The following is a 55,683-nucleotide window of genomic DNA, read 5'->3' as shown; positions in this document are numbered from 1 at the left end:
CGGGCCTATGCTCATCCCAGCAGAACCGCCGGAGAAAGAGCATGCTGGAGATAGAGGCGAGACCGGTCGCAATCGTCTGTGAGGACGGTGTGCGGCTTGGCGGCCATCTATGGGAAGGCTTGGGCAACGGCGCATGCGGCGCCGTGGTGATCAATCCCGCAACCGGCGTTTTGGCGCGTTACTATCATCCCTATGCGCGGTTTCTGGCCGGTCACGGCTTCACCGTGCTGACCTATGACTATCGCGGCATCGGCCAGTCCCGGCCCGCAACCTTGCGCGGCTGTCACGTTCGCTGGGCCGACTGGGGCGAACAGGATTTTGCCGCTGCGCTGGACTATCTCCATGCCCATGCGCCGGATGGCCCAAGGCTCGTGGCCGGCCACAGCATCGGTGGTTTCCTGCCAGGCCTTGCCCGCAATGCACCGCTGATCGACCGCATGCTCACCATCGGCGCCCAATATGCCTATTGGCGGGATTACGCCCCTGCCCGGCGCCTGCGGCTTCTATTCAAATGGCACATCGTCATGCCGCTCCTGACAGCGCTCTGCGGATATTTTCCCGGCAAAGCGCTCGGCTGGCTGGAAGACCTTCCGGCAGGCGTGGCGAATGACTGGAGCTTCCGGCGGGCGCGGATGGAACTGAGCCATCCCCATCAAGACCGGGCGGATATCTTGAAGCGTTTCGCGGATGTCACCGCCGAGATTCTGGCTATCGGCGTCACCGATGACGAGATCGCAACCCCAAAAGCCATCCGCCGGGCACTCGCGTATTACCGCAATGCCAATTTCGTCGAAGCCGCCTTGTCGCCCGCCGATCTCGGCGTGGATCGGCTTGGCCATTTCAGCCTCTTTCACAAGCGCCATGCCGCCGGGTTCTGGCTGGATAGCCTCATCTGGCTGCGCGACGGCATCAATCCCTGGCCGGGAAAACCTTTCGAGAGCCTGATTGACACAGGCAAGGACGAAGCATTCGCCAACCGCTGCTACATTAAAAGCAAGGGCATGATGTGACGCGGCACATCCAGCGTAAATGCCTTCCAACTCTTCAAGGGAAACCATGCCTTACGTCCTGATCATCCACGAGGTCGCCGACTATTGCGCCTGGAAATCCGTCTTCGACGCCGCTGCCGGCATTCGCCGCGCGGCCGGAGAAATCGCCTATCAGGTGCTGAAATATGACACCGATCCCAACCGGATCGTTCACTTCTCGCAATGGCGATCGTTGAGAGCCGCCAGAGACTTCTTCGAGTCGCAGAAGCTGATCGAAATCCGCGCGAAGGCTGGGGTCAAGGCGCCGGAATTCATCTATCTCGACCAGATGGAAAGCGGTGTCCTGGACGGATCCTACTAAAATCCCGCCGCCAGACCATCGGACATGCTCCGGCGGCGAACGGCTCTTACCGGGTCAAATCCGAATCCGCGCGCGAATCCCGCCCGTCTAGAAAACCCAGGTCTCTTTTCATGTATTCCGACATGACTTCGAAATCGAGCGTGGGATGCCTGGACGCTGGCCGGCGCAGCAGCCCGCCCAGCCAAAAAAGCCATCCGGCCTTGCGCGTTTGCGGTATTGGTTGATATTTTTCAATTGCTTGGCAATCCATGACGGCACCTGTCGTTTTCGTGAATGTGATTGCAGCATGCGCGCAAACATGCTCCAATTCCAATCGAACAACCGTCTGCATGCATCAAGAGAACTTATCCATGAAAATGTCGAAACAGTTTCCATTGAATGCCCTGCGCGTGTTTGAAGCAGCAGCGAGGCTCGGGAGCTTCACCAAGGCGGGCGCCGAGCTGGGCATGACCCAGACGGCAGTGAGCTACCAGATCAAGCTGATCGAGGAGAATGTCGGCGAGCCGCTCTTCCTCAGACGCCCGCGCCAGATCGTGCTGACCGACGTCGGCCAGCAGCTCGCGCCGCGTGTCAGCGAAGCTTTCGAGATGCTGCAGGAAGCCGTCTCCGCCGCCCGGGGCGATATCAACAGCGCGCTTCTGATCAACTCCACGCCGACTTTCGCCTCGCAATGGCTTGCCCGCAACATTGGCAGCTTTCAGCTCGCGCATCCCAACATCGCGGTGCGGCTGACCACCACCGACAAGGTGATCGACCTCATCGCCGAATCGACGGATCTTGCCATCCGCGCCGGCATCGGCGTCTGGCCGGGGCTCGACTGCCACCCTCTGATGCAAATCGAGTTCTCGCCGATGCTCAGCCCGGCGCTCGCCGAGACGATCGGCGGCATCCACGAACCGCGCGATCTGTTGAAACTGCGCATCATCGATGCCGCCGACCCCTGGTGGCGCTTATGGTTTTCGGCAGCCGGGGTCAGCGATCCGGACCTTGAAGGGCGGCCGACCAGCCGGCTCGGAGCACAGAGTTTTGAGGCGCGCGCAGCGGTCGCGGGGCAAGGCGTTGCCATTCTGACGCCGGATTTCTATCCCGACGACATTGCCCTTGGCAGGCTCTATCAGCCGTTCGAACTGCGCTGCAATGATGGCCACAATTACTGGCTCGCCTATCCGCATGCACGCCGCAACACGCCGAAAATCCGCATGTTCCGCGATTGGATTCTGGGCGAACTCAACCCCAACGCCAACACCTTTGGCAAATAGCGCGTGACGATCAAAACGGGCCCTTCCCCCACCGGGGATTTTTGCGCAAGGTGTGCGGACGAAGCATGGAAGGGGACCCTGTATGTATGAATTCGCCATCGCCTGGGAATGGCTGGCTTTTGCCGTTCGCTGGCTGCATGTGATCACGGCGATTGCCTGGATCGGCTCGTCCTTCTACTTTATCGCGCTCGATCTCGGCCTGGTGAAGCGTGATCATCTGCCCGCCGGCGCCTATGGCGAGGAGTGGCAGGTGCATGGCGGCGGCTTCTATCATATCCAGAAATATCTGGTCGCGCCCGCCACCATGCCGGAGCACCTGACCTGGTTCAAATGGGAGAGCTATGCCACTTGGCTTTCCGGCTTTGCCATGCTCTGTCTCGTCTATTATGGCGGCGCCGATCTCTTTCTGGTGGACCGGCATGTGCTGGATATTTCCTCAACCACGGCGATTGCGATCTCGCTTGCCTCGCTTGCCATCGGCTGGATCTTCTACGATCTGCTGTGCAAGTCGCCGCTCGGCAGGAACACCTGGACACTGATGGGCGTTCTCTACGTCGCTCTCGTCCTCATGGCCTGGGGCTATACGCAGGTGTTTACCGGCCGCGCCGCCTTCCTGCATCTGGGTGCGTTTACGGCGACCATCATGTCTGCCAATGTCTTCTTCATCATCATGCCGAACCAGCGCGTCGTCGTCGCCGACCTGATTGCCGGGCGCACGCCGGACCCGAAATATGGCGTGATTGCCAAGCAGCGCTCGCTGCACAACAACTACCTGACCCTGCCCGTCATTTTCTTCATGCTGTCCAACCATTACCCGCTGGCCTTCGCCACCGCCTATAACTGGGTGATTGCAGCACTGGTCTTTCTGATGGGCGTCACCATCCGGCACTGGTTCAACACCACCCATGCCCGGAAGGGACGGCCGACCTGGACCTGGATCGTTACCCTCATTATTTTCATCGTCATCATCTGGCTATCGACGGCGCCGAAAGTGCTGACCGGCGAGGACACGGCTGAGGTTGCGCCTGCCTTCCAGCAATTTGCCGCCAATGCGCATTTCCCGGCGGTCAAGGACGCGATTTCGACGCGCTGTTCCATGTGTCATGCGGCAGAGCCGGTCTACGAGGGCATCAACCGCGCGCCGAAGGGCGTGATGCTGGAAAACGACGCCGAGATTGCAGCCCATGCCCGCGAAATCTATATCCAGGCCGGACGCAGCCATGCGATGCCGCCCGGCAACATCACCGACATGACAAACGACGAACGCAGGCTTGTGACCGCATGGTTCGAAAGCGCTGTTTCGGAAGGCAAGACTGAATGACCGCCACCCTTATTCGCGCCCGCACCCTCAGTTTCAGCCGCGCCCCCGTGAGCCTTGATGACACCGGCGCTTTTTCCTACCAGGCCGACGGTGCGCTGCTGGTCGAAAATGGACTGATCCTTGCCAGCGGCAGCTATGCGGCGGTGAAGGCGCAAGCGGCCGAAGACGTCCTGGAAATCGACCACCGCCCGCATCTCATCCTGCCGGGCTTCATCGACACCCACCTGCATTTCCCGCAGATGCAGGTTATCGGCTCCTATGCCGCCAATCTTCTGGAATGGCTGAACACCTACACGTTTCCGGAGGAATGCCGTTTCGTCGAGACGGCGCATGCCGAGCGGATCGCCGGAAAATTCTTCGACGAGATGGTCCGCCACGGCACGACGACGGCGGTTGCCTATTGCTCGGTGCACAAGGCCTCTGCCGATGCCTTTTTTGGCGAAGCGCTTGATCGCAACATGCGCATGATCGCCGGCAAGGTGATGATGGACCGCAATGCGCCGCAGGGCCTGCTCGACACGCCGGAAATGGGCTATGACGAAACCCGCGCCGTCATTAAACAATGGCACGGCAAGGGCCGCAACCACGTCGCCATCACCCCGCGCTTTGCCATCACCTCGACGCCGGAACAGATGTCGGCGGCAGAAGCCCTGGTGCGCGAGTTTCCGGACCTGCATGTGCAGACGCATCTCTCGGAAAACCGTGACGAGATCGACTTCACGTGCGCCCTCTACCCGGACGCCCTCGACTATACCGACGTCTATGCCCGCTACGGCCTGCTCGGCCCAAAGACGCTGTTTGGCCATGCGATCCATCTATCGGAGCGGGAAACGGACGCGATGAGCGAAACGGGCTCGGTCGCCGTGCACTGCCCGACCTCCAACCTCTTTCTCGGCTCCGGCCTGTTTCCGCTGCGGCGGCTGATGAACCGGCAAAAACCCGTGCGCATCTCCTTCGCCACCGATATCGGCGGCGGCACCAGCTATTCGATGCTGCGCACCATGGACGAGGCCTACAAGATCCAGCAATTGCAGGGCGAACGCCTGAACCCGTTCGAAAGTGCCTATTTCATGACGCTCGGCAACGCACAGGCTCTGTCGCTCGAAGACAGGATCGGCACGCTCGACCCCGGTACCGATGCCGATTTCATCGTGCTCAACATGGCTGCGACCCCGGCCATGGCGCTGAAGGCAGAAGTGGTGACCTCGCTCGCCGAAGAACTGTTCCTGTTGCAGACCATGGGGGACGACCGGGCGATCGTCGAAACCTATGTGGCGGGCGTCGCGGCGAAGACGGGGCTCAATAGAGATCCCAATGTATCATGAGGATCATCGCGCGCCGTACATTGCTTCAATTTGTCGAGGGGCTGACCGGCAGGCGTGATCATGCGGCCGTTAAAGATGCTGTTGAACTGTGGTACGATCGAGCGAACAAAGCCCGCTGGCGCAATAGTGCTGATGTAAAACAGACATTTGCGACGGCAAGTATCGTCAACTCTGAGCGCATCGTCTTCAATATCAAGGGAAACGACTACCGGCTCATTGTTGCCATCGACTTCGAAAAGTCGATCATATGGATTAAATGGATCGGCAGTCACAAGGACTACGACCAACTGGACGCCGCAAGGGTGCGCTATGATTGAGATAAAGCCTATTCGATCTAAAGAGGATTATGAGCTGGCTCTGAACTCCATCGCAGAACTTTGGGGCGCGCCTTCGGGGACACCGCAGGGCGATCAGCTCGATGTTATCGCGACGCTGGTAGACGCCTATGAGCGCGAACATTTTCCTATCGGCACGCCGAGTGCCGAAGCGATTGCGGCTTTCGACGAGGAGCAGAATCAAGCCAGACATACGACTGTCGAACCGCAGCTGAAATTTCAGATTTTGAAAGATCCAGCCGGGCTTTTCTCATTCCGCCTGCTGCGGGCAACCGAGATCGTACTTCATTCCGAAACGTTCGCAACAAAGGACGATGCGATCCGCACCATTAAGCTTTTGCAACAGGACGCAGCCCATTCGGAAATCATCGATATTGCAGCGTGAGCACAAGAGGTAAAATAATTTTACCTCTTGTCGTTTCTGCCCTTAACATCGGTTTCTAAAACATGGTATGGCCGGACCATCCCTTGAGCTGGAAATCTGCGCCATGTCCAAAATCCTCGAAATCAGCGACCTGAAGGCCATTGCCAAGCGCCGCGTGCCGAAGATGTTCTTCGACTATGCCGATAGCGGCGCCTGGACGGAGGGCACCTACCGCGCCAACGAGGAGGATTTCCGCAAGGTGAAGCTGCGCCAAAGGGTGCTGGTCGATATGACCAACCGCTCGCTGGAAAGCACGATGATCGGCCAGACGGTCTCGATGCCTGTCGCATTGGCTCCGACCGGATTGACCGGCATGCAGCACGCCGATGGCGAGATGCTGGCAGCAAGAGCAGCCGAGGAGTTCGGCGTTCCCTTCACGCTCTCAACGATGAGCATCTGCTCGATCGAGGACGTCGCTTCGGTGACCAGCAAGCCGTTCTGGTTCCAGCTCTATGTCATGCGCGACCGGGACTTCGTGAAAAACCTGATCGACCGCGCCAAGGCCGCCAAATGCTCGGCGCTGGTCTTGACGCTCGATCTGCAGATCCTTGGCCAGCGCCACAAGGACCTGCGCAACGGCCTTTCCGCCCCACCCAAGTTTACGCCAAAACATATCTGGCAGATGGCGACACGGCCGCTCTGGTGCCTGCAGATGCTCAAGACCCAGCGCCGCAGCTTCGGCAATATTGTCGGCCATGCCAAGAACGTCTCGGATCTCTCGTCCCTTTCCTCCTGGACCGCCGAACAGTTCGATCCGCAGCTCTCCTGGGAAAATGTCGGGGAGATTCGCAAGATGTGGGGCGGGCCGCTGATCCTGAAGGGCATTCTCGACGTCGAGGACGCCAGGATGGCGGCGCGCACCGGCGCTGATGCGATCATCGTTTCCAATCACGGCGGCCGCCAGCTCGACGGCGCACCTTCCTCGATCAGCATGCTGCCCAAAATCGTCGATGCCGTCGGCCACCAGATCGAGGTTCATGTCGATGGCGGCATCCGTTCTGGCCAGGACGTGCTGAAGGCGGTGGCGCTCGGCGCCAAGGGCACCTATATCGGCCGCCCCTTCCTCTACGGCCTCGGCGCCGGCGGCAAGGCCGGCGTCACGACGGCGCTCGATATCATCCGCAAGGAACTCGACATCACCATGGCGCTCTGCGGCAAACGGGATATTCGCGATATCAACCGGGATGTGATTGCGGAGTAGGGAAAGGTTAGACTGCGGTGACCGTCAAGTTTACGCCGAGAGCCTTGACGACGCCAAGCAGCGTCGAGAGTTTGGGGTCGCCGTCCGCACTCAAGGCCTTGTAGAGGGCCTCCCTGGTGACGCCCGCGTCCTTTGCGACTTTGGTCATGCCCTTGGCGCGCGCGATGACACCGAGGGCGGCAGCGATATAGGCGGCATCGCCAGTCTCGAAGGCATCGTTGAGAAGCTCGGCATGGGCCTGCGGGGTATCGAGATATTGCGCCGCATCGAACGGCAATGTTTCAATGATCATGATCCATGTCCAGATTGCCGGCGATTGCCTTGGCTCGCTTGATATCCTTGCTCTGCGTGGATTTATCGCCACCGCACAACAGGATAACGACGATATTTCCGCGATGAACGAAGTAGACCCGGTATCCTGGGCCTTGATCAACACGAAGCTCTCCGATTCCATCGAAAAACTTTGCATCTCCAAAGAGGCCAGCCTGCAACCGGACGACACGTTGCGCGATACGTGTCCTGGCTTGCCCGTCCTTGAGGTTTTCAAGCCAATCCCGGAAAATCGCAGTTTGGCGCACTTCCATTCTTCAGCTCCAGACTACAGTCAAAAACTGTGAACTGCAATTCACAAATGCGGGCTGCGGCGGAACGCTACTCCAGCTCAACTCCCCCGATAGGTCGAATAGCTGAACGGCGAAAGGAGGAGCGGCACATGATAGTGGATGGTCTGATCGGCAATGCCGAAGCGGAGCGGAATGAGATCGAGGAAAGCGGGTTCCGAAAGGCCGGTGCCGGTCGCCCTCAGATAATCGCCGGCGTGGAACAGCAGCTCATAGGTTCCGGTTAAGAAAGCGTCGCCCTCCAGCATCGGCCCATCGACACGGCCATCGCTGTTGGTTTCGACCGTGCGCAGCAGGCGGCGCGCCTCGCCCTCGATCCGAAAGAGATCGATCTTTAAACCTTTCGCCGGCTTGCCCAGAGCGGTATCAAGGACGTGGGTGGTCAGGCGGCCGGACGTGCTCATAAAAACCTCGTTCAGTTCAGAAGGGATTGGCGATGACGAAAGGCGCGTCGTAAAAGACCTCTTCCAGATTGTTGCCCGGGCCGTCGCGATCGACAACCAGGAAATCGCTCACCGCGCCCACGGCCATCAGTGGATGATGCCAGACATTGCGGCCGTAATTGACGCCCTGTGCGCCCGTTGCCAGGAAAACACGCGGCAATCCCGGCTTTCCGCCCTCATCCGGCGCAACCACCGCAAGCCATGCCCCGCCGCTGAGCGGCGAGAAGCTCTGCGAACCCAGCGGATGACGTTCCATCATCGTCACGGAATAGGGAAAGCTGCGCGGCTGGCCGCGGAAAATATTGATGATCACCCGGGCGTCCTCGCCGCTCACATCGGCGCGCCCCAGCGCATGAAAACGCTCGGTCGAGCCGCCGTTGATCAGCCGCATGGTGTCCGGATCAGCTTCTATAACCGTGCCGAAAGGTGCAAAAGCCGCCTGCGTCAGCGGCTCGATCGTCAGGAACTGTGGCATCAGATCGCCGGTGCCGCATGGCATGGCGGTATCGTCTCAGGCATTGTCTTCTCCCGGAAGCAGTGAACGCAAACGCAACAGCGCGATCTTTTCGACCTGCGCTGCCGCCGCTTCAAATTCCTCTTCCCGGCTATTGTCAATCCGCCTTTCGAAGGCAGCAAGAATATCGTCCTTGCTCAGCCCCTTGACCGCAATGATGAAAGGAAAACCGAACTTCTCCGTATAGGTGGTGTTGAGCGCGGTAAACCGCGCATGCTCGGTCGCGCTTAAGCGGTCGAGCCCGGCACCCGCCTGCTCCGCCTTGGAATCCTCCGTCAGCCCCCCGGCGATCGCCAGTTTGCCGGCAAGATCCGGATGAGCCCGCAGAACAGCAAGGCGCTCGGCATGCGAGGCCGCTCGGAATGCCGCAACGAGCGCCTCATGCACGCCGTCCGACGTCAGCGAAATCTCCGGGGTCGCGTTGAATGCCCGCTCCGCCACCCAGGGCGAATGCTCGAACACGCCGCCGAACCGCGCAACGAATTCATCCCGCGCCGCCATCACAGGCCACCTTCCGGCTTGTGATGTTCATGCCAGTGCCGGGCGATATCGATGCGCTTGGGCGTCCAGACCTTTTCGTGGCTGAGAACGTAATCCAAGAAACGCGCAAGGGCTGCGGCCCGGCCGGGGCGGCCGACAAGGCGGCAATGCAGGCCGACATTCATCATCTTCGGGCTGCCCTCCCTGCCCTCGGCATAGAGCACGTCGAACGTGTCTTTCAGATAGGAAAAGAACTGATCGCCGGAATTGAACCCCTGCGGCGTTGCAAAACGCATGTCGTTGGCATCGAGCGTATAGGGAATGATCAGGTGCGGCTTGTCCCTCGTGAGGCCCGGCACCCAATAGGGCAGTTCGTCGGCATAGCTGTCGGAGGAATAGACAAAGCCGCCCTCTTCGATGACAAGCTTCAGCGTGTTGTCCGACGGCTTGCCCTGATACATGCCGAGCGGATGCGATCCCGTCAGTTCGGTATGCAGCCGCACGGCATCGCGGATATGCTTGCGCTCTTCGTCCTCAGAAAAATCCTTGTATTCCAGCCAGCGATAGCCGTGGCTGGCGATTTCCCACCCTGCATCCTTCATGGCGGCAACGGCTTCGGGATTGCGTGCCATGGCAAGCGTCACGCCATAGACGGTGACATCGACATTGCGGCTGGTAAACATCCGCCACAGCCGCCAGAAACCGGCGCGCGCGCCATATTCGTAGATCGATTCCATGTTGAGATTGCGCTGTCCGGCCCAGGGCTGCGCGCCGACGATCTCGGACAGAAGCGATTCGGACGCCTTGTCGCTGTCGAGAATGCAGCTCTCGCCGCCCTCTTCGTAATTGACCACGAACTGCACCGCGATGCGCGCATCGCCCGGCCAGCGCACCTGCGGCGGATTGCGGCCGTAGCCGACGAGATCACGTGGATAGGCAAGGTCTGTCATCAAATCACCCTTCGAATGTGCCGGAACGGTAGCATCCGCAACCGGAAAATCGAAGTCAAAATGGTAACGGATTGCGCCCAGATTTGAAGACCGGACTGCCAGGACGAAGGGCGATATCGACCGCTTAGCAGCTTGCCTGAAGCAGCCGGGCGGCGACCGCCGCTTTCGATTCGGCGATGCGCGATGCGCTGGCGAGTGCATTGGCGCTGGCTTTTGCATTCGGCACCGGCCGATGCGCCGAGAGCTTGCCGAGCGGATGCTGCGAATGCACGCGCAAGGGTGCACCGGGCTCCGGCTCGATGAACAGGGCAATGCTGGAAATTTTCAGCGGCTCGGCGATGACGGGATCGAAGAAATCGCGCAACGCAGTCTCGAAGCGGGCGTTGAGATTGGAATTCACCGGCCCCGTCAACATCATGTGAAAGCGGAATTCCTCCATCACATAGGGGTAGCCCCAGCGGTGAAGGTTGGAAAACTGTGGTGCGGTCAACCGGTCCGGGTCCCGCCGCTCGATTTCGATATCGCTCAAGGGCGCGCGGAATTGATCGAAAGCCTGCACGACGGACGCGGCCAGATGACTCATCTGTTCGCAAGGGGAAGACGGCGCAAGGCCGAAAAATTCGCCCAGCCGCGCGATTTCCATCTTCGGAATTTCAAACGGGCTCATCGTGCTGGCAAAATGCATCAGCGATTTCAACAGCGCTGGCTCGCTGGTTTCATCATGCAGCCGGAACGGCGCCTTGATCGTTCCATGAAACCCATAGCGGCGCGGCACGGCCGTATGAAACGCCAGCTCCTGGCGGCTGAAACCGGCAATTGAAGGCGCCTCCGGAGCTTCGCCGGAATAGACGTTCCGGCCAAGCCAGCTTGCGGCGGCAACCGACAAGGGATCGTATATCGACGGCGTGAAATAGATGGCGTACCGCATCGGCCCGGCTCCGGTGAAACTCGTTCTGGAAGCGGGAGTTAAGTGATTTGCATGACACAATGACGAATAGTCGCGCGCGATATCCGCCGTGCGCACGGTTTCCCAAAAATGTGATCGGATGCGCAACCTGCGGTTCACAAACGGAACCAACCGGCGTTTCCGCCGTTATCTCACCGGTAGCATTAAAAAATGGAGACGAACCATGACTTACCAGGACAGCACTCTCAAGGATGCCAGCATCAAGGAAACGCATGACCTGATCGCGAGCGATAAGGTCGAAGGCACGCGCGTTTATGGCCAGGATGGAAAACACATCGGTACGATCGAACGTGTGATCCTGGAAAAGCGCAGCGGCCGCGTCTCCTATGCGGTGCTTGGCTTTGGCGGCTTCCTCGGTATCGGCGAAGATCACTACCCGCTCCCGTGGCAAAAGCTGAGCTATGACGAGAGCCTCGGCGGCTATCGCACCGATATCACCCGCGAACAGGTTGAAAGCGCGCCGAAATATCATGGCGATGACGAGTATGACTGGAACAAGGAAAACGGCCGCCGCGTCTATGACTATTACGGCGTGCCCCCGTACTGGATGTAATTTCTTCTGACAAATATGTGCGAAGCCCTGCTCACCGAGCAGGGCTTTTTGCGTGCTGACAAAGGTATTTACTGACAGTGCCGCAGGCCACTTGGGAAATTAAGTGGGTTGCCAAATTCCCCTCATCCCCGCCTTTGTGGTGATGATCCAGTCAGCTCAAGTCCTTGAGATAAAAGATTCTTTTGACCCGACGGACGTCGGGTCGCTGGATTCCCGCCACAGGGGCGAGAATGACGGAGAGTGGAGTATCGCTCTCACCAGACAATCCGATTCCAGGTTTGTCAGCGGCCTGAGCCCTGCTCACCGAGCGAAGCCTTGGCGTTGCAGCTTCTGTTCCCGGACACTCTCACGGCGCCCGCAACAAGGAAAAGTGGCTGCTGCATCGGAACGAATCCGGCAATGATTCGTCCTGCTGTCCTGCCATTTCCGCAATGACGCTTGCCGCCAGCCGGTGCGCCAGCCCGAAGCTGATCTTAAAGCCACCCGTCAGGGTGTAGAGCCGGGGATAATCCGGATGGCGGCCGGTCATCGGGTCGCGGCCGATCGCTTTGGGGCGCAGGCCCGCCCAGCATTCGACCACGGGCGCTCCTGCCAGCAGCGGAACGACCGCGCGCGCACGGTGAAGCAGATCATCGAGCAGATGATCGTTTGACAGCGGATCGGAAAAACTGTTTTCGCTGGTGCTGCCGACCGCCACGAGCCCGTTGTCATGCGACACAATATAGAGGCCGTCCATGAAAATGACGGGCAAGGCGGAATCGAGATCGGCTTTCAACACGGCCGCCTGACCCTTGACGGCGGTTCCGCTTGATCCGGAAACAGGTGGCTGCTCCAGCCCATCCAGATGCCGGAACGTCTCGACGCCGGCCGCCAGAATGCACGCGCCGAAGGCAAGCGAGCGACCATCTGCAAACGTCGCCTGACCGGCACCCGGATCAAGCACTGCAAGCGCCTGCCCCTCTTCGATCCGCACATGAGGCGACAACCGCAGCGAAGCCGTCAAAACCTGGAGGAGGCGGCGGGGATCAACCCGCGCGGCAAGGGTATCGAACACCAGACCGCTGGCCATGGCCTTGCTTTCCGGCCACCCCTTCGCTGCCGGATCATCCTGAACATGCCAGAAGAATTGCTTTCCAACCTGCTTCCAGTTGACCAGCGCATCCTGCTCATGGCGAAGGGCGATTTTGCGCAGATGCGGCTGGGGCAATGGCATCAATCGGCCCGAACGGCGGTAACCGGCCGACATCCCCGTTTGCGCCTCAAGACCCGCGATCTCCTGCTCGAGTGTGACCAGCGCATCGAACTGGAACTGCTTTTTCACGTCCCACCGGTCCGGCATATACGGCATCAAGGCGCCAAGCACGCCGCCACTGGCACCCGCGCCGATCCGGTCGCGCTCGACAAGCACCGTTTTCAGCCCGGCCCGGTCAGCCATGACGGCCGCCCAGAGCCCCATGATGCCGCCGCCGACAATCAGCAGATCCACCATCGATTGACCTTCTTGCCCGTGGAGATTATCGGTTCGCCATGCCCACCAGAAACCCTGACATTGCGATCACGCCTGAACCGGTTCTCCCGGAGCGGCAGACATTGGAATGGCACGAGGGCGATATGCCCTATTCGCAGGAATTTGGCGACCATTTTTATTGCCGCGAAGACGGACGGCTGGAATGCGGCCATGTGTTTCTGGCGGGCAACGGCCTGCCAGAACGCTGGCGCAAATCAGGGCTTTTCACGATCGGCGAGCTCGGTTTCGGCACCGGGCTGAATTTCTGCGAAACATGGCGGCAATGGAAGCAAACGCGTGATCACGGGGCAAAGCTTCATTTCGTCTCGTTCGAGCGGTTTCCGATGCGGGCTGACGATATTGACCGGGCGCTCGCCCATTGGCGCGAGATCGAACCTGAGCGCCTGGCTTTGTGTGCCCGCTGGCCGGACGACCCGAAGGGCCGCATCGACATCGATTTTTCGGACGGGATGCACCTGACCGTCATCTGCGGCACCGCATTCGAAACCCTTCGCAACGCCTTGGAAAGATTCGACGCCTGGTATTTTGACGGCTTTGCGCCCCGGCGCAATCCCGACATGTGGTCGCAGGAGCTGATGCGGCTTGCCCATGACAAGAGCGTGGATGGCGGCACGTTCGCGACCTATGCCGCTGCCGGTTTCGTCCGGCGCAACCTGCAAGCGGCGGGCTTTGCCGTCGAGCGCAGGCCGGGTTACGGCAACAAGCGCGAAATGCTCTGCGGCGTGAAATCGACATCCGGCGTCGCGGATTAACCGGCCCTTCCAATCCTCTTCTCTTTGAAGGAAATTTGCTGTCGCAAATGGTGGCGCCTTTCCGATGCCGGATATGCAACATGCCGGTCTGTCCAACCGATGGAAAAATCATGAGCGAGAACCCATTTCCGCAAGCCGCCCCGATCGACGCAGACGCGCCTGTGGAACGGCGGCGGCGCACCGGCGGACGTGGCGCGGATCGCTCCCGCAAAGGTTTAAGCAGTTCGAAATATCTCAATCTCGTCAACACGATGGCGAAATCCGTTGTGCTCTCGGACGATGCGCTGGAGGCCGTTCACAACGCCTCGCTCACCATCCTGGAAGAAATCGGCATGGATGTGATCCTGCCGGAAGCGCGCGACCGGATGAAGGCCGCCGGCGCTGATGTCACGCAAGGCACCGACCGGGTGCGCTTCGATCGCGGCCTGATCATGGACATGATCGCGTCGGTCCCGCCGGCCTTTACGATGCATGCCAGGAATCCGCTGCGCAATGTTGAGATCGGCGGCAACAATCTGGTCTTTGCGCAGATCGCTTCGGCACCCTTCGTGGCCGATCGCGAAGGCGGGCGCCGCGCCGGTAACCAGGAGGATTTCCGCAAGCTGGTCAAGCTTGCCCAATCTTATGACATCATCCACACGACCGGCGGCTATCCGGTCGAGCCGATCGATATCCATGCGTCTGTGCGCCATCTCGACTGCCTCTCCGACATGGTGAAGCTGACCGACAAGGTGTTTCACTGCTATTCGCTCGGCCAGCAGCGCAATATCGACGCCATCGAGATCGCCCGGATCGGGCGGGGCATTTCAGCCGCGCAGATGGAAAGCGAGCCGTCGCTCTTTACGATCATCAACACCTCGTCCCCTTTGCGTCTGGATGGCCCGATGCTGCAGGGCATCATCGAAATGTCCTCGCGCAATCAGGTCGTCGTCGTCACGCCGTTTACGCTGGCGGGCGCCATGGCGCCGGTGACGATTGCCGGGGCTGTCGTGCAGCAGAATGCCGAGGCTTTGGCCGGTATCGCCTTTACCCAGATGGTCCGGCGTGGCGCGCCGGCCATGTATGGCGGCTTCACCTCGAATGTGGACATGAAAACCGGCGCACCGGCCTTCGGCACGCCGGAATATATGAAGGCCGTCATTGCCGGCGGCCAGCTCGCCCGCCGCTACAACATTCCCTACCGCACCTCCAACACCAATGCATCCAATACGCTGGATGCGCAGGCAGCCTACGAATCGGCGCTCTCCCTCTGGGCGCTGACGCAAGGCGGCGGCAATTTCATCATGCATTCGGCCGGCTGGAGCGAGGGCGGACTGACGGCCTCCTTCGAAAAATTCATCCTCGACGTCGATATGCTGCAGATGGTGGCGGAGTTCCTGACCCCTCTCGACGTCAGCGAGGATGCGCTCGGTCTGGACGCCGTGCGCGATGTCGGCCCCGGCGGCCATTATTTTGGCACCGCCCATACGCTCGCCCGCTACGAGACTGCCTTCTATTCGCCGATCCTGTCGGACTGGCGCAATTTCGAAACCTGGACCGAGGCCGGGCGGCCAACGACCTATGATCACGCCAACCGCGTCTTCAAGGAAAAACTGAACGAATACGAGAAGCCGCCGCTCGATCCGGCCATCGAGGAAGAGCTTGACGCCTTTGTTGCCAGGCGCAAGGCAGAAGGCGGCGTTGCGACTGATTTCTAACGGAAATTTAATGAAACTCTAAGGCAACAAAGCCACATTTCAGCGTATTAATATCCTTGTTCGAGCAAGACATGACCGGCAGGCGGCCATAGCCCGAGCATAGGGAACAAGACCATGTTTTCGTTGAGAACAGCACTTTCCACCGGTCTGATTGCCTTGACAATTGCGGGCACCACAATTGCCACCGCCTCTGAGGCCAATGCCCATAACCGTTTCTGGCCAGGGCTCGCCACCGGCGTTGTCGGCGGAGCGATCCTCGGCAGCGCGCTCAGCCAACCGCGCTACTATGCGCCTCCGGCCTATTACGGCCCGGTCTATAATCCATATGTGGTGGTTGGTGGCTATCCAAGCTGCCACATCGTCTGGCGCCAGAATGGCTGGGGCGATCAATACAGGGTGCGTGTCTGCTCCTGATATGACCCGGATGGCAAGGGGCAGGCTTTGCGCCTGCCCCTTCCGCCAAATTAGTTCTGCATTGCAGCCCGCACCGACGAGATCAGTTTTTCCGTCGGCAGATTGCTGTAGTCCTTGCTGATTTCGGCAGTGGTCTTTGCCCGCGTTGCGGTTGACAGCATCGAACGCAGATCGCCCAGCGTCTGGGGTGCCGCACAAACGACCAGACGGTCGAATGCGCCCTCCTGCTCATAACCATCGATCTTGCTGGCGACATCGGCCGTAAACTTCTGTTGCTCCTCGCGCACCGGATCGCTGGAATATTCCATGGCCGAGCGGCCGGGACCCGACGAGGAATGACTGCGGCCCGGCTTGTCGCTCATGATGTCCTGGACACGCTTGGTATCCATTTGAAAAACCTCCTGCTCGGGGCTCTGGGGTCCATCTTTAAGGAAATTCACCCCCTTCAAAAGGCGGGCCTGGTTTCCATCAGCGGCAAGAATCCATGTGGTTGTCATGATCAACTCCTCGAGCAATGTTCATCAAGGCGCCCAGATGTCACCGCACCGGCGGCAGGGTGACTGGACGCCACACGCACCCCGGTCGCCCAAGGCGCGCGACATCTCCAACGCTGCTTCAAAAAGGAAGGTTCCGAAATAAACGCTGGAAAATCCAGCGGATGAGACCGGCATCGGCACACCAATATCCATGTTCGCGACAGAAAAGGCTAAGCTCCGCCGGGAATCAACCTTGGATGATCGCCATGGCCGAACCCTTGAAAAACCTGTTGCACCCGGCCCTGGTGAAAACCATGGCGGACCAAATCGGCGCCCATTCCACAGGGTTCGACACACAACGCTTTACCGATCTCGCAACCGAACACATGCAGCAACTGGAACTGATGCAGCGCGCCATCCAGATCCGCGACGCGCTTGCCGCAACATTGCCGCAGGATTTTGAACAGGCGGCCGCCCTCCTCTCCGCCAGCCTTCCCAAGGACGGCCGCACCGGCATGACCGGCTGGTCGCTTTTGCCCGTCAGCCAGTTCGTGGCGCAGAAGGGCCTTGGCCATTTCGATCTGTCGCTCAGCCTGCTCAAGCAGCTCACGCCGCATTTCACCGCCGAGTTCGGCATCCGGCCCTTCATTCATGCAGAGCAGGACCGGGCGCTGGCCACGATCGGCACCTGGACCACGGACGCCAACCATCACGTCCGCCGGCTGGCAAGCGAGGGCACCCGCCCGCGCCTGCCCTGGGCAATCCGCCTGCCCTCGCTGATGCGCGATCCGCAGCCCATCCTGCCGATCCTCACCGCACTTCTGGACGACCCGGAAGACTACGTGCGCCGTTCCGTCGCCAACAGTCTCAACGATATCGCCAAGGATCATCCCGATCTGGTCGCAGCCTTTGTCGGCGGGCATATCGGTGCGGCTTCGCCACAACGCCGCCAGCTGCTGCGCCATGCCTCACGCACGCTTTTGAAGAAGGGCCATGTGGACGCCCTTGCCAATTTCGGCTTTGCACCGCTCTCAGGTATTGCTGCCACGCTTTCAATCGAAACCGGACATGTGAATTTCGGCGACGCGCTCGCCTTCACCATGACCGTCGTCAACGAGGGTGCGGCGGCGCAAAAGGTGATGATCGACTATGCGGTCCACCACCGCAAAGCCAATGGCAGCCTTGCGCCGAAGGTTTTCAAATGGAAGAGCCTGGAACTTGCCCCCAGCGAGCGCGTGACGATGACGCGAAAGCATGCGATGCGCGCCATCACCACGCGGCAATATTATCCCGGTGGCCACCGGCTGGACATTCTCGTCAATGGCGCGGTGCTTGCGGGCGCGGATTTCCAGCTCGTCATGGCGTGATCCACCATTCTCTTCGCAGCTGCAAAAAACAATCCCTTGACTTTTGGCGGCAAAACAACGACATGAGGCGCAGCGTCACCTTCCGGCCGCCGCGTGAGCGAGCCCTGCGGGATCCAACCGATCCGTAACGAAGGATAAGCGCAACACAGACTGTCTTGCCAAACGTGGCAGGATGCATGCGCTAGACGATTTTAATCAACCCACAAGTTCCCAAATCACGCGGGGTTCTTGACGCGAAGCGAAACCGGAACCGCATGGTGCAGTTCCGGCAAATCTCGTTTTGCGCCCCCGAAAAGGTATGACATTGACCACTTTCAAAGACCTTGGCCTCTCCGAGCACGTGCTTTCGACCCTCGCCTCCCTGGGCTTCGAAACGCCGACGCCGATTCAGGCCGAAGCAATCCCGCTGGTGATGGAAGGCCATGACCTGATCGGTCTTGCCCAGACCGGTACCGGCAAGACGGCCGCCTTCGGCCTGCCGATGATCGAAAAGATGATGGCCGACGGCAAGCGCCCCGACCCGCGCAACATCCGCGCGCTGGTTCTGGCGCCGACCCGCGAACTGGTGAACCAGATCGCCTCCAACCTGAAGGACTTCGTCAAGAAGACCCCGATCAAGATCGGCCTCGTCGTCGGCGGCGCGTCGATCAACAAGCAGTCCGAACAGCTGTCGCGCGGCGTCGATATCCTCGTTGCCACGCCCGGCCGTCTCCTCGACCTCATTGCCCGCAAGGCCGTGACGCTCACCCAGGCCCGCTATCTCGTTCTCGACGAAGCCGACCAGATGCTGGACCTCGGCTTCATCCACGACCTGCGCAAGATTTCCAAGCTGGTGCCGAAGAACCGCCAGACGCTGCTGTTTTCGGCCACCATGCCGAAGGCGATCGCCGATCTGTCGGCCGAATATCTGAGCAACCCGAAGCGCGTCGAAGTTTCGCCTCCGGGCAAGGCTGCCGACAAGGTCGAGCAGTTCGTCCACTTCGTCCAGGGCGCCAGCCAGAAGACCGAAATCCTCAAGAAGACGCTGACCGAAAATCCGGATGGCCGCGCCATGGTCTTTTCGCGCACCAAGCACGGCGCCGAAAAGCTGATGAAGCATCTGGAACATGTCGGCTTCTCCGTCGCCTCGATCCACGGCAACAAGAGCCAGGGCCAGCGCGAACGTGCGCTGAAGGCGTTCCGTGACGGCGAAACCCGCGTTCTCGTTGCAACCGACGTTGCAGCCCGCGGTATCGACATTCCCGGCGTCACCCATGTCTATAACTACGACCTGCCGGAAGTGCCTGATGCCTACGTTCACCGGATCGGCCGTACCGCCCGCGCCGGCCGCGACGGCATTGCCATCGCCTTTTGCGCACCGGACGAAATCCGCCTGCTGCGCGACATCGAACGCCTGATGAAGATCGACATCGCTGTTGCCAGCGGCGAAATCCCGGCCGACCGTGCCCGCCCGAAGGGTGCACGCGGCGGCAATGGTGCCCGCAACGCCGGACGCCCGGCCGGCAACGGCCATGCCGAACGCCGTCCGCGCCCGCAGGGTGGCAGCGACAACGTGCATCGCGCCGAGCGCTCAGTGCCGAGCCCGTTTGCCGGTGACGATCTCTTGGCAAGCGGCGAACCGAAGAAGCAGCACCGCAAGGGTCAGGGCCCGGCCGCACAGGCCGCCCATGAAAACGCCCTTGCCAAGCGCCCCGGCGGCAACCGCAACGGACGCCCCGGCCAGAAGCAGGGCGAATGGCGCAACCGCAACCACGGCGGCGGCAACCCCGCCGGCGGCCAGAACCGCGAAGCCGGCGCCGGCGCCCAGGGCCAGCGCAAACGCGCCAACGCAGCCCCCCGCCGCGACGAAGCATAAGCTTTTACACAATAAGAGCGGGGTCCGCCCCGCTCCGGTATCAAAACCGCTCGCAACGGATGTTGCGGGCGGTTTTTGTTTGTGGGGGATGGCGGATTTTGGCGGCTATCGCTCAAGTCAACCAAACTTGATGTAAATGGCACCTTCTACGCCACAACCGCGACCGGCTTGCGGTTGGTGAGGTACACCCCGGCCACCGCGATCACCGTGCCGGCGATCATCGGCAGTGTCAGGGCTTCGTCAAACAGCAGCCAGGCCTGTATTGCGGCGAGCGGGGGCACGAGGTAGATGAGCGAGGCGGCCTTGGAGACCTGGCCGCGGCGGATGAGGTAGAGCAGAAGGGCAATCGCGCCCATCGATAGGCCGAGCACCGCCCAGGCGAGAGCCGCAAACAGCTGCACGCTCCAGATGACCCGCATCTCCTCCAGAAGAAACGCGGCGGGGATGGTGACGATCAGGGCGCCGACATATTGCAGCGCCGCCGTCGAGCGGATGTCGCCGTCCTGCAGGTACTGTTTCTGATAGATCGTGCCATAGGTGGCGGCTGCCATGCCGAGGACATTGATGAAAACCGGAAACAGCTGGATCGGCGTCATGCCGGTATCGATCGTCAGCACCTTGGGAATGACGGCAAGCGCAATGCCGAGAAAGCCGAGCGTCAGTCCTACCTTCTGCTGGCCTGACAGTTTTTCACCGATCAGGGCGGGTGCTGCAACCGCCGTCATCAGCGGCTGCAGGCCGGCGATGATGCCGGAAATTGCTGCGGGAACGCCCTGCCCGATCGCCCACCAGACCGCGCCGAGATAGAGCCCGTGCAAAAACACGCCGGAGATGACGGCATGTCCGGCCATCCCCCATGTCTTTGGCCATGCAGCACCGGTAACGAAACAGAAGCCGATGAACAGTACCGTTGCAAAGAGGTAGCGCAACACCAGAAATGTCAGCGGATCGGCATAGATATCGGCATATTTCGCCATCACCCATCCGGTCGACCAGAGCAGAACGAAAATGGCCGGAGCCAGGCGGTCGAGGGTCATGGGGGCTTCCTGATGGGATCCGTTCGTCAACCGAATGCGATAGGGCCGCATCCGGCGATGGTCAAAGCAAAATTCCTGATGTTTATCTTCAGCGGGGGCGCCGGATGAGTGCGTAAATTTTAAGCATTGTCACAGTTCCCCAAGCGATAACTTCTCCCGCCATTGGGGCGCAGCGTGCAAGTTGCAGCGCTTCATGATGAAAACCGCGCCATGACCAACCATAGATAGAGTCCAAAAGCCCAAAAAAGCAGCGATCTTGCGCCGCAATTTCTTTTGACTTCCATCGAGCATGCTTCTTGCATTGCCCTTGCTGTTGGTCTCAAATGACAAAAAAGGGGATCACACCGTTGGCATTTGACGAAATGATGAATGCGGACAATAGCCCGCGCCAGCCTTACACGACTTACAATGATTGGTACGCAGCCCAGGACAAGGCCCGCCTGATCGCCAAATCGAGGGAGGCCGAAAACATATTCCGCAAGACGGGCATTACCTTTGCTGTCTACGGACATGCAGACAGCTCCGAAAAGCTCATCCCCTTCGATCTCATCCCGCGCATTATTTCCGGCCGCGAATGGCGCAAGCTGGCGCAAGGCATCGAACAGCGGGTCATCGCGCTGAACGCCTTCCTCGACGACATCTACCACAAGCAGGAAATCATCAAGGCCGGCCGCGTTCCGCGCGAGCTGATCGAGCGCAATGTCGCCTTCCTGCCGCAGATGATCGGCTTTCGGCCGCCGGGCGGCGTCTATACCCATATTGTCGGCACCGATATCGTGCGCACCGGCGAGGATCAGTTCTACGTCCTCGAAGACAATGCCCGCACGCCCTCCGGCGTCAGCTACATGCTGGAAAACCGCGAAACGATGATGCAGATGTTCCCGGAACTCTTCCATCAGAACCGCGTCCGCCCGGTCGAAAACTATCCGTATCTGCTGCGCCATTCGCTGGCGTCTCTTGCGCCTCCCGGATGCGAAGGAAAGCCGCGTGTCGCGGTCCTCACCCCCGGCATCTACAATTCGGCCTATTACGAACATGCGTTCCTGGCCGACATGATGGGCGTCGAACTGGTCGAGGGATCGGACCTGCGCGTCATCGACGGCAAGGTGAAGATGCGCACCACGCGCGGCTACGAGGCGATCGATGTTCTCTACCGCCGCGTCGATGACGATTATCTCGATCCGCTGACCTTCAAGCCCGAATCTGCGCTCGGCGTTCCCGGCATCATGGATGTCTACCGCGCCGGCAATATCACCATCGCCAATGCGCCGGGTACCGGCATCTGCGACGACAAGGCGATCTATTCCTACATGCCCGAAATCGTCGAATTCTATACCGGCCGCAAGGCGCTGCTGGAAAACGTGCCGACCTGGCGCTGTTCGGAAGCCGACAGTTTGAAATATGTGCTCGAAAACCTCGCCGACCTCGTCGTCAAGGAAGTGCATGGGTCCGGCGGCTACGGCATGCTGGTCGGGCCGACGGCCTCCAAGAAGGAACGCGCCCTGTTTGCCGAAAAGCTGAAGGCGCGCCCTGCCAACTATATCGCTCAGCCGACGCTTTCGCTTTCGACAGTGCCGATCCTCGTCAACAAGGGCATCGCGCCACGCCATGTGGACCTGCGCCCTTATGTCCTCGTCTCCGATAAGGTGCAGATCATTCCGGGCGGGCTCACCCGCGTGGCTTTGAAGGCCGGCTCGCTGGTGGTGAATTCCAGCCAGGGCGGCGGCACCAAGGATACCTGGGTTCTGGAGGACTGATACGCAATGCTTGGAAGAACCGCAAACGGCCTCTACTGGATGTTCCGCTATATCGAGCGGGCCGAAAACAGCGCCCGGCTGATCGATGCCGGCCTGCGCATGTCGCTGACCCGCTCGGAGGCAACCGAAAACGATTGGGACGGCGTTCTGCAAAGCTCCGGCGTCCGCGACATCTACGACGACCTCTACCCGGCGCTCACCAGCGCCGACGCCATCGATTTCCTGCTGCGCGACAAGTCCAACCCCTCCAGCGTGATGTCCTGCATCGATTCCGGCCGCAACAATGCCCGGATGGTTCGCACCGCGCTGACGCGTGAAACCTGGGAAGCCACCAATGAATGCTGGCTGGATCTGAAGACGATGCTGGCAAGGCGCGTCAAGCCGGCGGACCTGCCGGAAGCCATCGACGCGATCAAGCAGAAGACCGCGCTGATCCGCGGCGCTTTCCACGGCACGATGCTGCGCAACGAGATCTTCAATTTCTCGCGCATCGGCACCTTCATCGAACGGGCGGACAACACAGCCCGCATTCTCGACGTGAAATATTACGTGCTGCTTCCGGCGGTGTCGCAGGTCGGCTCCTCGATCGACAATGTGCAATGGGAATCGATCCTGCGCTCGGTCTCGGCGCACCGGTCCTACGGCTGGGTCTACGAGGCGGAATACAAGCCGTCGAACATTGCCGACTTCCTGATCCTCAACGGCCGCATGCCGCGCTCGCTTGCCTATTGCTACGACAAGATCGTCAGCAATCTCGGCTATCTCGCGCGCGAATATGGCGAAGCGCACGCCGCCCACGCAACGGCGGAGGGAACACTCTCCTCGCTGCGCAGCCATTCGATCAAGGATGTGATGGACCAGGGGCTGCACGAATATATCGAGAACTTTATCAGCCACAACAACCGTCTGGGACAGGAAATCTCCGATGGTTACCGGTTCAACTGAGGTTCGGATGGGAGAGACCGCATGCGTCTGAAGATCAGCCACACCACCGAATATACCTATGCCGAACCGGTGCAATATTCGCTGCAACGGCTGCGCCTGACACCGCTGACGCAGACCGGGCAGACCGTCATCAGCTGGGAAACCTCCGTCGAGGGCGCCAAGATGGAAGTCGGCTATGACGACCATTTCGGCAACCGGGTCAATCTCGTCAGCGTCAACGGCGACCAGACCTCGATCCGCATCGTTGCGTCCGGCGAAGTGGAAACCGAGGACAAGGCTGGCGTCTACGGCGCGCACCAGGCCTATGCGCCGCTCTGGCTCTATCTGCGCGAAACGCCGCTGACCAAGATGACCAAGCCTATCCGCAATCTCGCCAAGGCGATGGTTGGCGACACGGACCTTGCCAAGATGCACGCGCTGATGGGCACGATCGCCGAAACGGTGGAATACAGGCAGGGCGAGACTGGAACGGAAACGACGGCCGAACAGGCGCTTTTGCAAAAAAGCGGCGTCTGCCAGGACCACGCCCATATCATGATCGCCGCTGCGCGCACACTCGGGTTGCCTGCCCGCTATGTGTCGGGATATCTGATGATGGAAGATCACCCCGAGCAGACCGCGAGCCATGCCTGGGCCGAAGTTCATCTCACCGGCCTCGGCTGGGTCGGCTTCGACGCCGCCAACAAGATGTGTCCTGACGACCGTTACGTACGCATTGCCTGCGGACTGGACTACCGGGACGCAGCGCCGATCTCTGGCCTGATCCATGGCGCCTCCAGCGAAGCGCTCAAGGTTTCGGTGACGGTCGAGCAGCAGGGCCAGAGCCAAAGCCAGACGCAGAGCCAGTAATCTCCTGACGAATGACAGCATGAAAAATCCCGCCATCATCAAAGCTGGCGGGATTTTCCGTTTTACAATGCCCAATTAACGCGCGGCCGAATTAACGCGCGGCGCTGGCCTGCAGCAGACGACAGAGGCTGACGAGGCTCGCATCATAGCCGCCCGAACCGGTGACATCGCGGCAACGGCGGATGAGACGGCGCTGCTCTGCGGACGACAGATTGTTGAAGGCGGCTACCGATGCCATTCCGGGTTTCGTGACACCATTGCCCGGGTTGACGCCAGTGCCGGGATTGCCGGTGCCGGGATTGGACGTCACCGGCGTATTGCCGCCGACACCTACGCCGACGCCGACGCCAACACCGTTGCCGCCGCCGATGCCGACCCCAACGCCCGCATTGACGCCGCGCGATCCGCCAAGTCCAAGGCCGGCACCGGCATTGACGCCGTTGCGTCCACCCGCACTGGCCGCAACGCCGGCGGACAAGCCACGGCTGCCGCCAACATTGGCGCCCACGCCTGCGTTAACGCCAGACCTGCCGCCCACAGACGCGGTCGCTCCGGCAGAAACGCCCTTGTTTCCGCCCACCGATGCACTTGCGCCGGCGTTGACACCCTTGCTGCCGCCGACAGAGGCGCCGACGCCAGCATTGACACCTTTACTGCCGCCAAGCGACGCTCCGACATTGGCGTTGATCCCGCCCTTTCCGCCGATCGATGCGCTGACACCGAGACCACCACGGTTGCCGTTCTTGTCGCGGGCCTCAGCGATTGGCGCGAGGGCCACGGCTGCGGCAAACATGCCGAGAGACAGGCTTACGATTGTGATTTTCATAACGTTCTCCTTCCCTTAAGCCGAAACCGGAGCGGCTCGGCACTGCAGAAGCAACCGGTTGAACCCGCCTTCGTTCCACACGCTATGCGGCTTCACGCAAGCCGGGTCAACGCGGCATAAGCGCGTTATCTTGCAGTTTAATCAACTGCGCCAAAATGGAGCAAATTGCCGGTTACTAAGGCGCCCACCATGCAGCGTGCGTTTAATGTTCCCCAGAATTAGAAAAGGCGGAGCAAATGCCCCGCCTTTTCGATTTCAAACTCATTCAGATCAGTGGCTGTCCTTGCCGACAGCACTTCCACGACATCCCTTGAGGAAGTCGAGGTCGGCGCCGGTATCTGCGCCTTCGACATGCTGCTGATGCAGGAAGGCATAACCCGATGTCGGCAGGTCGTGATGCGGCTTCCATTGGGACAGGCGCTCTGCCAGTTCCTGTTCGGAAATATCGAGATGCAGGCGGCGATTGGGCACGTCGAGCTCGATAAAGTCACCATTCCTGACCACGGCGAGCGGGCCGCCGACGGCTGCTTCCGGCGAGGTATGCAGCACGACCGTGCCATAGGCCGTACCGGACATGCGGGCATCGGAGATGCGCACCATGTCGGTAATGCCCTTCTTCAGCACTTTGGGCGGAAGACCCATATTGCCGACTTCGGCCATGCCCGGATAGCCCTTCGGTCCGCAGTTCTTCATGACCATGATGCAGGTCTCGTCGATATCGAGATTGTCATCGTTGATCTTGGCCTTGTAGTCGTCGATATCCTCGAACACGACGGCCCGGCCGCGATGCGTCAACAGATGCGGCGACGCCGCCGATGGCTTCAAAACTGCGCCCTTCGGCGCCAGATTGCCGCGCACCACGACGATGCCGCCCGATTGGGTCAGCGCCTTGTCGGTTGGCAGGATGACGTCCTCGTTCCAGTTGACGACGTCCTTGACCTCGTCCCACATGGTTTCGCCCGACACCGTCAGCGCATCCTTGTGCAGCAGGCCCGCTTCGCCCAGACGCTTGATGACGACAGGCAGGCCACCGGCATAGAAGAACTCTTCCATCAGGTACTTGCCGGACGGCATGAGGTTGACGATGGTCGGCACGTCGCGGCCGCAACGGTCCCAGTCGTCGAGCGTCAGGTCGATGCCGACCCGGCCGGCCATGGCGAGCAGATGGATGACGGCATTGGTCGATCCGCCGATGGCCGCATTGGTGCGGATGGCGTTTTCAAAGGCCTGTTTCGTCATGATGTCGGAGGGCTTCAGGTCGTCCTTGACCATCTGCACGATCCGGCGGCCGGTGAGCTGCGCCATGACCTTGCGGCGGCTATCGACGCCCGGGATCGCGGCATTGCCGGAAAGAGCCATGCCAAGCGCTTCGGCCATGGAGGCCATGGTGGAGGCGGTGCCCATCGTGTTGCAGGTGCCGGACGAACGGCTCATCGAGGCTTCCGCCTCCAGGAACTCGTCCTGCGTCATCTCGCCGGCCTTCACCATTTCGGAGAATTTCCACAGATGCGTACCGGAGCCGACGCGCTCGCCGCGGAAATAACCGTTCAGCATCGGGCCGCCGGTGACGACGATCGACGGCAGATCGACGGAGGCCGCAGCCATGATCAGCGATGGCGTGGTCTTGTCGCAGCCGACCAGAAGCACGCAGCCGTCCATCGGCTGGCCACGGATCGTCTCTTCGATCGCAAGTGCCGCAAGGTTGCGGTACATCATTGCGGTCGGGCGGAAGGTGTTTTCGGATGCCGAGAACACCGGCACTTCCATCGGGAAGCCGCCGGCCTCCCAGACGCCCGCCTTCACCTTTTCGGCAAGCTCGCGCAGATGGCCGTTGCACGGCGTCATATCCGACCAGGTGTTGAGAATGCCGATCACCGGGCGTCCGTCGAACAGGTCGTGTGGATATCCCTGGTTCTTCATCCAGCCGCGATGGTAGATCACGTCGCGGCTCGTGCCGCCGTACCATTCCTGGGACCGCAGCCTGCGCGGCCATTCCGCTTTCTTCGTCATAGTCCTTGTCCTTTAAGAGGGAGCGGACCGGGCCTTGCCCGGTCCTGAAATGTCTTCACGCCGGCGTAACGTCTTTACGCCAGCGTGTAGGCCGTCTTCACCACGGTGAAGAACTCGGCCGCATATTTGCCCTGCTCGCGCGAGCCGAAGGAGGAAGCCTTGCGGCCGCCGAACGGCACATGGAAATCGACACCGGCTGTCGGCAGGTTGACCATGACCATGCCGGCTTCCGAATTGCGCTTGAAATGCGTCGCGTGCTTGAGGCTCGTCGTGGCGATCCCCGCTGACAGACCGAATGGCGTGTCGTTGGCAACGCTGAGCGCCTCGTCATAATCCTTGACCCGGATGACCGAGGCGACAGGACCAAAAATCTCTTCGCGCGAGATACGCATCTGGTTGGTGGCTTCGGTAAACAGCGTCGGCTGCAGGTAGAAGCCCGGATTGTCGCGGGTAATCGTCTCGCCGCCGAAGGCAAGCTTGGCACCTTCCTGCTTGCCGATCGCGATATAGTCGGTATCGGTTGCCAGCTGCCGTTCATCGACCACAGGACCGATATGGGTGCCAGCCTTCAGCGCATCATCGACCACAAGCGTCTTCAGCTTTTCAGTCAGAGCCGCCACGAACGCGTCGTGGATGCCTTCGGTGACGATCAGGCGCGACGATGCGGTGCAGCGCTGGCCGGTCGAAAAGAAGCCGGAATTGGCAGCGGCTTCGACGGCGACGGTGAGGTCGGCATCGTCAAGCACGACCATCGGGTTCTTGCCGCCCATTTCCAGCTGGAACTTGCGGTTATGCTCGATAGAAGCGGCAGCGACGCGCTTGCCGGTCCCGGTCGAGCCGGTAAACGTGATACCGGCCAGATCAGGACTGTCGAGCATTGCCTGACCGACGACCGAACCTTTGCCCATGACGAGGTTGAGCACGCCCTTCGGCAGGCCGGCGCGATGCAGGATATCGACGATGGCCCAGGAGCAGCCCGGCACCAGTTCGGCCGGCTTGAAGACGATGGTATTGCCATAGCACAGCGCCGGCGCGATCTTCCAGGCGGGAATGGCGATCGGAAAGTTCCACGGCGTGATGATGCCGATGACGCCGATCGGCTCGCGGGTGATCTCGACGCCGATATTGGGGCGCACCGACGGCAGCACTTCGCCAGCCAATCGCAAGGCTTCTCCGGCAAAGAAATCGAAGATCTGCGCCGAACGGATGGTCTCGCCGATCGCTTCCGGCAGGGTCTTGCCTTCTTCGCGGGCCAGAAGCTTGCCGAGTTCGTCCTTGCGGGCGAGGATCTCGTCGGCGGTCTTTTTCAGGATGGCGTGACGTTCGAGAATGCCCGAGCGCGACCAGGCCGGAAATGCGGCCTTTGCAGCCGCGATTGCGGTCTTGGCATCGTCGGCGCTCGCCGTCGCGTAAAGTCCGACCACTTCATTGGTGTTGGAGGGGTTGATGTTCTCGACACCGTTGCTGCCGACCCATTCGCCGGCGATCAGGTTGTGATGGAGTGTCATAGGCTTGAAGCCTCCTTGGTTGCACAGGCGCCCTCAGACAGGCGCCCGCAGTCAAATCCATAGAAATCAGAGCTGGCCGATCGTCACGTCGTCTTCACCTGCAATCGCCAGCGTGTTGCGCAGCGGCAGGCCGAATTCGGCGGCCTCGATTTCAAAGACATCGCCCGCCTCGGTCTTGATGCCGTCACCGAAGGACAGCGTTGCCGTGCCGAACATATGGACATGGACATCGCCGGGCGCACGGAAAAGTCCGTATTTGAAGTGGTGATACTCCAGATTGGCGAAAGTATGGGACATGTTGGCTTCGCCCGACAGGAACGGCTTTTCCCAAAGGACGGCACCGTTGCGGAGGATGCGCGAGGTCCCGCGGATATCGCTGGGCGCTTCGCCGACCCGGATTTCCGGGCCGAAACTTGCCGGCCGCAGCTTGGAATGGGCGAGATAGAGATAGTTGACGCGCTCGGTCACATGATCGGAGAATTCGTTGGCGACGGCAAAGCCGATGCGGAAGGGAGCGCCCGTGTCGGAGATCACGTAGATGCCGGCCATTTCCGGCTCTTCGCCGCCATCCTGCGCAAAGGAGGGCGAGACGAGGTCGCCGCCGGGGGCGACCGTCTGGCTGCCATTGCCCTTGTAGAACCATTCGGGCTGAACGCCCTTTTCACCGGGCTTCGGCTTGCCGCCTTCCAGGCCCATCTTGAACATCTTCATCGTGTCTGTGGCGCCCTCTTCCACCTTGGATACCGCAGCGTGCATCGCATCACGCGTCGAGGCCGAGCCCAGATGCGTCAGGCCGGTGCCGGTCAGGTGCAGATGCGCATCATCGGGATGGGTGATCGGCGGAAGGAAATTGCCCCTGGCATAGGCGTCCTGCAAATCGACTTCCGAACCAAAACCATAGGTCTCGACGACAGCCTTGAGGCTTTTACCGGAATTGGCCGCTTCCATCGCCAGTGCGTAGACGCTTGCGGCGTTGTTGACCGCGCGTGCGGCCTGGCCTTCTTCGCGGACGGCGACCGTGATCGATCCGTCATTGTTCTTCACCTGGGAAATCAGCACAGCACTATCCTTTTTTCGATCCGGGCTGTCGTTTCGGTGTCCAGCGGCTGGCTTCCGGCAATGACAACCCATTGGGAGGCATGGCGCATGCTCCCGTTGGTGGCGGCAGGGCCGCCGTTCTCTTTATGATGCGTGGGCCGGAGCATCCCGCCAAATGTCAGCGCGGGACGCGCTCCGGCACCCATTTTTCGCCGCCGGACAAGGCCCGGCGCGCGGGACAGACCGGAACCGGTCAGCCCTTGTTTTTGTTGTAGACGTCGAAGAAGACCGCAGCCAGAAGCACGAGGCCCTTGACCAGCTGCTGGTAGTCGATGCCGAGACCCATGATCGACATGCCGTTGTTCATCACGCCCATGATCAGCGCGCCGATGACAGCGCCGGTGATCTTGCCAACGCCGCCCGATGCAGACGCGCCGCCGATGAAGCAGGCCGCGATCACGTCGAGCTCGAAGCCGACACCGGCCTTTGGCGTTGCCGAATTCAGGCGGGCCGCGATGATCATGCCGGCAAGAGCCGCCAGAACGCCCATGTTGACGAAGGTGTAGAACGTCAGCCGCTCGGTGTTGATACCGGAGAGCTTTGCCGCCTTCTCGTTGCCGCCCATCGCATAGATGCGGCGGCCGATCGTCGAGCGTGTGGTGATGAACGTGTAAAGCGCGATCAGGAGCCCCATGACGATCAGGACGTTCGGAAAGCCCTTGTAGGTCGAGAGCTGGAAGCCGAGGAAGATCGCCACGCCGGCAATGATGGCCATCTGACCGGCAAAGAACGCGAAAGGCTCGTTCTCGGTGCCGTGCTTGTCATTGTTGCGGCGGTCGCGCACGCCGTAATAGATGGCAAGCGCAATCAGGGCGACGACGACGACGAGCGCGAAGAAGTTGGTGATCGTGCCCGGCAGCGGATTGAGGAAATACAGGAAGTCGGGGACGAAGCCGGTCGACAGCGACTGGAAATCCTTCGGGAATGGGCCGATCGGCCGGTTCTGCAGGATGAGATAGGTCAGGCCGCGGAAGACGAGCATGCCCGCCAGCGTCACGATGAAGGCCGGGATTTTCTGGTAGGCGACCCAGTAACCCTGCGCCGCCCCGACCAGACCGCCGAGGATGAGGCAGACCGGCACGACGATGGAGTAATGAATGCCCCATTTCACCAGCATGATGGCCGACAGGCCGCCGGTAAACGCCACGATCGACCCGACCGACAGGTCGATATGACCGGCCACGATGATCAGCAGCATGCCCAGCGCCATGATGACGATGAAGGAGTTCTGCAGGATCAGGTTGGTGATGTTGACGGGGCGGAACAGAACGCCGCCGGTCATGAACTGGAAGAACAGCATGATGACGACGAGGGCGATGAGCAGGCCGTATTCCCGGATATTGCTTCTGAAGTAATCGCCAAGGGATGGTGTGGTTTTCTGAGCGCTTTTTTCGGCGGCCATTAGTGTTTCTCCCCGGAGCGCATGATGGCGCGCATGATGGATTCTTGACTTGCTTCCGCTTTCGAAAGCTCGGCGACGATGCGTCCTTCGTTCATGACGTAGACACGATCGCACGTTCCGAGCAGTTCCGGCATTTCCGACGAGATCATCAGAATGCCTTTTCCTTCGGCCGCAAGCTGGTTGATGATGGAGTAGATTTCATATTTCGCACCGACGTCGATGCCGCGCGTCGGTTCGTCGAGAATGAGAACCTCCGGGTTGGTGAACAGCCATTTTGACAGCACGACCTTCTGCTGGTTGCCGCCCGATAGATTGACGGCTTCCTGATAGATCGAGTGCGACCGGATGCGCAGCTTGGTGCGGTAGTCGGTGGCGACCTTGGCTTCCCGGTGGCCGTCAATGACACCGCCATTGGCCACAGCATCGAGATTTGCCAGCGTCGTGTTGTGCATGATGTTGTTGTTGAGCACCAGGCCGAGATGCTTGCGGTCTTCCGTCACATAGGCAAGGCCGGCATCGATGGCGCGCGGAATGGTGCTGACATCTACCGTCTTGCCGTGCATCAGCACCTCGCCGGTGATCTTGTGACCCCAGGACTTGCCGAAGATGCTCATCGCCGTTTCGGTGCGCCCTGCCCCCATCAGGCCGGCAATACCGACGACTTCGCCGGCCCGCACGGTGAAATTGATATCGTGCAGGAACTGCCGGTCGCGGTGATGCTGGTGGAAGACGTTCCAGTTCTTCACTTCCAGAAGCGTCTCGCCGATCTTGGGCTCGCGCGCCGGGTAGCGGTCTTCCATATCGCGGCCGACCATGCCCTTGATGATCCGGTCTTCGCTGATATCTTCGTTATGACAGTCGAGCGTTTCGACCGTCCCGCCGTCGCGGATGATGGTGATCTTGTCGGCGACCTTCTTGATCTCGTTCAGCTTGTGCGAAATGATGATCGAGGTCATGCCCTGCTTGCGGAACTCCATCAGAAGCTTCAACAGCGCGTCGGAATCGGTTTCGTTGAGCGATGCGGTCGGCTCGTCGAGGATGAGCAGCCGGACCTTCTTGGACAGCGCCTTGGCGATTTCGACCAGCTGCTGCTTGCCGATGCCGATATCGGTGATGCGCGCCGTCGGCGGTTCTCTCAGGCCCACTTTGTCGAGCAGTTCCTGGGTGCGCGAAAAGGTCTGCTTCCAGTCGATGACGCCGTTGGTGGCGAGCTCGTTGCCGAGGAAGATGTTTTCGGCGATCGACAGAAGCGGCACGAGCGCCAGTTCCTGGTGGATGATGATGATGCCCAGATGCTCGCTGTCGGAGATCGTGGAGAAGTTGCGAACTTCATTGTCGTAGTGAATTTCGCCGTCATAGGTTCCGGCGGGATAGACACCGCTCAGCACCTTCATCAGCGTCGATTTTCCGGCGCCGTTTTCGCCGACCAATGCGTGAATTTCACCTTCGCGAACCTTGAGGTTGACGTTGTCCAGGGCCTTTACGCCCGGAAACGTCTTGGTGATGCCCCGCATTTCAAGAATGATGTTGTCCATGTTCGGGTATTCCTGCGGCAGTCCGTGGATGATGAGGCCAGACACAGCGACAATACAAGTGTCTCATCAAGATAAAAGGGCCCGCAAATCAATCGCGGGCCCAGGATGGAACAGACGGGATCAGTTGTTGATCTGGTCTTCCGTGTAGTAACCGGCGCCGACCAGGACATCCTTGACGTTGGTCTTGTCAACAGCGACCGGCTTCAGGAGGTAGGACGGGATAACCTTGACGCCGTTGTCGTAGGTCTTGGTGTCGTTGATTTCCGGCTCCTTGCCGCCAATGATGGCGTCCGTCATCGAGACGGCAACCTTGGCAAGCTCGCGGGTATCCTTGAAGATCGAGGAATACTGTTCGCCAGCGAGGATCGACTTGACCGACGGAAGTTCGGCGTCCTGGCCGGTGACGATCGGCATCGGCATGTCGCCGGAACCGTAGCCAACGCCCTTCAGGGCCGAGATGATGCCGATCGAGAGACCATCGTAAGGCGACAGAACGCCGTCAACCTTGGCATCGGTATAGGTCGAGGACAGAAGGTTTTCCATGCGGGCCTGTGCAACGGCACCGTCCCAACGCAGCGTGCCGACCGTTTCCATGCCGGTCTGGCCGGACTTGATGACGATCTTCTTGGCATCGATCAGCGGCTGCAGAACCGACATTGCGCCATCGTAGAAGAAGAAGGCGTTGTTATCATCCGGCGAACCGCCGAACAGTTCGACATTCTTCGGCTCGGTTGCGCCGTCAAGCTTCAGGCCCTGGACGAGGGTCGTTGCCTGCAGAACGCCAACCTGGAAGTTGTCGAACGTTGCGTAATAGTCGACATTGCCGGAATCGCGGATCAGACGGTCGTAGGCGATGACCTTGACGCCGGCTTCGTGCGCCTTGGCCAGGATGTCGGAGAGCGTCGTGCCGTCGATGGCGCCGATGATCAGAACCTTGGCACCCTTGGTGACCATGTTCTCGATCTGGGCGAGCTGGTTTGGAATGTCGTCGTCAGCAAACTGCAGGTCCGCCGTGTAGCCGGCTTCCTTGAACAGCTTTTCCATGGTCTCGCCGTCGGAAATCCAGCGGGTCGAGGTCTTGGTCGGCATCGAGATGCCAACGGTGCCCTTGTCCTGGGCAATCGCCGGAACGACGAACGACGCCACGCTGAGCGCTGCGGCGGCGAGAAGCGAAGTAACTAATCTCATGTATCTCTCCCTGAGTGTTGATCCAGGCGGCGACCGGCCGGCCTCGATATGTGCAGCGCTTCGCATGCCGAGAGACCAGAATCTCTTGGCGGAAGTTTAAGGGGTGAAAGAAAGCCCTCCCAGGCCTTAACGCTCCCGAGCACGCTGGCGCACATCGTCGCAAACTGGAATCAAACATCATAACTGTCAAATACAATATGGGTGCATACTTATAACAATTTGGATATAGTAAGCGGCAACAGTGTGATTTTTTGCAGATGCGAAGGCATTTTTCTCGGAAGGTGGGCAAAATATGGACGATTCGATACCGGCCTTGACCGGTGCGGTGGATTATTCCGAGCGGGGAATTTTTCGCTTAGGCTTAAAAATGAGTCACCTGCAGCTGATTTTGGCCATCGAAGAGCATGGTCAGATCAGTGCGGCGGCTGATTCTCTCAGCATCTCGCAGCCGGCGGCGTCGCGCATGCTCAGCGAAATCGAGACGATCCTGAAGGCTCCGCTCTGTGCCCGCGTCGCCCGCGGCGTCGAGCTGACGCAATATGGCCGGGCACTGGCGCGCCGCGCCCGCACCATCTTCCTGGAACTGCGCGAAACGACGCGCGAGATCAACGAACTGAAAACCGGAAGCGGCGGCTCGGTCTCGCTGGGCTCCGTCACCGGTCCGGCCCTCAACCTCGCCGTCCCCGCCATCCGCCAAGTATCGACCGCCTATCCCGGCATCGAGATCAACATCCAGATCGAAAACAGCAACGTGCTGGTGCGCGAATTGCTGGCCGCCCGCCACGACTTCGTCATCGGCCGCATCCCCGACGACACGGATCCGCGCCAGTTCAACCTGATCGAACTCGGCGAGGAGGATGTCTGCCTGATCGTGCGCACCGGTCATCCGCTGCTGGAAAACGACAGTGTCAACTCCGCCGATCTGCCCGGCTACGACTGGGTGTTCCAGCCGTCGGGAACGCTCTTGCGGCGTGCCGTCGAGGACAGCTTCCTGTCGGCCGGAACGCCCCTTCCCGCGACCATCATCAACACCTCCTCGACCATTCTGACGGTGTCCATTGTCCGCCACACCAACGCGATTGCGCCGGTTGCCCGCGACGTCGCCACGCTGATTGCCGGAAGCGGCAGCCAGGCGGGCGAAATCCGGGTTCTTCCAACCGATTTCGATATCAAGATCCGCCCCTACAGCCTGATCACCGCACGCGGCCGCGCACTGCCGCCCAGTGCCAAGCTGCTTTACGACCTGATCCTGAAACAGAGTTCCGCCTGATCAGGCCCGCAAAACCTTGACATGCTATGTGACCCGGCAAAGCGGAGAGACAGATGTTCGGGATGTCGGTGTTCCAGTCGGTTCTGGAGCGGTTGAAGGCGGAAGAAGACGGCGTTGACGCTACTGAGGATGGGCAGGCGCCGGCGGCCCATATCCGCGGCCTGAACGGCGGCTTCGTCGGCGACCTTCCAGCATCGGGCTTTTCCGGCAGAGCCACGGTTCAGCGCGCCTATTTTGACACGGCCAGCGACGAGATGCTGGCCCCGGCAAAACCTCTCCCAAAGCCCGTTATGCCGCAGCCCGTCATGCCGCAGCACCTGGCCCGCATCCGTCCCGACGAGATCGCCGCCGATCTGGGGCTGACGGACGCCGAGAGCGTGCAGAGCCTCGCCGACAAACGCCGCCGTTTTGCCTCGGAAAACCATCCGGACCTGCACGATGCGGACTTTCGCAACAACGCGACCATGCGGATGAAAATCGCCAATATGCTGATCGACGAGGCGCAACGGCGCCTGCGGCTGATGCAGCGGCGCTGACCGTCAGGCCGGATCGTCGGTTTTGACCTCTTCGGCAATCTCGGTCTTCGGCTTGAAAAAGATGATCAGCACGCAGGCCGTATAGGCAGAAACCGCAAGAAAAATCATGCCCCAGGTGTTGGCACCGTTCCAGAACTCGACAGCCGTCCACGCTGAGCACAGCACCACGATCAAAAGCCTGACCCAAAGCGGCCTGTAGAACGGGTGGTCGGGGTCGATGAGCTTTATCATGCAAACTGTCCTTGAGGATCTGACCGGCCATGCGGGCCGCCTATCAAAGGCCACAGCTTTATGGCCAAAAGCATATTTGCCGCAAGAGGTGGTGGCTTAACAGCTTGACGGCGCCGCCTCAAAGAGAATAAATATTCCGAAAATCAGCTTTGTTACGTTTTTATTCCGATTTTCGATTTGCTGGAGGAGTGAGGCGGTGATCGGCATGGAGAAAACAGGGAGAGAGAGTGCGCCCGCCCGCCAAACGCGACCGGCAGGCGCCTGAGACTGTCTTCACACGCATCAGCGCGGATCTGTCTTCCGCAACGCCTGTCCGGAGTGAGCGTCATCACCCCGTCCCTTCGCGGCGCTGTGCCGCTCGTCAAAAAGAGATGAACATGACCGTCAGATTTGGTCTTCTCGGCGCCGGCCGTATCGGCAAGGTCCACGCTAAAGCCGTCAGCGGCAATCCGGATGCCATCCTCGTCGCCGTTGCCGATGCCTTTCCAGAGGCCGCCAACGCCATCGCCAAGCAATATGGCTGCGCGGTCCGCACCATCGAAGAGATCGAAACATCGGCGGATATCGACGCCGTGGTCATCTGCACCCCGACGGATACCCATGCCGACCTGATCGAGCGCTTTGCCCGCGCCGGCAAGGCGATCTTCTGCGAAAAGCCGATCGATCTCGACGTCACCCGCGTGCGCGAATGCATGAAGGTCGTCGAGGAGACCAAGGGCAAGCTGATGGTCGGCTTCAACCGCCGCTTCGATCCGCATTTCATGGCCGTGCGCAAGGCGATTGACGACGGCAAGATCGGCGATGTGGAAATGGTGACGATCATTTCGCGCGATCCGGGCGCTCCGCCGGTCGATTATATCAAGCGGTCGGGCGGCATCTTCCGCGACATGACCATCCATGATTTCGACATGGCCCGCTTCCTGCTCGGCGAGGAGCCGGTCGCCGTCACCGCCCATGCGGCAGTGCTGGTCGATCCGGAAATCGGCAAGGCTGGCGATTATGATAGCGTCTCGGTCATTCTGGAGACGGCATCCGGCAAGCAGGCGATCATCTCGAACTCGCGCCGCGCCACCTATGGCTACGACCAGCGCATCGAAGTGCACGGCTCCAAGGGCGTCGTTTCCGCCGAAAACCAGCGCGCCGTCTCGATCGAAATTGCCAATGGCGACGGCTATACCCGCCCCCCGCTGCATGATTTCTTCATGACCCGCTACACCGAAGCCTATGCCAACGAAATCGCCGGCTTCATTTCCGCGATCGAAAAGGGCACCAAGATCACCCCATCGGGCGCCGACGGCCTGGCGGCCCTGGCGCTGGCCGACGCCGCCGTCAAATCCGTCACCGAAAAACGCCAGATCCGCGTCGGGGAATAACGGCTGGGCGCATTGACGAGAGGCCGGGGTTCGCCCCGGCCTTTCTTGTATCCGGCCTTTTTCATATCAAGCCTGGTCTGCCGATGCCGGCAAAGGCCGGAAGGCGGCGATGTCGTGGTCCATGTCGGTCAGGGCCCGGTCCAGATGTCCGTCAAAGACCAGCCGCTGCTCATCGACAATCACCGAAATGTCCGGCCTTCCTTGCAGACGCACCTCATGCGACTGCTCGAGCCCCTCGTCGATGCCCCGTTGCAAAAGGTCGAAATAGCGCGTTCCCGGCCCCGTAATATGGATCGGCATGCGGCCATAAAGGCTGAGCAGCCGGGAAAGCCCGTTGCCGAGCGCAATGCCGGCCTGGCGGAAGGCATAGCCCGCCATGCGGTTTCCCTGGCGCGCGCTCAAGGCGATCTTGTCCATTTCCGCTAGCGGCACGAACTTGGCCGGGATCGTATCGGGCGGCACTTCAAAGGCGGTGCGCAAAATTCCGTAAAAGCCTGCCGAGGCCTCGATGCAGCCAAACGCGCCGCAGCGGCACAGGCAGCCGTTGGCCGCATGCAGCATATGGCCGAAATTGGGGGCCGTCACTTCCAGTTCGCCGAACCGGTCCTTGCGGGCAACGCCGAGCCCGATGCTGTGGCCAAGCGACAGGGCGGCAAGCGCGCGAAACGCGCCGGACTGGCTGGCATCCGCCTTCATCCCCAGCGCCTGCGCGACCAGAAGCGTCTCGTTGTTCAACGTGACTTTCGCGCGCCATTCCGGCTGCAGCAGCGAAACGAAATCGATCTGTTCCCCGCCAAAGACCGGCGACCACAACAGCCGCTTGCCATCGGCATCGACAGTGCCTTTGCTGGAAATCGACACGGCAAGGATCTGCGTCTTTTCCAGCCGCGACCGGTGAATGAGGCGGGCCAGCGCATCAAGGAATTCATCGGCAAAATGCTGCGTGCCGGCAACCTTGTGATTGCGCGGTTCCTCGAACCGGTCGATCAACCGGCCGGAATAATCGACCAGCGAATATTGCACCACATCCGAGGAGATGCGCACGGCGATGAGAAAGCCACTGTCGCGGCGCTGCGCAAACAGCACGCGTGGCCGCCCGCGGCCCGACGGCACCTGTTGCTCCGCCTTTTCGATGACCCCTGCCCGTTCCAGCTCGGCGGTGATCGCCGACACTGTCGCGGACGCAAGGCCGGTATGCTCGGATATATCGGTATGGGAGAGCGGCCCGAGGCGGCGCAAGGTCGCAAGCACGAGGGCGCTGTTTTGCTGACGCACCAGTTCGGTGCTGGATTTGATCAGCATTGAGCGTCCCTGTTATTCACGAATTCCCCACACACATGCCCCTCCCAAAGCATCTGCCCTATGTCAAACGGCCTGTCCAGAGCCGTGTTGACAGGCTCGGAAAACTCTGACATCTATTTTCTCGACTGTCGAGAAAAAACTCTTTCGGGTTTACGGCAGGCAAATTTGCTGGCCGGGGGCCGTGCGGGAGGTTCGCGCGGACGGTCAGCGGCCACTTGGGAGGACTTCATGAAATCAGTTTTGACACTGATGGCAGGCGCTGCCATCATCGTATCCCTGCACACGGCAGCCATGGCCAAGGATCTGGTCGTCGGCGTTTCCTGGTCGAACTTCCAGGAAGAGCGCTGGAAGACCGACGAAGCCGCAATCAAGACAGCACTCGAAGCATCCGGCGACAAGTATATTTCCGCTGACGCCCAGTCTTCGGCTGCCAAGCAGCTGACCGACGTGGAATCGCTGATCTCGCAGGGCGCCAATGCGCTGATCATTCTTGCGCAGGACAGTGACGCGATCGGCCCGGCCATCGAAAAGGCCGCCGCAGAAGGCATTCCGGTCGTCGGCTATGACCGCCTGATCGAAAATCCTGCCGCGTTCTACATCACCTTCGACAATAAGGAAGTCGGCCGCCTGCAGGCGCAGGAAGTCTTCAAGGCAAAGCCTGAAGGCAACTACGTCTTCATCAAGGGCTCGTCTTCCGATCCGAACGCAGACTTCCTCTTTGCCGGTCAGCAAGAAGTGCTGAAAGCTGCGATCGATGCAGGCAAGATCAAGAATGTCGGCGAAGCCTATACCGACGGCTGGAAGCCGGAAAATGCCCAGAAGAACATGGAGCAGTTCCTGACCGCCAACGACAACAAGGTCGATGCTGTCGTCGCCTCCAATGACGGTACTGCCGGTGGCGCGATCGCGGCACTCGACGCACAGGGCCTCGCCGGTTCCGTGCCGGTGTCCGGCCAGGATGCCGACAAGGCCGCGCTCAACCGCGTTGCTCTCGGCACCCAGACGGTCTCGGTCTGGAAGGACAGCCGTGAACTCGGCAAGCGCGCGGCCGAAATCGCCGCTTCGCTCGCCGCCGGCAAGACCATGGACGAGATTGAAGGCGTCGCAGCTTTCAAGGGCGGCCCGAAGGGCGTCGAGATGAAGTCGGTCTTCCTCGCTCCGCTGCCGATCACCAAGGACAATCTTAACGTCGTCATCGACGCCGGCTGGATTTCCAAGGAAGAAGCCTGCCAGGGCGTCAAGGGCGACGTCGCAGCGTGCAAGTAATCACGCGCAGATTTTGCTAGACTGACCTGATTGTAACGCCGCAACGCGACACGTTGCGGCGTTTACGCAGGTGGATGGCGCCTGCACACGCGCAAATCAAGACATAGACCGGTGGGGGAGCGGCAACACCATGGCCAACACGACACATACCGCACACGTAAGCAGTGCCCGAAATACGACGGAAAATCCGTTGCGGCGCTTCTTCCGGGCAACCGAGCTCGACACCCGCCTTCTGGGTATGATCGGCGCCCTGCTGATCATCTGGATCGGCTTCCAGATCATGACCGACGGCCTCTTCCTGACGCCGCGCAATCTGTGGAACCTGTCGGTACAGACAGCGTCCGTCGCCGTCATGGCAACCGGCATGGTGCTGGTCATCGTGACGCGCAATATCGACCTTTCCGTCGGATCCATTCTCGGCTTCGTGGGGATGTTCATGGGCGTGCTGCAGGCGGAAATCCTGCCGCAGATCATCGGCTTCAACAATCCGGCAACCTGGATCATCACGCTGCTGGCCGGCATCCTGCTTGGCGCGTCCATCGGCGCATTCCACGGCGTCATCATCGCCTTCCTCAACGTGCCCTCGTTCATCGTCACGCTGGGCGGCCTGCTGGTCTGGCGCGGCGCGACCTGGTTTGTCACCAGCGGCCGCACCGTTGCGCCCATGGACGTCAATTTCCGCCTGATGGGCGGCGGCACGGAAGGTTCGATCGGCGCCACGGCAAGCTGGATCGTGGCCGTGCTTGCCTGCATCGCCATTGTCGCGACGATCATCAATTCGCGCAAGCAGCGCAAGCGCTTCGGCTTTCCCCGCCGCCCGGTCTGGGCCGAATATTTCCTCTCCGTGCTCGGCTGTGCGCTGGTCATCGGCGCCGTGGCCGTCGCCAACCATTATTACTGGCCGACCAATATCGCCCGCAAATATGCCGATGCCAACGGCATTGCCTGGCCTGAAGGCGGTCTGCAGATTCCGCACGGCATCGCCATTCCCGTGCTGATGGCCGTCGTCGTCGGCATCGTCATGACCTTCATTTCGACACGCCTGCGCTTTGGCCGCTACGTCTTTGCCATCGGCGGCAATCCGGAGGCTGCCGAACTCGCGGGGATCAAGACCCGCTGGGTCACGGTGCGGATCTTTGCGCTGATGGGCATGCTCTGCGCCATCGCGGCCGCCATCTCCACGGCCCGCCTGAACGCAGCCACCAATGCGCAGGGCGAGCTCGACGAACTCTATACTATCGCGGCTGCCGTGATCGGCGGCACGTCGCTTGCCGGCGGCACCGGCACCATCGCCGGCGCCATGCTCGGCGCCTTTGTCATGCAATCGCTGCAATCGGGCATGGTGCTTCTGGGCATCGACAGCCCGCTGCAACGCATCGTCGTCGGTATCGTCCTGGTCGTGGCCGTTTGGCTCGATACGGTCTATCGCGGCCGGGCCAAGTAAGAGGAGGCCGAACAATGACGGACACCCGCACTCCACTTGTGGAAATGAAGAATATTTCCATCTCCTTCGGCGGCATCCATGCTGTCGACAATGCCTCGATCGACCTTTACCCCGGCGAAGTCGTGGCCCTTCTCGGCCATAATGGTGCCGGCAAATCGACGCTGATCAAAATCCTGTCGGGCGCCTACAAGCGCGATGCCGGCGAAATCCTGATCAACGGCGAAGCCGCTGCAATCAGCAATCCGCGCGACGCCAAGAAATACGGTATCGAGACGATCTACCAGACGCTTGCCGTCGCCGACAATGTCGATGCGGCCGCCAACCTCTATCTCGGCCGCGAGTTGCGCACCCCCTGGGGCACGCTCGACGATGTGGCGATGGAAGCCAAGGCGCGCGAAGTGATGGGACGGCTCAACCCGAACTTCCGCCGCTTCAAGGAACCCGTGAAGGCTCTGTCGGGCGGACAGCGCCAGTCGGTGGCCATCGCCCGCGCCATCCTGTTTGATGCCCGCATCCTGATCATGGACGAGCCGACGGCGGCACTGGGGCCACAGGAAACGGCGCAGGTCGGCGAACTGATCAAGCAGCTGAAGCGCGAAGGCATCGGCATCTTCCTGATCAGTCACGATATCCACGACGTCTTCGACCTTGCCGACCGCGTCTCGGTGATGAAGAACGGCCAGGTCGTCGGCCATGCCCGCACCGAGGACGTCACCAAGGACGAGGTCCTGGGCATGATCATCCTCGGCAAGGTTCCGCCAAAGGCTATTGCCGGCCCCGGCGCCATGCAGACTGCATAACTGAAAATTGCGCCGTTCCGGGGAGGCGCCCTCCCCGGAACGGTCAGATCAATAGGTGCTGACCGCGCTGTCCAGCTTGGCCAGAAATGCGGCAGCGCTGTGCCGGTAATCATTCCTCTGCGCCTCGGTCATCTTGCTCCACGCAGCATAGACCGGCCCCAGCCGCTGGTTGCGCTTCAGCTTGCCGCTGTTGCGATCGAGAAAATCCCAGTAGAGCGCGTTGAACGGACAGGCCTTTTCACCGGTCTTCTTCTTCACGTCATAGCGGCATGTCGCACAATAATCCGACATCCGGTGAATGTAGTTGCCGCCAGCGGCATAGGGTTTCGACCCCAGAAATCCGCCGTCTGCAAACTGGCTCATGCCGATCACATTGGGCAGCTCCACCCATTCATAGGCATCCGCATAGACTTCCAGATACCATTCGTGCACGGCCTGCGGCCGGATCCCGGCCAGCAGCGCGAAATTCCCGGTGATCATCAGCCGCTGGATATGATGGGCATAGGCATTGTCGCGGGTCTCTGACACGACGGTGTGCACGCAGTTCATGTCCGTCTCGCCTGTCCAGTAGAAATCCGGCAGCGGCCGCTCGGCATCGAGGAAATTGGCCTCGCGGTAATCCGGCATCTTCAGCCAATAGACCCCACGCATATATTCGCGCCAGCCGATGATCTGGCGAATGAACCCTTCGGCGGAATTGAGCGGGGCATTGCCGGCGAGATAGGCCGTCTCGACACGGCGGCACACATCGAGCGGATCGAGCAATCCGGCATTGATATAGAAGGACAGCAGCGAATGGCTGAGAAACGGGTCCGACGACAGCATCGCGTCCTGCCTCTCGCCAAAGGTCGCAAGCTGATCCGCGATGAAGCTCTCGAGCAGAAAGTCGGCGTCCTGCGCCGTCACCGCAAAATTGAAATTTGCCAGCGAACCGAAATGCGTCTTGAAGCGGCGCCCGACGAGATCGAGCACCTCTTTCGTAATGTCATCCGGCGCCACCCCTTGCCGCTTGAGCGCAAACAGGTCGGGTGATGCAGGCTTGCGGTTCTCCGCATCGAAATTCCAGCGCCCACCCTCCGGATCGTCTCCACGCATCAACAGGCCGGTCTTGCGGCGCATGTCCCGATAGAAAAACTCCATGCGCAACTGCTGGCGATTTTTAGCCCAGGCGGCGAATTCGCTGCGCGAACAGATAAACCGCGTGTCCTCAAGGATATCAACCGGACAGGGCAGCATGCCGGCCCAGGCTTCGATCATCTGCAGGACCCGCCATTCACCGGGCGCGGTGATCCGCACCGTCTGCGGCTTAAAACGCGTGATTGCGCGTTGCAGCTCGCCCGTGAACGATCCGGTATTCCCGGGCGCATCCAGCCTCTGATAATCGACGGTAAATCCTTTTTGCCGCAAGTCTTCGGCAAAATGGCGCATGGCCGAAAAGATGAAGGCGATCTTCTTCGGATGATGGCGCACATAGGTCGCCTCCTCCGTCACCTCGCACATCAGCACCGCATCGCGCTTTGGATCAGCACCCTCAAGGCTGCTGATCCCGGCGGAAAGCTGATCACCCAGAATGAAAATCAGATGACGCGCCCTCACCAGTCCACCGCCTGACCATCATAGGCGAAGAACCCGCCCGTCGATGCGCTCTGAAGACGATCAAGCACGCCAAGCAACTGCCGTGCCGCATCAATCGGCGCGGTGCCCTCGCCATGGCGGAAGGGCGCGGTGAGCGCGGTCGCGACAGTGCCGGGATGAAGAGCGGCGACGATCGCCTGCGGATGGGTGCGGGCGATCTCGATCGAAGCGGTCTTGACGATCTGGTTGAGCGCCGCCTTGGCAGCCCGGTAGGATATCCAGCCGCCCAGCCTATTATCGCCGATCGAGCCGACGCGAGCAGACAGCGTCGCAAGAAGGGCGCGGCGTGCCCGCGGCATCAGCGGCGAGAAATGCTTGAGGATCAGTGCCGGCCCGATGGCATTGACCGCAAACTGCCGCGCCATTACGGCGGGATCGATCGCACGCAGGCTTTTTTCAGGACCCGTGCCGTCGATCTCCAGCGCGCCGGTCGCGTCAAACACCAGATCCATCTCGCCATGCGCGTCCTTGATGCCGGCGGCGGCCCGCTCGATCGACGCTTCGTCGCCAAGATCAAAACCGGTCTGACTGCGCGACAACCTGACGACCACGGCGCAATTCGGATCCGCCTCCAGAACATCCGCAAGCGCATGCCCGATGCCGCCGGTCGCACCGATGATGGTTGCCTTATAGGCCCCGCCCAGAGAATCCATATCCGCCTCCCCGCCAGCCACCGCACCTGCGGATCGCCTTTCAATACAGGGATGTCTACGCAGGCGGACGCGGGACGGATCGATGCCGCAACCATCCTGGTGAAATTCGGCCGGCGATGCGTATTGACCATTGATGCGCCGTGCTTCCTGGGCTATGAACCGGGCACAGCCTGCTTCGACGCTTGCCGTCGCGGATGCACCCGTAGCTCAGCTGGATAGAGTACTGCCCTCCGAAGGCAGGGGTCACTGGTTCGAATCCAGTCGGGTGCACCAATTTTCTTAGTCATGTCACCGACATAGCAACCGTCTTGACGGCCGTGCTCCATCAGAGCCTCGCACGACCTCCCCGGCACAACTCCGCACAAATCCCTATGGGCGGAATTAAAGTGGCGTTACGACGCGGCAACCGCCTCGCGCACAAACCCCTTGCTCGCCACCATCAGGTTCTTGGTATAATCCTCTTTCAGCCGCCCTGCCACGAGATCGTCGGAGGACAGGCGTTCGACGACTTTACCGTTTTTCATCACCGCCAGGCGTTCGCACATATGGGTGACGACGCCGAGGTCGTGGCTGACCATGATATAGGTGAGCTTGCGGTCGCGCCGGACCTGTTCGAGCAGATTGAGGACTTCGGCCTGAACCGAGGCATCCAGAGCCGAGGTCGGCTCGTCGAGCAGCATGATCTGCGGTTCGATGATCAGCGCCCTTGCAATGGCGATGCGCTGGCGCTGGCCGCCCGACAGCTGGTGCGAATAGCGGAAGCGGAAGGACGAGCCGAGACCCACCTCGTCGAGCGCCCGCAGGATGCGGCGTTCGGCGTCTTCAATGCCATGGATCGCCAGCGGCTCCTGAAGCAACCGGTCGACAGTCTGGCGCGGATGCAGCGAACCGTAGGGGTCCTGGAACACCATCTGGACCTTGCGGTAGAACGGCTTGTCGCGGTGTTTCACATCCAGCGGCTTGCCATCCAGCACGATCCTGCCGGCCGAGACCGGCGACAGGCCGGCGATGGCGCGCAGAAGCGTCGATTTTCCCGAGCCGGATTCGCCGACAAGGCCGAAGGATTCTCCCGGTGCGACATCGATGCTGACATCATCCAGAGCCAGGAAATCGTCATAGGCGACGGTGAGGTTCTCAACAGAGACAATGGCGGTCATAGCGCCCACTCCGGCTGGCGGTCGAGCACGGGCAGCGGATGCCGGTTCGTGCCGAGCGTCGGCATGCAGTTGAGCAGGCCTTGGGTATAGGGATGTTTGGCATTGCCGAGATCGGATGCCGCCAGTTCCTCGACGATCTTGCCGGCATACATGACGATGACCCGGTCGCAGAAGGACGAGACCAGCCGCAGGTCATGCGAGATGAAGATCAGGCCCATGCCACGATCGGCCACCAGCTTGTCGAGAATGCCGAGCACTTCGAGCTGCACCGTGACGTCGAGCGCCGATGTCGGCTCGTCGGCAACCAGGAGTTCGGGCCCTGCAATCAGCATCATGGCGATCATCGCCCGCTGGCCCATGCCACCGGAAACCTCATGCGGATGCAGGTCGAAGACCCGGCCGGCATCGCGGATCTGCACGGCCTCGAGCATGGCGATGGCGCGGTCGCGGGCCTCGCTCTTGCCGACATTTTCGTGCGTGCGCAGGGTTTCGACGATCTGGCGGCCGATGCTCATCACCGGATTGAGCGAATATTTCGGGTCCTGCAGGATCATCGCGATGCGGCTGCCGCGCAGGGACCGCCTGACTTTCGCCGGTGCCGTCAGGAGATCGATACCGTCGAAATTCAGGGTCTTGGCCGAAATCCTCGCATGCGCCGGCGTCAGGCCCATGATCGCCCTGCCCGTCTGCGATTTTCCCGAGCCGCTTTCGCCGACAATGCCGAGCCGCTCGCGCCTCAGCGTGAAGGAAACGCCGCGCACCGCCTCGATCAGGCCGCTGCGTGTCGGAAACGAGACCCGCAGATCATCGACGTTCAGCATGGTGCTCATTGGCCGCTCTCCCGCGGGTCGAGCGCATCGCGCAGGCCGTCGCCAAGCAGGTTGAAACCGAGGCTGACGATGAGGATGGCAATGCCGGGCATGGTGGCGACCCACCATTGATCGAGAATGAAGCGGCGTCCCGACGCAATCATTGCGCCCCATTCCGGCAGCGGCGGCTGGGCGCCGAGACCGAGGAAACCGAGACCAGCGGCCGTGAGAATGATGCCGGCCATATCCAGTGTGACGCGCACGATCAGCGACGACATGCACATCGGCATGACATGCCTGAGTACGATGCGAAACGGCGAAGCGCCCATCAGCCGGACGGCAGCGATATAATCGGAATTGCGCACGCTCAGCGTTTCCGCCCGGGCGATGCGGGCATAGGGCGGCCAGGAGGTGATGGCGATGGCGATGATCGCATTCTGGATGCCCGGCCCCATGGCCGCCACGAAGGCCAGCGCCAGCACCAGCTTGGGGAAGGCAAGGAAAATATCGGTGATGCGCATCAGGACCGCATCGACCCAGCCGCCGGCATAGCCGGAGACGGCGCCGACCAGAAGGCCGATGGGCGCCGCGATGATCGCCACCAGAACGATGACCAGCAGCGTCAGCCGCGATCCATGCAGCAGGCGCGAAAGGATATCCCGGCCCTGGTCGTCGGTGCCGAGCAGATAGCCGGGGCTTCCGGGCGGCAAAAGGCGTGCGCCGCCGAGATCGCCGATGACGGGCGAATGCGGTGCAAGCACATCGGCAAAGATGGCAATCAGGATAAGCAGCAGGATGATGCACAGACCGGCAACGGCGAGCCGGTTGGCCGAGAACCGCTGCCAGGTCATGTAGGCACGGCCGAGCCGCGCCTGCAGCCGCGATTGCGGCCTGTCGGACATCAGCCATTGGCGGCGGGTCATGGGGGTGGCTTGAAGGCTGGACTGGCTCATCGCGCGCGCGTCCTCGGGTCAAGTGTCCGGTAGAGAAGATCGGACAGGATATTGATGGCGATGAAGACGGAACCGATGACGATGGTGCCGCCCAGAACCGCGTTCATGTCGGCATTCTGCAGGGAATTGGTGATGTAGAGCCCCAGTCCCGGCCAGGCAAATACGGTCTCCGTCAGGACGGACCCTTCCAGAAGCCCGGCATAGGAGAGCGCGATCACGGTGACCAGCGGCACTGCGGCATTGCGCAGCGCATGCCCCCAGATGATCCGGGTTTCCGACAGGCCCTTGGCACGCGCCGCGACGATATATTCCTGGCCGAGCTCATTGAGCATGAAGCTGCGGGTCATGCGGCTGATATAGGCGAGCGAGAAATACCCGAGCAGGCCTGCCGGCAGGATGATGTGGCGGAACACATCGCGGAACACGTCCCACTGCCCCTGCCAGAGCGAATCCAGCAGAAAAAGCCCTGTGACGGGCGTGAAACTATATTCATAGACGATATCGATGCGGCCGGGATAGGCGACCCAGCGCAGCTTGGCATAGAAGAACAACAGCGACAAAAGCGCCAGCCAGAAGATCGGCACGGAATAGCCGACAAGCCCGACGACGCGCACGATCTGGTCAGCGATCGAGCCGCGCTTGACGGCTGCGAGAACGCCGAGCGGCACGCCGATCAGGCTGCCGATGATGGTGCCGAGCGTTGCCAGTTCCAGCGTTGCAGGAAAGACGCGGCGGATATCGCTCATGACGGGATTGGTGGTCAGCACCGACGTGCCGAAATTGCCCGTCAGCGCATCGCGCACATAGATGAAAAACTGCTCATAAAGCGGCTTGTTGAAGCCCATCAGCTCGCGGGTGCGCTCCACCACATGCGCGGGCGCCCGATCGCCGAGGACGGCAAGCACCGGATCGATCGGAATGACGCGGCCGATGAAGAATGTCACGGCCAGAAGACCGAGATAGGTCGTGACGATGATGACCAGGAAGCGCAGGATGCTCTTGGCCCAGCCGTTGGCACGGGCGCGTGAGCGCCCGGCCGTTGGTATTGTTTCGGGAATGCTCACCGGCTATCTCCGGCTCAATCCTTGGAAACCGTGAAGACATAGTTGGTGTCGAAGCTCGGACCGAGCTTGAAGCCCTTCAGATTGGCGCGCGTGCCGGCAACTTCCGTCTGCTGGAAGATGATCACGAACGGGCTCTTCTCAAGCACCTTCTTCTGCAGGTCCTTGTACATATCGGCGCGCTTGGTCGCATCCTTCTCGAGCAGGGCAGCCTTGCTCTCCTCGGTCCATTCCTTCGGAACGTCCCAGGTGTTGCGCCAGGCGAGCGTCTTGTTCTTGCCCTCGTCGGAATTGTCGGGATTGACGGTGAAGGTTTCGGCATTCGAGTTCGGATCGAAGTAATCCTGGCCCCACTGGCCGATATAGATATCATGCGTGCGGTTGCGGTATTTGGTCAGCGTCTGCTTACCATCGCCCGGAATGATTTCCATCTTGATATTGGCCTGCGCCAGCGTCTGCTGGACGGATTCGGCAATACCCGTGATCGGCTGGGTGTTGCGCACGTCCATGGTCACCGAGAACCCGTCGGCAAGACCGGCCTTGGCGAGCAGTTCCTTGGCCTTGGCCACGTCGAGCTTGTAGGGGTTTTCCGGCAGTTCGCCGAGAACACCCTTCGGCAGGAAGGTCTGGTGGATCTCGCCGATACCCTTGATCAGGGTTGAGCCGATCGCATCATAATCGACCAGGTACTTGAAGGCTTCGGCCACTTCAGGCTTTGCCAGATTGGCGTTCTTCTGGTTGAGGCTGAAATAATAGACGGTGCCCTTCGGCGCGCTGGTGGTGGCAAGATCGGCGTTCTTCGACACCGCGTCGAAATCGCCCGGCTCGAGATTGCGCGCCACATCGATGTCACCGGCTTCAAGCGCCAGCCGCTGGCCGGAGCTTTCCTTCATGTGACGGTAGATGACGCGGGCGAGCGGTGTCTTGTCGCCGTAATAATTGTCGTTGCGTTCCATCACGACGACTTCGTTGGCGCGCCATTCGCGCAGCTTGAAGGCACCCGAACCGGCATAACCGGTCTTCAGCCATTCATTGCCGAAATCGTTGTCGTACTTGTATTCCGCCGATGGCGTAACGGCGGCGACATGCTCAAGCACCAGCTTCTTGTCGACGACGGCACCGACCGTTGCGGTCAGGCAGTTGAGCACGAAGCTCGGCGCATAGGCCTTGTCGACGGTGAAGGTGAAGGTGCCGGCATCCGTCGCCTTGGCTTTTTCGGTGACATTGTCGCCGGTCAAGCCGAACTGGGTGAGGATGAAGGCGGGGCTCTTGTCGAGCTTGACGACGCGCTCGATCGAATAGGCCACATCATCAGCCGTTACCGGATTGCCGGAGGCAAACTTGGTGCCGGGCTTCAGCTTGAACGTATAGGTCAGGCCATCGTCGGAAACGGTCCAGCTTTCTGCGAGATCACCGACGACCTTGGACGTGTCGTTGATATCGAGGCGGACGAGATAGCTATAGGTATTGGCCGTCACTTCGGCCGTGGACAGCTCGAACGCTTCACCCGGGTCCATCGTGATGATGTCGTCGATCGCCCAGCCTTCGACCAGCGTATCGGCCGGCGTTTCGGCGAATGCCGGTGCTGCCGCCATCAAGATCAGCGACATTGCGGCGCCAGCCGTCAACATGCGGACATGCTTGTTCAGTGAATGCATCATCTCTCTGTTCCCTTTTTTTCAGGCCCGCGACGGGCCTTCTATTCCCGGCTCAAGCGGCTTCGTGCCAGGCCTGCGCCAAAACCCTCAGCCAGTTTTCCCGGCATATTTTGATCAATTCCGCATCACCATATCCGGCGTCCCGCAGAGCGGCAATCAGGTTCTGGTTGCCGGCCGCATCGGTAATCCCCTCCGGAATGGTTGCACCATCGAAGTCGGACCCGAGCGCCACGCAATCGATGCCCATGCGCTCCACCATGTAACCGATATGACGGACCATGTCGGAGATCGGCGTATAGGCATTCTCCAGCCCGTCGGGCCGCAACATCGTCGTCGCATAGTTCAAGCCCGCCAACCCCTTGCTGTCGCGGATCGCGTCGAGCTGGCGATCCGTGAGGTTTCGGGCAACAGTGGTCAGGGAATGGGCGTTGGAATGGCTGGCGATCAGCGGCTGGTCGGTGGTCTTTGCCACATCCCAGAAACCCTTTTCGGTGATATGGGCGAGGTCGATGAGGATGCCGAGACGGTTGCATTCGCGCACGAGGTCAAAGCCGGCAGCGGTCAGGCCCGGCCCGGTGTCCGGCCCCATCGGAAAGGCGAAGGGCACGCCATGGCCAAAGATGTTGTTGCGGCTCCAGACCGGTCCGAGCGACCGCAAGCCGGCAGCATAGAATGTTTCCAGCGCGGTCAGATCAGCGCCGATCGCCTCGCAGCCTTCCATGTGAAGCACAGCTGCAAAGACGTCGTTTTCCATGGCCGCACGGATATCGGCGGTCGAGCGGCAAAGCTTCCAGGCCCCGGCGCGATCAAGCCGCAGCGCGATGGCGGCGAATTCCAAGGCGATATCGAGCGATGGCTGCCGCTCCAGCGGCTCGGACAGCTCCGTCGCATAATGGCCGTTCTCGTCAGGGGTCTTCAACACGAGATGGTCGGACGGGATATAGATCGCCGACAGCCCGCCGATGAGGCCGCCCTTCCTGGCACGCGGGCCATCAATATGGCCTTCCGCCGTTCCTTCCGAAAATTCAATGACCGGGTCAGCGCCATTTTTGGCATTGCTCCACAGTCTCAGCAACACATCGTTGTGGCCGTCGAAAACCGCCTGCATTCGAAAAATTCCTGTCCTGCCTGATCCATATGGTGGCGCCAGACAATTTTGTCCGGTTGGTCAAGATCGGGATGCTAGTCAATCATATGATAAATAACAATGCGCCTTCTTCGAATTTCAACAGCCGAAAAAACAATGATGATATAAAGGCTTACTGGATTGCTAAGCTTCGAGTGCGCATTATTTGCAACGGTGCAGGACTGGACGCATTGCCTGTTTGATCATTTATAAAAGCAAAAAATCGAATGTCCTCCCGCCAGAAAATCTGGCATTGCAGGGCATGAAAACGAAGGAGGCCTTGGATGGTCACGCAAGGGCAAACAGCGCGGGCAGCAAAGGCATTCGGGCACGCGGGCATTGATCGATGAGCGATCCCACCCAGACCCGCCGCTTCCGTTTCTTCATCCTCACCGTCCGCGTGATTTCGACGCTGGCCATTCTGGGCTTTACGGCATGGGGGGCGATGGCGCTTTTCTACCAGGCGCCCGGCCCGGCTCCCGTCAATGTCCTCTGCGCGGCACTTTGGGCCATCCTCTCGCTTACGGCGCTCTATGCCTATCTGCGCTGGCGTTCGCGTGTTGTCACGCTGCTCTATCCCTTCATGATCGCCGCACTGCTGTTCTGGTGGAATGCCATACCGGCAAGTAACAATCGCGACTGGGCCGACGAGGTCGCGCATATCGTTGCCGGTGTTGTCAACGGCCCCGAAGTCACCCTTGCCAATGTCCGCAATTTCGACTGGCGGTCCCCCACCGATTACACAGTGCGCTGGGAAAACCGCACATATGATCTCGGCAAGCTCGCCTCGGTCGATCTGCTCCTGTCCTATTGGGCGGGGCCAGCGATTGCCCATACGCTGGTCTCGTTCGGCTTCGACGACGGCCAGTTCGTCACGTTTTCGGTTGAGATCCGCAAGGAGAAAACCGAGAGCTTCTCCGAGATCGGCGGGTTCTTCAAGCAATTCGAGATGAGCGTCATCGCCGCCGACGAACGCGATATCGTCCGGGTGCGCACCAATATCCGCAAGGAAGACGTGCATCTCTACCGCCTAGCCATTCCCAAGCCCGCGATGCGGTCGCTGTTCCTGTCCTATGTCGATACGGCCAACGGCCTCAACGAGACGCCGCAATATTACAATACGATCACCGCCAATTGCACGACGATCGTGTTTGCCATGATCAACCAGATCGTCTCCGGCGCCTTGCCGCTGGATTACCGGCTGATCCTGTCAGGCTATCTGCCCTCTTACATTATCGACGTGAAAGGCTTCACGCCCGGCTTTACCCTGGAGCAGCTCGAAAACGGCGGCGCCATCAGCGCCCGCGCGCAGGCAGCAGACAATTCAAGCGATTTCTCGCAGAAAATCCGCGAGGGCGTGCCGGGCATCACCCCTTTGCCGCAGCCGTGATGCGCCTTACACTGGTACCGCAGACAACAGGGATACAGGCATGAACCTCAAGGAGTTCGCAAACCGGCTCGAACTGTCGCAGACGACGGTCAGCCGTGCCTTGAGCGGATATCCGGAGGTCAAGCAGGCAACCCGCGAACGGGTGCTGAAGGCGGCACTCGAATATGGCTACCGGCCGAATACCAGCGCGCTCGGGCTTGCCACCGGCCGCGTCGGCGCCATCGGCATCGTCTTGAAGGGCGGCGGCGAATTCGGTCCGCATACCAGCGAATTCATGGGCGGACTGGGCGGACGGCTGCAGCAGGAGGAAATCGACATCCTCGTCTCGACGGTGGATTCGCAGGAAGCCGAGCTTGCCACCTACCGGCGTCTTGCCGCCAGCAAGCGCGTCGATGCCGTCATTTTGCATTCGCCCTTTCTCGACGATCCGCGCATCGCGCTGCTCAATTCGCTGCGCCTGCCCTTCATCGTGCATGGACGCACCAATACCGGCGGCAATTTCGGCTGGCTGGATATCGACAATTTCGGCGCGGTTCGCCAATCCACCAGCCACCTGCTCGATCTCGGCCATCGCCGCATCGCGCTGCTCAACGGCTATCGCGGCCGCATCTTTGCCGAGCACCGTCAGGATGGCTATCAGACGGCGCTCAGCGCCCGCGGCGTCGCGCTGGACGCCGCACTCTGCGGGCATGGCGAATTCACCGATGAGATGGGCTTCCGGCTGACGCAGGGCTTTTTGAAGCTGGAAAACCGGCCGACTGCCGTCGTCGCCGGCTCGATGATGTCGGCACTGGGCGCCATGCGGGCAATCCGCATCGCCGGCCTGACCGTCGGCGAGGACATCTCGCTGATCGCCCATGACGACGTCTTTCCCTATATCAGCCCCGACCATCTGTCGCCGACACTCTCGACGACGCGCTCGTCAATCCGCGCGGCGGGCGCGCGGATCGGCGAAATGGTCCTGGACATGCTGCAGGGAACCCCGGCCGAAAACCTGCGCGAGGTCTGGCCGGTGGAACTGGTCATCCGCAACTCGACCGCTGCGGTAAAAAAAGCCTAGACCGAGAGCTCGCGGCGTTCCTTCTCGGTGACCATGGCGAGATCCAGCACCTTCTGCAGATCGGCGGCATGGCGGAAGCCGGGCTCGACCGTCTTGCCTTCCCGCACCGCGTCGATGAAGCGCTGGTAGTTGGTCAGCACCTCGCCCGCGTCCACATCCCTCCAGATGCCCTTTTCGATATCGTCGCCCAGGCAGGCCTTGAGCGTCGATCCGTCGGGCGTATGGATCACCTCGATCGCCCCCTTGTCGCCATGCATGCGCAGGCGCAACTCGTTGAGATGGCCGACGGCCCAGCGGCTGGCATGGATGACGCCCATGGCGCCATTGTCGAACTCGGCCGTCATGGTGAAGCTGTCATTGGCATCGAGATCATATTCGCCGATCCGGTTTCCGGGCGCCTTGTCAAAGGTCTTCAACCGCGCAAAAATATGCTCCACGTCGGCAGCCGCGCCATAGCCGGCGAAATCGAGAATATGAATGCCGACATCGCCGAGCACGCCGTTCGAACCATGCTTGGTCGAGAGCCGCCAGAGCCATTGCGATTCCGTCGCCCAATCGCCCCAGGCCTTGGAGACCAGCCAGCTCTGCAGGTAGGACGCTTCGATATGGCGGACCTTGCCGATCTCGCCCGAAAGAACCATCTGCCGCGCCTTCTGCACCTCGGCAACATTGCGGTAGGTCAGGTTGACCATCGTCACCAGGCCGGATTTTTCCGCAGCCGCCGCCATCTCTTCGGCCTTGGCATAGTCCTCGGCCAGCGGCTTTTCACAGAGCACATGCTTGCCGGCGGCCAGAAGCTTCAGCGTCGTCGGATAGTGGATCTTGTCCGGCGTCACATTGGTGACGGCATCGAATTCCCCCCACGCAATCGCTTCGTCGAGCGAGGTAAAGGTCTTGGCGATGTCATGGCGCAGCGCAAAGGACTGCACCCGGATCTGATCGACATCGACGGCGGCCACGAGTTCGACGCCGGCGATGGTGGAAAAGTTCATCGCATGGGTATTGGCCATGCCGCCGGTACCAAGAACCAGAAGACGGATCGGCGTCATCACTTGTACCCCGCTTCGCCAGCCTGATGCAGCCGCGGCCCGCGCTCGACGATCGGCTCCAGCGCCTTTTCGACCGGCACGTTGGGCGCATCATGGATCGCGCTATAGGTACCCTGGGGGTTATAGGCCCACTTCACCGAGTTGCGCAGAACCTTGTGCACATTGGCGTCATGATAGGTCGGATAGGTTTCGTGGCCCGGGCGGAAATAGAAGATATTGCCGGCACCGCGCCGCCAGGTCAGACCCGAGCGGAACACCTCGCCACCGGCAAACCAGGAGATGAACACCGTTTCCAGCGGCTCCGGCACGGAGAATTGCTCGCCGTACATTTCCTCGTTTTCAAGTACGAAATTCCCGTCCAGGCCTTCGGCGATCGGATGGCGCGGATTGATGACCCACAGCCGCTCGCGCTCCCCTGCCTCGCGCCATTTCAGCGCGCAGGGCGTGCCCATCAGCCGTTTGAACGGCTTGGAGAAATGGCCCGAATGCAGAACGATCAGCCCCATGCCTTCCCAGACGCGCTTGGCAACCCGCTCGACGATGTCGTCCGATACCGCGCCGTGATCCTTGTGACCCCACCAAAGCAGAACGTCGGTTTTAGCCAGGCGCTCGACGCTCAAGCCATGCTCCGGCTCCTGCAACGTCGCTGTGGTGGCTTCGATCGAAGGGTCCGTGTTCAGCGCTGCGGCAATCGTATTGTGCATGCCGTTCGGATAAATATTGCGCACGACCTCGTTGGTCTGCTCATGGATATTTTCGCCCCAGACAATTGCCTTGATGGTCATGACCAATCCTTCTTTCGATGCCTTATGCATTCGCATCCGATAAAATTGAAACCGCTTTCAATTTCCAGCGATAGAATCGACGCGGCCCTTTTGCAAGTGAAAATCGGGCGGCGGGGCCGGTTTAGAGCCTCGTACGATC

55 protein-coding genes and 1 tRNA gene are annotated in these 55,683 nt (G+C 60.7%); 26 read left to right on the top strand and 30 right to left on the bottom strand.

Annotation, left to right across the window (positions count from 1 at the left end):
* Positions 1–41 precede the first annotated feature (41 nt).
* Positions 42–1,010 carry an alpha/beta fold hydrolase gene (locus tag ASD32_RS05520; protein WP_082546653.1) on the top strand — a complete coding sequence of 323 codons (969 nt, stop codon included), beginning with the start codon at positions 42–44 and terminating at the stop codon, positions 1,008–1,010.
* Between the two features lie 46 nt (positions 1,011–1,056).
* Positions 1,057–1,350, top strand: a complete 294-nt coding sequence (locus ASD32_RS05515) for an antibiotic biosynthesis monooxygenase (RefSeq protein WP_060637011.1) — start codon at positions 1,057–1,059, stop codon at positions 1,348–1,350.
* A gap of 46 nt (positions 1,351–1,396) precedes the next feature.
* Here ASD32_RS05515 and ASD32_RS29985 read toward each other — a convergent pair whose 3' ends face one another.
* Positions 1,397–1,681, bottom strand: coding sequence for a hypothetical protein (locus ASD32_RS29985; RefSeq protein ID WP_162252641.1), 285 nt, complete (start codon positions 1,679–1,681; stop codon positions 1,397–1,399).
* Between the two features lie 19 nt (positions 1,682–1,700).
* Between ASD32_RS29985 and ASD32_RS05505 the strand changes: the two genes are divergently transcribed.
* From ASD32_RS05505 to ASD32_RS05480, 6 genes are all read left to right on the top strand, one after another.
* Complete coding sequence (locus tag ASD32_RS05505; RefSeq protein WP_060637009.1) at positions 1,701–2,609, top strand: LysR substrate-binding domain-containing protein; 909 nt, start codon at positions 1,701–1,703, stop codon at positions 2,607–2,609.
* Positions 2,610–2,691: 82 nt separating this feature from the next.
* On the top strand, positions 2,692–3,930 hold the full coding sequence (puuD, locus tag ASD32_RS05500; protein ID WP_060637008.1) for a urate hydroxylase PuuD: 1,239 nt from the start codon (positions 2,692–2,694) through the stop codon (positions 3,928–3,930).
* On the top strand, positions 3,927–5,255 hold the full coding sequence (gene guaD, locus ASD32_RS05495; protein WP_060637007.1) for a guanine deaminase: 1,329 nt from the start codon (positions 3,927–3,929) through the stop codon (positions 5,253–5,255). Before puuD ends, guaD begins: the two co-directional genes overlap by 4 nt.
* A complete protein-coding gene (locus ASD32_RS05490; protein ID WP_060637006.1) occupies positions 5,252–5,572 on the top strand; it encodes a type II toxin-antitoxin system HigB family toxin in 321 nt (106 codons plus the stop codon). Before guaD ends, ASD32_RS05490 begins: the two co-directional genes overlap by 4 nt.
* Positions 5,565–5,975 carry a hypothetical protein gene (locus ASD32_RS05485; protein WP_060637005.1) on the top strand — a complete coding sequence of 137 codons (411 nt, stop codon included), beginning with the start codon at positions 5,565–5,567 and terminating at the stop codon, positions 5,973–5,975. The genes ASD32_RS05490 and ASD32_RS05485 overlap by 8 nt, the downstream gene beginning before the upstream one ends.
* A 103-nt stretch (positions 5,976–6,078) precedes the next feature.
* Entirely contained in the window at positions 6,079–7,215 is a 1,137-nt protein-coding gene (locus ASD32_RS05480) for an alpha-hydroxy acid oxidase (RefSeq protein WP_060637004.1), read from the top strand.
* Between the two features lie 7 nt (positions 7,216–7,222).
* Here ASD32_RS05480 and ASD32_RS05475 read toward each other — a convergent pair whose 3' ends face one another.
* The 7 genes from ASD32_RS05475 to ASD32_RS05445 form a co-directional block, all read right to left on the bottom strand.
* Positions 7,223–7,507 carry an addiction module antidote protein gene (locus tag ASD32_RS05475; RefSeq protein WP_156383070.1) on the bottom strand — a complete coding sequence of 95 codons (285 nt, stop codon included), beginning with the start codon at positions 7,505–7,507 and terminating at the stop codon, positions 7,223–7,225.
* Positions 7,497–7,799 (bottom strand): type II toxin-antitoxin system RelE/ParE family toxin, encoded by a 303-nt coding sequence (locus tag ASD32_RS05470; protein WP_060637003.1) that lies wholly within the window; start codon positions 7,797–7,799, stop codon positions 7,497–7,499. Before ASD32_RS05470 ends, ASD32_RS05475 begins: the two co-directional genes overlap by 11 nt.
* 77 nt (positions 7,800–7,876) lie before the next feature.
* Positions 7,877–8,239 carry a hydroxyisourate hydrolase gene (uraH, locus tag ASD32_RS05465; protein WP_060637002.1) on the bottom strand — a complete coding sequence of 121 codons (363 nt, stop codon included), beginning with the start codon at positions 8,237–8,239 and terminating at the stop codon, positions 7,877–7,879.
* Positions 8,240–8,255: 16 nt separating this feature from the next.
* Entirely contained in the window at positions 8,256–8,753 is a 498-nt protein-coding gene (locus ASD32_RS05460; protein WP_060637078.1) for an ureidoglycolate lyase, read from the bottom strand.
* Positions 8,754–8,789: 36 nt separating this feature from the next.
* Positions 8,790–9,293 carry a 2-oxo-4-hydroxy-4-carboxy-5-ureidoimidazoline decarboxylase gene (gene uraD / locus ASD32_RS05455; protein WP_060637001.1) on the bottom strand — a complete coding sequence of 168 codons (504 nt, stop codon included), beginning with the start codon at positions 9,291–9,293 and terminating at the stop codon, positions 8,790–8,792.
* Complete coding sequence (gene puuE, locus ASD32_RS05450; RefSeq protein ID WP_060637000.1) at positions 9,293–10,222, bottom strand: allantoinase PuuE; 930 nt, start codon at positions 10,220–10,222, stop codon at positions 9,293–9,295. Before puuE ends, uraD begins: the two co-directional genes overlap by 1 nt.
* Positions 10,223–10,346: 124 nt before the next feature.
* Positions 10,347–11,150 carry a DUF1045 domain-containing protein gene (locus ASD32_RS05445; protein ID WP_060636999.1) on the bottom strand — a complete coding sequence of 268 codons (804 nt, stop codon included), beginning with the start codon at positions 11,148–11,150 and terminating at the stop codon, positions 10,347–10,349.
* 202 nt (positions 11,151–11,352) lie between these two features.
* Here ASD32_RS05445 and ASD32_RS05440 point away from each other — a divergent pair, with 202 nt between their 5' ends.
* Positions 11,353–11,742 (top strand): PRC-barrel domain-containing protein, encoded by a 390-nt coding sequence (locus tag ASD32_RS05440; RefSeq protein ID WP_060636998.1) that lies wholly within the window; start codon positions 11,353–11,355, stop codon positions 11,740–11,742.
* Positions 11,743–12,088: 346 nt separating this feature from the next.
* Here ASD32_RS05440 and ASD32_RS05435 read toward each other — a convergent pair whose 3' ends face one another.
* Complete coding sequence (locus ASD32_RS05435) at positions 12,089–13,231, bottom strand: FAD-dependent oxidoreductase (protein ID WP_060636997.1); 1,143 nt, start codon at positions 13,229–13,231, stop codon at positions 12,089–12,091.
* A 38-nt stretch (positions 13,232–13,269) separates the two neighbouring features.
* Between ASD32_RS05435 and mnmD the strand changes: the two genes are divergently transcribed.
* The 3 genes from mnmD to ASD32_RS05420 all read left to right on the top strand — a co-directional run bounded on the left by mnmD (position 13,270) and on the right by ASD32_RS05420 (position 16,133).
* A complete protein-coding gene (gene mnmD / locus ASD32_RS05430; RefSeq protein WP_060636996.1) occupies positions 13,270–14,022 on the top strand; it encodes a tRNA (5-methylaminomethyl-2-thiouridine)(34)-methyltransferase MnmD in 753 nt (250 codons plus the stop codon).
* Between the two features lie 110 nt (positions 14,023–14,132).
* Positions 14,133–15,719 carry a trimethylamine methyltransferase family protein gene (locus ASD32_RS05425; protein WP_060636995.1) on the top strand — a complete coding sequence of 529 codons (1,587 nt, stop codon included), beginning with the start codon at positions 14,133–14,135 and terminating at the stop codon, positions 15,717–15,719.
* Positions 15,720–15,833: 114 nt separating this feature from the next.
* Positions 15,834–16,133: a hypothetical protein gene (locus ASD32_RS05420; RefSeq protein WP_060636994.1), complete on the top strand. Its 300-nt coding sequence runs from the start codon at positions 15,834–15,836 to the stop codon at positions 16,131–16,133.
* A 50-nt stretch (positions 16,134–16,183) separates the two neighbouring features.
* Here ASD32_RS05420 and ASD32_RS05415 read toward each other — a convergent pair whose 3' ends face one another.
* The gene (locus ASD32_RS05415) at positions 16,184–16,630 is read right to left on the bottom strand and encodes a host attachment protein (protein ID WP_060637077.1); all 447 of its coding nucleotides are present in this window, start codon (positions 16,628–16,630) and stop codon (positions 16,184–16,186) included.
* Between the two features lie 245 nt (positions 16,631–16,875).
* Here ASD32_RS05415 and ASD32_RS05410 point away from each other — a divergent pair, with 245 nt between their 5' ends.
* Together ASD32_RS05410 and ASD32_RS05405 are read left to right on the top strand one after the other, a co-directional pair.
* Positions 16,876–17,976 carry a DNA alkylation repair protein gene (locus ASD32_RS05410; protein WP_060637076.1) on the top strand — a complete coding sequence of 367 codons (1,101 nt, stop codon included), beginning with the start codon at positions 16,876–16,878 and terminating at the stop codon, positions 17,974–17,976.
* Between the two features lie 304 nt (positions 17,977–18,280).
* Entirely contained in the window at positions 18,281–19,831 is a 1,551-nt protein-coding gene (locus tag ASD32_RS05405; RefSeq protein ID WP_060637075.1) for a DEAD/DEAH box helicase, read from the top strand.
* A gap of 146 nt (positions 19,832–19,977) precedes the next feature.
* Here ASD32_RS05405 and ASD32_RS05400 read toward each other — a convergent pair whose 3' ends face one another.
* The gene (locus ASD32_RS05400; protein ID WP_060636993.1) at positions 19,978–20,868 is read right to left on the bottom strand and encodes a DMT family transporter; all 891 of its coding nucleotides are present in this window, start codon (positions 20,866–20,868) and stop codon (positions 19,978–19,980) included.
* Positions 20,869–21,230: 362 nt separating this feature from the next.
* Here ASD32_RS05400 and ASD32_RS05395 point away from each other — a divergent pair, with 362 nt between their 5' ends.
* From ASD32_RS05395 to ASD32_RS05385, 3 genes are read left to right on the top strand one after another with little or no spacing between them, the layout of a single operon-like run.
* A complete protein-coding gene (locus ASD32_RS05395; RefSeq protein WP_082546658.1) occupies positions 21,231–22,625 on the top strand; it encodes a circularly permuted type 2 ATP-grasp protein in 1,395 nt (464 codons plus the stop codon).
* Positions 22,626–22,631: 6 nt separating this feature from the next.
* Complete coding sequence (locus tag ASD32_RS05390; protein ID WP_060636991.1) at positions 22,632–23,570, top strand: alpha-E domain-containing protein; 939 nt, start codon at positions 22,632–22,634, stop codon at positions 23,568–23,570.
* Positions 23,571–23,591: 21 nt separating this feature from the next.
* Complete coding sequence (locus ASD32_RS05385) at positions 23,592–24,419, top strand: transglutaminase family protein (RefSeq protein WP_060636990.1); 828 nt, start codon at positions 23,592–23,594, stop codon at positions 24,417–24,419.
* 91 nt (positions 24,420–24,510) lie between these two features.
* Here ASD32_RS05385 and ASD32_RS05380 read toward each other — a convergent pair whose 3' ends face one another.
* The 7 genes from ASD32_RS05380 to chvE form a co-directional block, all read right to left on the bottom strand.
* On the bottom strand, positions 24,511–25,245 hold the full coding sequence (locus ASD32_RS05380; RefSeq protein WP_082546652.1) for a hypothetical protein: 735 nt from the start codon (positions 25,243–25,245) through the stop codon (positions 24,511–24,513).
* 270 nt (positions 25,246–25,515) lie between these two features.
* A complete protein-coding gene (gene araD, locus ASD32_RS05375; RefSeq protein WP_060636989.1) occupies positions 25,516–27,255 on the bottom strand; it encodes an L-arabinonate dehydratase in 1,740 nt (579 codons plus the stop codon).
* A gap of 74 nt (positions 27,256–27,329) precedes the next feature.
* Positions 27,330–28,763 carry an aldehyde dehydrogenase family protein gene (locus ASD32_RS05370; RefSeq protein ID WP_060636988.1) on the bottom strand — a complete coding sequence of 478 codons (1,434 nt, stop codon included), beginning with the start codon at positions 28,761–28,763 and terminating at the stop codon, positions 27,330–27,332.
* Between the two features lie 66 nt (positions 28,764–28,829).
* Positions 28,830–29,822: an AraD1 family protein gene (gene araD1 / locus ASD32_RS05365; RefSeq protein WP_060636987.1), complete on the bottom strand. Its 993-nt coding sequence runs from the start codon at positions 29,820–29,822 to the stop codon at positions 28,830–28,832.
* Between the two features lie 232 nt (positions 29,823–30,054).
* Positions 30,055–31,263 (bottom strand): multiple monosaccharide ABC transporter permease, encoded by a 1,209-nt coding sequence (gene mmsB, locus ASD32_RS05355; protein ID WP_060636985.1) that lies wholly within the window; start codon positions 31,261–31,263, stop codon positions 30,055–30,057.
* Positions 31,263–32,798, bottom strand: coding sequence for a multiple monosaccharide ABC transporter ATP-binding protein (gene mmsA, locus ASD32_RS05350; RefSeq protein ID WP_060637073.1), 1,536 nt, complete (start codon positions 32,796–32,798; stop codon positions 31,263–31,265). Before mmsA ends, mmsB begins: the two co-directional genes overlap by 1 nt.
* Positions 32,799–32,918: 120 nt before the next feature.
* On the bottom strand, positions 32,919–33,986 hold the full coding sequence (gene chvE, locus ASD32_RS05345; protein ID WP_060636984.1) for a multiple monosaccharide ABC transporter substrate-binding protein: 1,068 nt from the start codon (positions 33,984–33,986) through the stop codon (positions 32,919–32,921).
* A 292-nt stretch (positions 33,987–34,278) separates the two neighbouring features.
* Between chvE and ASD32_RS05340 the strand changes: the two genes are divergently transcribed.
* Together ASD32_RS05340 and ASD32_RS05335 are read left to right on the top strand one after the other, a co-directional pair.
* Positions 34,279–35,256, top strand: coding sequence for a LysR family transcriptional regulator (locus ASD32_RS05340; protein WP_060636983.1), 978 nt, complete (start codon positions 34,279–34,281; stop codon positions 35,254–35,256).
* Between the two features lie 53 nt (positions 35,257–35,309).
* The gene (locus ASD32_RS05335; protein WP_060636982.1) at positions 35,310–35,792 is read left to right on the top strand and encodes a hypothetical protein; all 483 of its coding nucleotides are present in this window, start codon (positions 35,310–35,312) and stop codon (positions 35,790–35,792) included.
* A 3-nt stretch (positions 35,793–35,795) separates the two neighbouring features.
* Here ASD32_RS05335 and ASD32_RS05330 read toward each other — a convergent pair whose 3' ends face one another.
* On the bottom strand, positions 35,796–36,023 hold the full coding sequence (locus tag ASD32_RS05330; protein WP_060636981.1) for a hypothetical protein: 228 nt from the start codon (positions 36,021–36,023) through the stop codon (positions 35,796–35,798).
* Between the two features lie 377 nt (positions 36,024–36,400).
* Here ASD32_RS05330 and iolG point away from each other — a divergent pair, with 377 nt between their 5' ends.
* Positions 36,401–37,396 (top strand): inositol 2-dehydrogenase, encoded by a 996-nt coding sequence (gene iolG / locus ASD32_RS05325; RefSeq protein ID WP_060637072.1) that lies wholly within the window; start codon positions 36,401–36,403, stop codon positions 37,394–37,396.
* Between the two features lie 66 nt (positions 37,397–37,462).
* On the opposite strand, the gene ASD32_RS05320 is transcribed toward iolG, so the two are convergent.
* Complete coding sequence (locus ASD32_RS05320; RefSeq protein WP_060636980.1) at positions 37,463–38,698, bottom strand: ROK family protein; 1,236 nt, start codon at positions 38,696–38,698, stop codon at positions 37,463–37,465.
* 228 nt (positions 38,699–38,926) lie between these two features.
* Between ASD32_RS05320 and xylF the strand changes: the two genes are divergently transcribed.
* The 3 genes from xylF to ASD32_RS05305 all read left to right on the top strand — a co-directional run bounded on the left by xylF (position 38,927) and on the right by ASD32_RS05305 (position 42,208).
* A complete protein-coding gene (gene xylF, locus ASD32_RS05315) occupies positions 38,927–39,964 on the top strand; it encodes a D-xylose ABC transporter substrate-binding protein (protein WP_060636979.1) in 1,038 nt (345 codons plus the stop codon).
* A gap of 130 nt (positions 39,965–40,094) precedes the next feature.
* Positions 40,095–41,408: a sugar ABC transporter permease gene (locus ASD32_RS05310; RefSeq protein WP_060636978.1), complete on the top strand. Its 1,314-nt coding sequence runs from the start codon at positions 40,095–40,097 to the stop codon at positions 41,406–41,408.
* Positions 41,409–41,422: 14 nt separating this feature from the next.
* The gene (locus ASD32_RS05305; RefSeq protein WP_060636977.1) at positions 41,423–42,208 is read left to right on the top strand and encodes an ATP-binding cassette domain-containing protein; all 786 of its coding nucleotides are present in this window, start codon (positions 41,423–41,425) and stop codon (positions 42,206–42,208) included.
* A 48-nt stretch (positions 42,209–42,256) separates the two neighbouring features.
* On the opposite strand, the gene ASD32_RS05300 is transcribed toward ASD32_RS05305, so the two are convergent.
* Both ASD32_RS05300 and ASD32_RS05295 read right to left on the bottom strand, forming a co-directional pair.
* On the bottom strand, positions 42,257–43,804 hold the full coding sequence (locus ASD32_RS05300) for a cryptochrome/photolyase family protein (protein ID WP_156383069.1): 1,548 nt from the start codon (positions 43,802–43,804) through the stop codon (positions 42,257–42,259).
* Entirely contained in the window at positions 43,801–44,496 is a 696-nt protein-coding gene (locus ASD32_RS05295) for an SDR family NAD(P)-dependent oxidoreductase (RefSeq protein WP_060636976.1), read from the bottom strand. Before ASD32_RS05295 ends, ASD32_RS05300 begins: the two co-directional genes overlap by 4 nt.
* 196 nt (positions 44,497–44,692) lie before the next feature.
* Here ASD32_RS05295 and ASD32_RS05290 point away from each other — a divergent pair.
* Positions 44,693–44,769: transfer RNA gene (locus ASD32_RS05290), tRNA-Arg, on the top strand.
* A 119-nt stretch (positions 44,770–44,888) separates the two neighbouring features.
* Here ASD32_RS05290 and ASD32_RS05285 read toward each other — a convergent pair.
* The 6 genes from ASD32_RS05285 to ASD32_RS05260 are packed head-to-tail and all read right to left on the bottom strand — an operon-like array spanning position 44,889 to position 51,242.
* On the bottom strand, positions 44,889–45,653 hold the full coding sequence (locus ASD32_RS05285; protein ID WP_060636975.1) for an ABC transporter ATP-binding protein: 765 nt from the start codon (positions 45,651–45,653) through the stop codon (positions 44,889–44,891).
* The gene (locus tag ASD32_RS05280) at positions 45,650–46,483 is read right to left on the bottom strand and encodes an ABC transporter ATP-binding protein (RefSeq protein WP_060636974.1); all 834 of its coding nucleotides are present in this window, start codon (positions 46,481–46,483) and stop codon (positions 45,650–45,652) included. The genes ASD32_RS05285 and ASD32_RS05280 overlap by 4 nt, the downstream gene beginning before the upstream one ends.
* Positions 46,480–47,415: an ABC transporter permease gene (locus ASD32_RS05275; RefSeq protein ID WP_060636973.1), complete on the bottom strand. Its 936-nt coding sequence runs from the start codon at positions 47,413–47,415 to the stop codon at positions 46,480–46,482. Before ASD32_RS05275 ends, ASD32_RS05280 begins: the two co-directional genes overlap by 4 nt.
* Complete coding sequence (locus ASD32_RS05270; protein ID WP_060637070.1) at positions 47,412–48,473, bottom strand: ABC transporter permease; 1,062 nt, start codon at positions 48,471–48,473, stop codon at positions 47,412–47,414. The genes ASD32_RS05275 and ASD32_RS05270 overlap by 4 nt, the downstream gene beginning before the upstream one ends.
* Positions 48,474–48,493: 20 nt before the next feature.
* Positions 48,494–50,137: an ABC transporter substrate-binding protein gene (locus ASD32_RS05265; RefSeq protein WP_060636972.1), complete on the bottom strand. Its 1,644-nt coding sequence runs from the start codon at positions 50,135–50,137 to the stop codon at positions 48,494–48,496.
* Between the two features lie 49 nt (positions 50,138–50,186).
* Positions 50,187–51,242, bottom strand: a complete 1,056-nt coding sequence (locus tag ASD32_RS05260; protein ID WP_060636971.1) for a dipeptidase — start codon at positions 51,240–51,242, stop codon at positions 50,187–50,189.
* Between the two features lie 364 nt (positions 51,243–51,606).
* Here ASD32_RS05260 and ASD32_RS05255 point away from each other — a divergent pair, with 364 nt between their 5' ends.
* Together ASD32_RS05255 and ASD32_RS05250 are read left to right on the top strand one after the other, a co-directional pair.
* Entirely contained in the window at positions 51,607–52,650 is a 1,044-nt protein-coding gene (locus ASD32_RS05255; protein ID WP_060636970.1) for a DUF4105 domain-containing protein, read from the top strand.
* Between the two features lie 40 nt (positions 52,651–52,690).
* Complete coding sequence (locus ASD32_RS05250; protein WP_060636969.1) at positions 52,691–53,710, top strand: substrate-binding domain-containing protein; 1,020 nt, start codon at positions 52,691–52,693, stop codon at positions 53,708–53,710.
* Here ASD32_RS05250 and ASD32_RS05245 read toward each other — a convergent pair.
* Both ASD32_RS05245 and ASD32_RS05240 read right to left on the bottom strand, forming a co-directional pair.
* Complete coding sequence (locus tag ASD32_RS05245) at positions 53,707–54,750, bottom strand: Gfo/Idh/MocA family oxidoreductase (protein ID WP_060637069.1); 1,044 nt, start codon at positions 54,748–54,750, stop codon at positions 53,707–53,709. The genes ASD32_RS05250 and ASD32_RS05245 overlap by 4 nt on opposite strands.
* A gap of 8 nt (positions 54,751–54,758) precedes the next feature.
* On the bottom strand, positions 54,759–55,544 hold the full coding sequence (locus ASD32_RS05240; RefSeq protein WP_060637068.1) for a ThuA domain-containing protein: 786 nt from the start codon (positions 55,542–55,544) through the stop codon (positions 54,759–54,761).
* Between the last annotated feature and the right edge of the window lie 139 nt (positions 55,545–55,683).

Origin of the sequence: Rhizobium sp. Root483D2 (assembly GCF_001426685.1) — a bacterium.
GTDB lineage: Bacteria > Pseudomonadota > Alphaproteobacteria > Rhizobiales > Rhizobiaceae > Pararhizobium > Pararhizobium qamdonense.
The sequence above is the reverse complement of the archived record's forward strand: the minus strand, read 5'-3'. Positions and strand labels throughout refer to the sequence as shown.

Bases quoted from the DNA above. Each gene is read 5' to 3' on its own strand.
- ASD32_RS05520 (WP_082546653.1), top strand. From the start codon at position 42: ATGCTGGAGATAGAGGCGAGACCGGTCGCAATCGTCTGTGAGGACGGT.
- ASD32_RS05515 (WP_060637011.1), top strand. From the start codon at position 1,057: ATGCCTTACGTCCTGATCATCCACGAGGTCGCCGACTATTGCGCCTGG.
- ASD32_RS29985 (WP_162252641.1), bottom strand. From the start codon at position 1,681: ATGCAGACGGTTGTTCGATTGGAATTGGAGCATGTTTGCGCGCATGCT.
- ASD32_RS05505 (WP_060637009.1), top strand. From the start codon at position 1,701: ATGAAAATGTCGAAACAGTTTCCATTGAATGCCCTGCGCGTGTTTGAA.
- puuD (WP_060637008.1), top strand. From the start codon at position 2,692: ATGTATGAATTCGCCATCGCCTGGGAATGGCTGGCTTTTGCCGTTCGC.
- guaD (WP_060637007.1), top strand. From the start codon at position 3,927: ATGACCGCCACCCTTATTCGCGCCCGCACCCTCAGTTTCAGCCGCGCC.
- ASD32_RS05490 (WP_060637006.1), top strand. From the start codon at position 5,252: ATGAGGATCATCGCGCGCCGTACATTGCTTCAATTTGTCGAGGGGCTG.
- ASD32_RS05485 (WP_060637005.1), top strand. From the start codon at position 5,565: ATGATTGAGATAAAGCCTATTCGATCTAAAGAGGATTATGAGCTGGCT.
- ASD32_RS05480 (WP_060637004.1), top strand. From the start codon at position 6,079: ATGTCCAAAATCCTCGAAATCAGCGACCTGAAGGCCATTGCCAAGCGC.
- ASD32_RS05475 (WP_156383070.1), bottom strand. From the start codon at position 7,507: ATGATCATTGAAACATTGCCGTTCGATGCGGCGCAATATCTCGATACC.
- ASD32_RS05470 (WP_060637003.1), bottom strand. From the start codon at position 7,799: ATGGAAGTGCGCCAAACTGCGATTTTCCGGGATTGGCTTGAAAACCTC.
- uraH (WP_060637002.1), bottom strand. From the start codon at position 8,239: ATGAGCACGTCCGGCCGCCTGACCACCCACGTCCTTGATACCGCTCTG.
- ASD32_RS05460 (WP_060637078.1), bottom strand. From the start codon at position 8,753: ATGCCACAGTTCCTGACGATCGAGCCGCTGACGCAGGCGGCTTTTGCA.
- uraD (WP_060637001.1), bottom strand. From the start codon at position 9,293: ATGGCGGCGCGGGATGAATTCGTTGCGCGGTTCGGCGGCGTGTTCGAG.
- puuE (WP_060637000.1), bottom strand. From the start codon at position 10,222: ATGACAGACCTTGCCTATCCACGTGATCTCGTCGGCTACGGCCGCAAT.
- ASD32_RS05445 (WP_060636999.1), bottom strand. From the start codon at position 11,150: ATGCGGTACGCCATCTATTTCACGCCGTCGATATACGATCCCTTGTCG.
- ASD32_RS05440 (WP_060636998.1), top strand. From the start codon at position 11,353: ATGACTTACCAGGACAGCACTCTCAAGGATGCCAGCATCAAGGAAACG.
- ASD32_RS05435 (WP_060636997.1), bottom strand. From the start codon at position 13,231: ATGGTGGATCTGCTGATTGTCGGCGGCGGCATCATGGGGCTCTGGGCG.
- mnmD (WP_060636996.1), top strand. From the start codon at position 13,270: ATGCCCACCAGAAACCCTGACATTGCGATCACGCCTGAACCGGTTCTC.
- ASD32_RS05425 (WP_060636995.1), top strand. From the start codon at position 14,133: ATGAGCGAGAACCCATTTCCGCAAGCCGCCCCGATCGACGCAGACGCG.
- ASD32_RS05420 (WP_060636994.1), top strand. From the start codon at position 15,834: ATGTTTTCGTTGAGAACAGCACTTTCCACCGGTCTGATTGCCTTGACA.
- ASD32_RS05415 (WP_060637077.1), bottom strand. From the start codon at position 16,630: ATGACAACCACATGGATTCTTGCCGCTGATGGAAACCAGGCCCGCCTT.
- ASD32_RS05410 (WP_060637076.1), top strand. From the start codon at position 16,876: ATGGCCGAACCCTTGAAAAACCTGTTGCACCCGGCCCTGGTGAAAACC.
- ASD32_RS05400 (WP_060636993.1), bottom strand. From the start codon at position 20,868: ATGACCCTCGACCGCCTGGCTCCGGCCATTTTCGTTCTGCTCTGGTCG.
- ASD32_RS05395 (WP_082546658.1), top strand. From the start codon at position 21,231: ATGATGAATGCGGACAATAGCCCGCGCCAGCCTTACACGACTTACAAT.
- ASD32_RS05390 (WP_060636991.1), top strand. From the start codon at position 22,632: ATGCTTGGAAGAACCGCAAACGGCCTCTACTGGATGTTCCGCTATATC.
- ASD32_RS05385 (WP_060636990.1), top strand. From the start codon at position 23,592: ATGCGTCTGAAGATCAGCCACACCACCGAATATACCTATGCCGAACCG.
- ASD32_RS05380 (WP_082546652.1), bottom strand. From the start codon at position 25,245: ATGAAAATCACAATCGTAAGCCTGTCTCTCGGCATGTTTGCCGCAGCC.
- araD (WP_060636989.1), bottom strand. From the start codon at position 27,255: ATGACGAAGAAAGCGGAATGGCCGCGCAGGCTGCGGTCCCAGGAATGG.
- ASD32_RS05370 (WP_060636988.1), bottom strand. From the start codon at position 28,763: ATGACACTCCATCACAACCTGATCGCCGGCGAATGGGTCGGCAGCAAC.
- mmsB (WP_060636985.1), bottom strand. From the start codon at position 31,263: ATGGCCGCCGAAAAAAGCGCTCAGAAAACCACACCATCCCTTGGCGAT.
- mmsA (WP_060637073.1), bottom strand. From the start codon at position 32,798: ATGGACAACATCATTCTTGAAATGCGGGGCATCACCAAGACGTTTCCG.
- chvE (WP_060636984.1), bottom strand. From the start codon at position 33,986: ATGAGATTAGTTACTTCGCTTCTCGCCGCCGCAGCGCTCAGCGTGGCG.
- ASD32_RS05340 (WP_060636983.1), top strand. From the start codon at position 34,279: ATGGACGATTCGATACCGGCCTTGACCGGTGCGGTGGATTATTCCGAG.
- ASD32_RS05335 (WP_060636982.1), top strand. From the start codon at position 35,310: ATGTTCGGGATGTCGGTGTTCCAGTCGGTTCTGGAGCGGTTGAAGGCG.
- ASD32_RS05330 (WP_060636981.1), bottom strand. From the start codon at position 36,023: ATGATAAAGCTCATCGACCCCGACCACCCGTTCTACAGGCCGCTTTGG.
- iolG (WP_060637072.1), top strand. From the start codon at position 36,401: ATGACCGTCAGATTTGGTCTTCTCGGCGCCGGCCGTATCGGCAAGGTC.
- ASD32_RS05320 (WP_060636980.1), bottom strand. From the start codon at position 38,698: ATGCTGATCAAATCCAGCACCGAACTGGTGCGTCAGCAAAACAGCGCC.
- xylF (WP_060636979.1), top strand. From the start codon at position 38,927: ATGAAATCAGTTTTGACACTGATGGCAGGCGCTGCCATCATCGTATCC.
- ASD32_RS05310 (WP_060636978.1), top strand. From the start codon at position 40,095: ATGGCCAACACGACACATACCGCACACGTAAGCAGTGCCCGAAATACG.
- ASD32_RS05305 (WP_060636977.1), top strand. From the start codon at position 41,423: ATGACGGACACCCGCACTCCACTTGTGGAAATGAAGAATATTTCCATC.
- ASD32_RS05295 (WP_060636976.1), bottom strand. From the start codon at position 44,496: ATGGATTCTCTGGGCGGGGCCTATAAGGCAACCATCATCGGTGCGACC.
- ASD32_RS05285 (WP_060636975.1), bottom strand. From the start codon at position 45,653: ATGACCGCCATTGTCTCTGTTGAGAACCTCACCGTCGCCTATGACGAT.
- ASD32_RS05280 (WP_060636974.1), bottom strand. From the start codon at position 46,483: ATGAGCACCATGCTGAACGTCGATGATCTGCGGGTCTCGTTTCCGACA.
- ASD32_RS05275 (WP_060636973.1), bottom strand. From the start codon at position 47,415: ATGAGCCAGTCCAGCCTTCAAGCCACCCCCATGACCCGCCGCCAATGG.
- ASD32_RS05265 (WP_060636972.1), bottom strand. From the start codon at position 50,137: ATGATGCATTCACTGAACAAGCATGTCCGCATGTTGACGGCTGGCGCC.
- ASD32_RS05260 (WP_060636971.1), bottom strand. From the start codon at position 51,242: ATGCAGGCGGTTTTCGACGGCCACAACGATGTGTTGCTGAGACTGTGG.
- ASD32_RS05255 (WP_060636970.1), top strand. From the start codon at position 51,607: ATGAGCGATCCCACCCAGACCCGCCGCTTCCGTTTCTTCATCCTCACC.
- ASD32_RS05250 (WP_060636969.1), top strand. From the start codon at position 52,691: ATGAACCTCAAGGAGTTCGCAAACCGGCTCGAACTGTCGCAGACGACG.
- ASD32_RS05240 (WP_060637068.1), bottom strand. From the start codon at position 55,544: ATGACCATCAAGGCAATTGTCTGGGGCGAAAATATCCATGAGCAGACC.